54 protein-coding genes, 1 tRNA gene and 1 pseudogene (1 of these 56 cut by a window edge) are annotated in these 56,578 nt (G+C 71.2%); 25 read left to right on the forward strand and 31 right to left on the reverse strand.

What is annotated here, in order from left to right:
- The 9 genes and pseudogenes from VGX25_RS32145 to VGX25_RS32185 all read right to left on the reverse strand — a co-directional run.
- Positions 1-285: DUF222 domain-containing protein (locus VGX25_RS32145; RefSeq protein WP_326921725.1), on the reverse strand; the 285-nt coding region annotated here is incomplete at its 3' end.
- Positions 286-444: 159 nt separating this feature from the next.
- Positions 445-1,678: pseudogene (locus tag VGX25_RS32150) on the reverse strand (IS3 family transposase); the annotation flags it as partial.
- A 51-nt stretch (positions 1,679-1,729) separates the two neighbouring features.
- A complete protein-coding gene (locus VGX25_RS32155; RefSeq protein ID WP_326921726.1) occupies positions 1,730-3,499 on the reverse strand; it encodes an ABC transporter ATP-binding protein in 1,770 nt (589 codons plus the stop codon).
- Positions 3,496-4,287: a class I SAM-dependent methyltransferase gene (locus VGX25_RS32160; RefSeq protein WP_326921727.1), complete on the reverse strand. Its 792-nt coding sequence runs from the start codon at positions 4,285-4,287 to the stop codon at positions 3,496-3,498. The genes VGX25_RS32155 and VGX25_RS32160 overlap by 4 nt, the downstream gene beginning before the upstream one ends.
- Before the next feature lie 9 nt (positions 4,288-4,296).
- Positions 4,297-4,713, reverse strand: a complete 417-nt coding sequence (locus VGX25_RS32165) for a lasso peptide biosynthesis B2 protein (RefSeq protein ID WP_326921728.1) — start codon at positions 4,711-4,713, stop codon at positions 4,297-4,299.
- Positions 4,714-4,722: 9 nt separating this feature from the next.
- On the reverse strand, positions 4,723-4,980 hold the full coding sequence (locus VGX25_RS32170) for a lasso peptide biosynthesis PqqD family chaperone (RefSeq protein WP_326921729.1): 258 nt from the start codon (positions 4,978-4,980) through the stop codon (positions 4,723-4,725).
- Between the two features lie 10 nt (positions 4,981-4,990).
- Positions 4,991-6,817: an asparagine synthase-related protein gene (locus VGX25_RS32175; protein WP_326921730.1), complete on the reverse strand. Its 1,827-nt coding sequence runs from the start codon at positions 6,815-6,817 to the stop codon at positions 4,991-4,993.
- A 146-nt stretch (positions 6,818-6,963) separates the two neighbouring features.
- Positions 6,964-7,074, reverse strand: coding sequence for a keywimysin-related RiPP (locus VGX25_RS32180; RefSeq protein WP_326921731.1), 111 nt, complete (start codon positions 7,072-7,074; stop codon positions 6,964-6,966).
- A gap of 462 nt (positions 7,075-7,536) precedes the next feature.
- Complete coding sequence (locus VGX25_RS32185) at positions 7,537-8,616, reverse strand: dihydrofolate reductase family protein (protein WP_326921732.1); 1,080 nt, start codon at positions 8,614-8,616, stop codon at positions 7,537-7,539.
- Positions 8,617-8,644: 28 nt separating this feature from the next.
- Between VGX25_RS32185 and VGX25_RS32190 the strand changes: the two genes are divergently transcribed.
- On the forward strand, positions 8,645-10,612 hold the full coding sequence (locus VGX25_RS32190; RefSeq protein ID WP_326921733.1) for an ABC transporter ATP-binding protein: 1,968 nt from the start codon (positions 8,645-8,647) through the stop codon (positions 10,610-10,612).
- Here VGX25_RS32190 and VGX25_RS32195 read toward each other — a convergent pair.
- Positions 10,550-12,952 carry a penicillin acylase family protein gene (locus tag VGX25_RS32195; RefSeq protein WP_326921734.1) on the reverse strand — a complete coding sequence of 801 codons (2,403 nt, stop codon included), beginning with the start codon at positions 12,950-12,952 and terminating at the stop codon, positions 10,550-10,552. The two genes, VGX25_RS32190 and VGX25_RS32195, sit on opposite strands and share 63 nt — an antisense overlap.
- Positions 12,953-12,987: 35 nt before the next feature.
- Here VGX25_RS32195 and VGX25_RS32200 point away from each other — a divergent pair, with 35 nt between their 5' ends.
- Positions 12,988-13,464, forward strand: coding sequence for a cupin domain-containing protein (locus tag VGX25_RS32200; protein WP_326921735.1), 477 nt, complete (start codon positions 12,988-12,990; stop codon positions 13,462-13,464).
- A 24-nt stretch (positions 13,465-13,488) separates the two neighbouring features.
- Here VGX25_RS32200 and VGX25_RS32205 read toward each other — a convergent pair whose 3' ends face one another.
- Positions 13,489-14,055 carry an MBL fold metallo-hydrolase gene (locus VGX25_RS32205; RefSeq protein ID WP_326921736.1) on the reverse strand — a complete coding sequence of 189 codons (567 nt, stop codon included), beginning with the start codon at positions 14,053-14,055 and terminating at the stop codon, positions 13,489-13,491.
- A 27-nt stretch (positions 14,056-14,082) separates the two neighbouring features.
- The gene (locus tag VGX25_RS32210; RefSeq protein WP_326921737.1) at positions 14,083-14,838 is read right to left on the reverse strand and encodes an SIS domain-containing protein; all 756 of its coding nucleotides are present in this window, start codon (positions 14,836-14,838) and stop codon (positions 14,083-14,085) included.
- A 90-nt stretch (positions 14,839-14,928) separates the two neighbouring features.
- Here VGX25_RS32210 and VGX25_RS32215 point away from each other — a divergent pair, with 90 nt between their 5' ends.
- Entirely contained in the window at positions 14,929-15,879 is a 951-nt protein-coding gene (locus VGX25_RS32215; RefSeq protein ID WP_326921738.1) for a GNAT family N-acetyltransferase, read from the forward strand.
- Positions 15,880-16,052: 173 nt separating this feature from the next.
- Here the strand turns inward: VGX25_RS32215 and VGX25_RS32220 are convergent, their stop codons facing one another.
- Positions 16,053-16,907: an SDR family oxidoreductase gene (locus VGX25_RS32220; protein WP_326921739.1), complete on the reverse strand. Its 855-nt coding sequence runs from the start codon at positions 16,905-16,907 to the stop codon at positions 16,053-16,055.
- 175 nt (positions 16,908-17,082) lie between these two features.
- Here VGX25_RS32220 and VGX25_RS32225 point away from each other — a divergent pair, with 175 nt between their 5' ends.
- Positions 17,083-17,466 carry a helix-turn-helix domain-containing protein gene (locus tag VGX25_RS32225; RefSeq protein ID WP_326921740.1) on the forward strand — a complete coding sequence of 128 codons (384 nt, stop codon included), beginning with the start codon at positions 17,083-17,085 and terminating at the stop codon, positions 17,464-17,466.
- On the opposite strand, the gene VGX25_RS32230 is transcribed toward VGX25_RS32225, so the two are convergent.
- Complete coding sequence (locus VGX25_RS32230; RefSeq protein WP_326921741.1) at positions 17,467-18,273, reverse strand: META domain-containing protein; 807 nt, start codon at positions 18,271-18,273, stop codon at positions 17,467-17,469.
- Between the two features lie 39 nt (positions 18,274-18,312).
- Entirely contained in the window at positions 18,313-19,023 is a 711-nt protein-coding gene (locus VGX25_RS32235; protein ID WP_326921742.1) for a histidine phosphatase family protein, read from the reverse strand.
- Positions 19,024-19,138: 115 nt separating this feature from the next.
- Between VGX25_RS32235 and VGX25_RS32240 the strand changes: the two genes are divergently transcribed.
- Complete coding sequence (locus tag VGX25_RS32240; protein ID WP_326921743.1) at positions 19,139-20,182, forward strand: helix-turn-helix transcriptional regulator; 1,044 nt, start codon at positions 19,139-19,141, stop codon at positions 20,180-20,182.
- Here VGX25_RS32240 and VGX25_RS32245 read toward each other — a convergent pair.
- Positions 20,144-20,347 (reverse strand): hypothetical protein, encoded by a 204-nt coding sequence (locus VGX25_RS32245; protein ID WP_326921744.1) that lies wholly within the window; start codon positions 20,345-20,347, stop codon positions 20,144-20,146. The two genes, VGX25_RS32240 and VGX25_RS32245, sit on opposite strands and share 39 nt — an antisense overlap.
- A gap of 264 nt (positions 20,348-20,611) precedes the next feature.
- Here VGX25_RS32245 and VGX25_RS32250 point away from each other — a divergent pair, with 264 nt between their 5' ends.
- Positions 20,612-21,154 (forward strand): DinB family protein, encoded by a 543-nt coding sequence (locus VGX25_RS32250; protein WP_326921745.1) that lies wholly within the window; start codon positions 20,612-20,614, stop codon positions 21,152-21,154.
- A gap of 26 nt (positions 21,155-21,180) precedes the next feature.
- On the opposite strand, the gene VGX25_RS32255 is transcribed toward VGX25_RS32250, so the two are convergent.
- A complete protein-coding gene (locus tag VGX25_RS32255; RefSeq protein WP_326921746.1) occupies positions 21,181-21,612 on the reverse strand; it encodes an HIT family protein in 432 nt (143 codons plus the stop codon).
- Positions 21,613-21,707: 95 nt separating this feature from the next.
- Here VGX25_RS32255 and VGX25_RS32260 point away from each other — a divergent pair, with 95 nt between their 5' ends.
- Positions 21,708-22,202, forward strand: coding sequence for a hypothetical protein (locus tag VGX25_RS32260; RefSeq protein WP_326921747.1), 495 nt, complete (start codon positions 21,708-21,710; stop codon positions 22,200-22,202).
- Here VGX25_RS32260 and VGX25_RS32265 read toward each other — a convergent pair.
- The 4 genes from VGX25_RS32265 to VGX25_RS32280 all read right to left on the reverse strand — a co-directional run bounded on the left by VGX25_RS32265 (position 22,171) and on the right by VGX25_RS32280 (position 26,334).
- Positions 22,171-23,283 (reverse strand): winged helix DNA-binding domain-containing protein, encoded by a 1,113-nt coding sequence (locus tag VGX25_RS32265; RefSeq protein ID WP_326921748.1) that lies wholly within the window; start codon positions 23,281-23,283, stop codon positions 22,171-22,173. The two genes, VGX25_RS32260 and VGX25_RS32265, sit on opposite strands and share 32 nt — an antisense overlap.
- A gap of 67 nt (positions 23,284-23,350) precedes the next feature.
- Positions 23,351-24,835, reverse strand: coding sequence for a DHA2 family efflux MFS transporter permease subunit (locus VGX25_RS32270; protein ID WP_326921749.1), 1,485 nt, complete (start codon positions 24,833-24,835; stop codon positions 23,351-23,353).
- 76 nt (positions 24,836-24,911) lie between these two features.
- Positions 24,912-25,397 (reverse strand): MarR family winged helix-turn-helix transcriptional regulator, encoded by a 486-nt coding sequence (locus tag VGX25_RS32275; protein WP_326921750.1) that lies wholly within the window; start codon positions 25,395-25,397, stop codon positions 24,912-24,914.
- 79 nt (positions 25,398-25,476) lie between these two features.
- The gene (locus VGX25_RS32280) at positions 25,477-26,334 is read right to left on the reverse strand and encodes a helix-turn-helix transcriptional regulator (protein WP_326921751.1); all 858 of its coding nucleotides are present in this window, start codon (positions 26,332-26,334) and stop codon (positions 25,477-25,479) included.
- 139 nt (positions 26,335-26,473) lie between these two features.
- Here VGX25_RS32280 and VGX25_RS32285 point away from each other — a divergent pair, with 139 nt between their 5' ends.
- Positions 26,474-27,907, forward strand: a complete 1,434-nt coding sequence (locus VGX25_RS32285; RefSeq protein ID WP_326921752.1) for an MFS transporter — start codon at positions 26,474-26,476, stop codon at positions 27,905-27,907.
- On the opposite strand, the gene VGX25_RS32290 is transcribed toward VGX25_RS32285, so the two are convergent.
- Genes VGX25_RS32290 through VGX25_RS32300 form a run of 3 tightly spaced genes read right to left on the reverse strand, consistent with a single transcriptional unit; the run spans position 27,894 to position 31,517 of the window.
- A complete protein-coding gene (locus tag VGX25_RS32290; RefSeq protein ID WP_326921753.1) occupies positions 27,894-28,889 on the reverse strand; it encodes an NADPH:quinone reductase in 996 nt (331 codons plus the stop codon). The two genes, VGX25_RS32285 and VGX25_RS32290, sit on opposite strands and share 14 nt — an antisense overlap.
- Before the next feature lie 11 nt (positions 28,890-28,900).
- Positions 28,901-30,298, reverse strand: coding sequence for a DHA2 family efflux MFS transporter permease subunit (locus VGX25_RS32295; protein WP_326921754.1), 1,398 nt, complete (start codon positions 30,296-30,298; stop codon positions 28,901-28,903).
- Positions 30,270-31,517 (reverse strand): FAD-binding oxidoreductase, encoded by a 1,248-nt coding sequence (locus VGX25_RS32300; RefSeq protein WP_326921755.1) that lies wholly within the window; start codon positions 31,515-31,517, stop codon positions 30,270-30,272. Before VGX25_RS32300 ends, VGX25_RS32295 begins: the two co-directional genes overlap by 29 nt.
- A gap of 129 nt (positions 31,518-31,646) precedes the next feature.
- Here VGX25_RS32300 and VGX25_RS32305 point away from each other — a divergent pair, with 129 nt between their 5' ends.
- The gene (locus VGX25_RS32305) at positions 31,647-32,300 is read left to right on the forward strand and encodes a TetR/AcrR family transcriptional regulator (protein WP_326921756.1); all 654 of its coding nucleotides are present in this window, start codon (positions 31,647-31,649) and stop codon (positions 32,298-32,300) included.
- Between the two features lie 28 nt (positions 32,301-32,328).
- On the opposite strand, the gene VGX25_RS32310 is transcribed toward VGX25_RS32305, so the two are convergent.
- Positions 32,329-32,559, reverse strand: a complete 231-nt coding sequence (locus tag VGX25_RS32310) for a hypothetical protein (protein WP_326921757.1) — start codon at positions 32,557-32,559, stop codon at positions 32,329-32,331.
- A 277-nt stretch (positions 32,560-32,836) separates the two neighbouring features.
- Here VGX25_RS32310 and VGX25_RS32315 point away from each other — a divergent pair, with 277 nt between their 5' ends.
- The 4 genes from VGX25_RS32315 (at position 32,837) to VGX25_RS32330 (ending at position 38,553) form a co-directional block, all read left to right on the forward strand.
- The gene (locus tag VGX25_RS32315) at positions 32,837-35,935 is read left to right on the forward strand and encodes an AfsR/SARP family transcriptional regulator (protein WP_326921758.1); all 3,099 of its coding nucleotides are present in this window, start codon (positions 32,837-32,839) and stop codon (positions 35,933-35,935) included.
- 305 nt (positions 35,936-36,240) lie between these two features.
- Positions 36,241-37,179 (forward strand): hypothetical protein, encoded by a 939-nt coding sequence (locus tag VGX25_RS32320; RefSeq protein ID WP_326921759.1) that lies wholly within the window; start codon positions 36,241-36,243, stop codon positions 37,177-37,179.
- 9 nt (positions 37,180-37,188) lie between these two features.
- Positions 37,189-38,157 (forward strand): phosphotransferase family protein, encoded by a 969-nt coding sequence (locus VGX25_RS32325; protein ID WP_326921760.1) that lies wholly within the window; start codon positions 37,189-37,191, stop codon positions 38,155-38,157.
- Between the two features lie 12 nt (positions 38,158-38,169).
- Positions 38,170-38,553, forward strand: a complete 384-nt coding sequence (locus VGX25_RS32330) for a DUF6285 domain-containing protein (protein WP_326921761.1) — start codon at positions 38,170-38,172, stop codon at positions 38,551-38,553.
- Here the strand turns inward: VGX25_RS32330 and VGX25_RS32335 are convergent.
- Together VGX25_RS32335 and VGX25_RS32340 are read right to left on the reverse strand one after the other, a co-directional pair.
- Positions 38,547-39,662, reverse strand: a complete 1,116-nt coding sequence (locus tag VGX25_RS32335) for an aromatic ring-hydroxylating dioxygenase subunit alpha (RefSeq protein ID WP_326921762.1) — start codon at positions 39,660-39,662, stop codon at positions 38,547-38,549. The genes VGX25_RS32330 and VGX25_RS32335 overlap by 7 nt on opposite strands.
- A gap of 9 nt (positions 39,663-39,671) precedes the next feature.
- On the reverse strand, positions 39,672-40,448 hold the full coding sequence (locus tag VGX25_RS32340; protein WP_326921782.1) for an IclR family transcriptional regulator: 777 nt from the start codon (positions 40,446-40,448) through the stop codon (positions 39,672-39,674).
- 238 nt (positions 40,449-40,686) lie between these two features.
- Between VGX25_RS32340 and VGX25_RS32345 the strand changes: the two genes are divergently transcribed.
- Positions 40,687-41,103 carry a CBS domain-containing protein gene (locus tag VGX25_RS32345; protein ID WP_326921763.1) on the forward strand — a complete coding sequence of 139 codons (417 nt, stop codon included), beginning with the start codon at positions 40,687-40,689 and terminating at the stop codon, positions 41,101-41,103.
- Between the two features lie 85 nt (positions 41,104-41,188).
- Complete coding sequence (locus tag VGX25_RS32350) at positions 41,189-42,103, forward strand: sensor histidine kinase (RefSeq protein WP_326921764.1); 915 nt, start codon at positions 41,189-41,191, stop codon at positions 42,101-42,103.
- On the opposite strand, the gene VGX25_RS32355 is transcribed toward VGX25_RS32350, so the two are convergent.
- Positions 42,075-45,764: a HAMP domain-containing protein gene (locus VGX25_RS32355; protein WP_414636054.1), complete on the reverse strand. Its 3,690-nt coding sequence runs from the start codon at positions 45,762-45,764 to the stop codon at positions 42,075-42,077. The genes VGX25_RS32350 and VGX25_RS32355 overlap by 29 nt on opposite strands.
- 119 nt (positions 45,765-45,883) lie before the next feature.
- On the opposite strand from VGX25_RS32355, the gene VGX25_RS32360 reads away from it, so the two are divergent.
- Positions 45,884-47,185, forward strand: a complete 1,302-nt coding sequence (locus VGX25_RS32360; RefSeq protein WP_326921765.1) for a PP2C family protein-serine/threonine phosphatase — start codon at positions 45,884-45,886, stop codon at positions 47,183-47,185.
- A 3-nt stretch (positions 47,186-47,188) separates the two neighbouring features.
- Here VGX25_RS32360 and VGX25_RS32365 read toward each other — a convergent pair whose 3' ends face one another.
- A complete protein-coding gene (locus VGX25_RS32365) occupies positions 47,189-47,611 on the reverse strand; it encodes a hypothetical protein (RefSeq protein WP_326921766.1) in 423 nt (140 codons plus the stop codon).
- A 14-nt stretch (positions 47,612-47,625) separates the two neighbouring features.
- A complete protein-coding gene (locus tag VGX25_RS32370; RefSeq protein WP_326921767.1) occupies positions 47,626-48,147 on the reverse strand; it encodes a DUF2231 domain-containing protein in 522 nt (173 codons plus the stop codon).
- Between the two features lie 142 nt (positions 48,148-48,289).
- Between VGX25_RS32370 and VGX25_RS32375 the strand changes: the two genes are divergently transcribed.
- From VGX25_RS32375 to VGX25_RS32410, 8 genes are all read left to right on the forward strand, one after another.
- Entirely contained in the window at positions 48,290-48,922 is a 633-nt protein-coding gene (locus VGX25_RS32375) for a transcriptional regulator (protein WP_326921784.1), read from the forward strand.
- A 103-nt stretch (positions 48,923-49,025) separates the two neighbouring features.
- On the forward strand, positions 49,026-51,251 hold the full coding sequence (locus VGX25_RS32380) for a glycosyl hydrolase (RefSeq protein WP_326921768.1): 2,226 nt from the start codon (positions 49,026-49,028) through the stop codon (positions 51,249-51,251).
- 25 nt (positions 51,252-51,276) lie between these two features.
- Positions 51,277-51,348: transfer RNA gene (locus tag VGX25_RS32385), tRNA-Arg, on the forward strand.
- 156 nt (positions 51,349-51,504) lie between these two features.
- Complete coding sequence (locus tag VGX25_RS32390) at positions 51,505-51,783, forward strand: hypothetical protein (RefSeq protein WP_326921769.1); 279 nt, start codon at positions 51,505-51,507, stop codon at positions 51,781-51,783.
- A 158-nt stretch (positions 51,784-51,941) separates the two neighbouring features.
- The gene (locus VGX25_RS32395) at positions 51,942-52,325 is read left to right on the forward strand and encodes a hypothetical protein (RefSeq protein WP_326921770.1); all 384 of its coding nucleotides are present in this window, start codon (positions 51,942-51,944) and stop codon (positions 52,323-52,325) included.
- A 315-nt stretch (positions 52,326-52,640) separates the two neighbouring features.
- Positions 52,641-52,793 (forward strand): hypothetical protein, encoded by a 153-nt coding sequence (locus VGX25_RS32400; protein ID WP_326921771.1) that lies wholly within the window; start codon positions 52,641-52,643, stop codon positions 52,791-52,793.
- Positions 52,794-52,819: 26 nt separating this feature from the next.
- Positions 52,820-53,239, forward strand: coding sequence for a response regulator transcription factor (locus VGX25_RS32405; RefSeq protein ID WP_326921772.1), 420 nt, complete (start codon positions 52,820-52,822; stop codon positions 53,237-53,239).
- Between the two features lie 409 nt (positions 53,240-53,648).
- Complete coding sequence (locus VGX25_RS32410; RefSeq protein WP_326921773.1) at positions 53,649-54,047, forward strand: STAS domain-containing protein; 399 nt, start codon at positions 53,649-53,651, stop codon at positions 54,045-54,047.
- Between the two features lie 22 nt (positions 54,048-54,069).
- On the opposite strand, the gene VGX25_RS32415 is transcribed toward VGX25_RS32410, so the two are convergent.
- Positions 54,070-56,082, reverse strand: coding sequence for a SpoIIE family protein phosphatase (locus VGX25_RS32415; RefSeq protein ID WP_326921774.1), 2,013 nt, complete (start codon positions 56,080-56,082; stop codon positions 54,070-54,072).
- A 95-nt stretch (positions 56,083-56,177) separates the two neighbouring features.
- Between VGX25_RS32415 and VGX25_RS32420 the strand changes: the two genes are divergently transcribed.
- Positions 56,178-56,578, forward strand: partial view of a HAMP domain-containing protein gene (locus tag VGX25_RS32420; protein WP_326921775.1) — the 5' portion only. The gene runs 3,190 nt beyond the window's last position; only the first 401 of its 3,591 coding nucleotides appear in the window; its start codon is at positions 56,178-56,180; the stop codon falls past the right edge of the window.

Genomic DNA, 56,578 nt, shown 5'->3' on the forward strand with positions numbered 1-56,578 from the left:
GTACTCCTCGATCCACCCCTGATCCAACGCCACCAACGTCTGCGGCAGCCGGTCAACCAACGTACGGGCGAACTTCAGCCGGCATCGGGCGGCCCGGTCGGAGATGTGCAGCTGGGTGGCCACCTCCAGGTAGGCAAACTCATCACCCTCGGTATCCCGGGCGTAGGCGGCCAACTGGCGCAACTGGACAGCCTGGTAGTGGCCGATCAGGACACCGGCCAACGCCGCATCCCCGAGGAGATCCCGAGGCCCGGTCGCGGGCTGGTGGTCCTGAATGACGAGCACACCGACACGCTAGCCGACCCCACCGACAATTCCGGGCCACCAACGGCTTGATCAACAAAATTGGAGGGAAGATCTTGGGGGGTGGACCCGCATCGTGAAGCATCCCGGGTTTGGTGCACACCTCGGTTGTTGTGTGGGGCCGGGGGTGGCTGTGTCGGTAGCATAGTAGATCTCTTTGGCTTCGGTGGGTGGGATTTCGGCCGAGGCGGTGGATGAGCCGGGTGGTGTTGTATCAGTGCACCCAGGCCGAGGTAGCGTGTTCGATGTCGGCCAACGTCTGGAATTGTCCACTGTGGAATGCTGAGTCGTTGCGGACGCATTTGGTCTTGTAGAGGCCGATGGTGGTCTCGGCGAGGGCGTTGTCGAGCGCGTCGCCGGCGGTGCCGATCGACGGGATCAGGCCTTTCAGGAGCAATGTCTGTCCGAGTGGACAGCGGTGTACTGGCGACCGGCGTCGGAGCGGTGGATGGCCCCGCCGGGCAGCGGTCGGCCCTGGCGGCGGCGGAAGGCCGCGGCCTGCCGGATCGCTGCGGGGACCAGCCGCTGGTGCTTGGTGGTTGAACACTCCCAGCCGGGGATGAGCCCGGCGAAGGCGTCGATGACGAAGGTGGTGTAACCGAACCGGCCACCGCCGATCGGCACGTAGGTGAGGTCCGCGACCCACAACGCGTCCGGCCGGTCCGCGGTGAACCGGCGGTTGACCAGGTCAGGGCGCGCGGGTGGGTCGGGTCGGTGACTGTGGTCCGTGGCGTGCGGCCGCGGGTGGTGCCGCGCCAGCCGTGGTCGCGCATCGGCCGCTCAACCGTGCAGCGGGCTACCGGCACACCCTGGCGCTGCACGTGAGCCCACATCTTCAGGCTCCCGTACAGCGACTCGGGCGGCCGGCGGCCCGCCTCGGTCGGCTCGTCCGAGCCGGCCAGCAACTCGGTGATCGTCATGTCCCACCACGCCCGCTTGCTCGGCGGCCGGGCCACATGCGCGTGGTAGGTGCGCGGGGCGATCGGTACACCCAGCTCGGTCAGCGCGTGGCAGATCGGTGCGACCCCCGAACTCCTGGCGATGCTGGTCGATCAACGCGCAGATCAGCGGTGTAGCGGGTCGCACTCCCGCGCGAAGAAACTTGTCGCCGCCTTGAGGATCTCGATCGTGCGCTCCAACTCGGCGTTCTTGCGCCGTAGCTCCCGTAGCTCGCGCGCGGTCTCGCTGGTCACACCCTCGGCCTGGCCGGCGTCCACCCGGCCTGACGGACCCACTGGCGCAGCGTCTCAGCGGTCATCCCCAACCGCGCCGAGATCGCCTTGATCGCCACACACTCCGACGGGTAGTCACCCCTGTACTCCTGTACCAACCGGACCGCCTTGACCCCGGTCTGCTGGCCGAACCTGCCGCGCATCGCGCCATCCTTCCCAATCCGGCAGAAGTGCACGAAACCCGGGACGGTTCATCAGGTGCGGGCCTCTGCTGACCACGATGTTGGTGGGGTGGAATGGAGTTGGGTGGCGGCAAGCTGTCGGTAGAGGGGGTCTGAGGAGATCAGTTGGGCGTGTGTGCCGTCTGCGCGTAGGCGGCCGGCCTCCAGGACCAGGATCCGGTCGGCGCTGGTCACTGTGGACAGTCGGTGGGCGGCGACCAGGACGGTGGTGGTGCGGGCGAGCTCGGAGACTAAGCGGCGTAGGCGGTGCTCGTTGACGGCGTCGAGTTGGGAGGTGGCCTCGTCGAGCAGCAGCAGGCGGGGGCGGCGCAGCAGGGCTCGGGCGATGGCGATGCGTTGGCGTTGCCCGCCGGACAGGGTGACCCCGCGGTGGCCGAGCATCGTGTCCGGGCCGTCCGGCAACCGGGCAAGCAGGTCGCCGAGGCCGGCGCGGGCAATGACGTCCTGGATGTCACTGTCCGAGGCGAGGGGTGCGGCGAAGCGTAGGTTGTCGCGCAGGGTTCCGGCCAGTACTGGGGCATCTTGCTCGACGTAGCCGATGGTGGCGCGCAGCTCGGCGAGCGGCCAGTCGCGCACATCGCGGTCGCCGACCACCACGCTGCCGGCCAGTGGCTCGTAGAACCGTTCTAGCAGCGCGAAAATCGTGGATTTGCCGGCGCCGGAAGGGCCCACGAGCGCGGTCGTGCCGCCGGGTGGCAGGCGGAAGCTGATCTCGTCGAGCACCGGCTCGGGGCGGTCGGGGTAGCGGAACGATACGCCGTGGAACTCTACCGCGAGCCCGGTGCCGGTTGTCGGAGCCGTTGGGGCGGGTGGGATCGGGGCGACGGGTTCGGTGGGCAGAACGTGCACCTGCCGGGTGCGGCGGACCGCCGCCAGGCCGGCCTGCAGGTCGCCGGCGGCGTTCACGAGGTACGCGATCGGGGACAGCAGGTAGAACACGTAGAGCAGGAACGCGATGAGCGAGGACAGCGGCAGGGCGCCGCTGGCCACCCGGGCACCGCCGACGCCGAGCACCGCGAGGAACGAGACGTGAACCGCAAGTCTGGACAGGACATTGACCAGCGACGACCAGGCCGCTGCGGACACTCCCTGCTGCCAGGCCCGATCGGCGGCCCGGTCGAGCACCGCGGTCTCTCGATCCTCGGCGCCGCTTGCCTTCACCGTCCGGAAGGCGCCCAAGGCGCGCTCGAGTACCGCGCCCATCTCGCCGACGGCCTGCTGGGCGTGCTCGGTGGCGCGCCCGATCCGCGGCACGACCGATCCGATCAGCCCGATGGTTGCCAGGATGACGCCGAGCGTGACGCCGAGCAGCACCGGATCCAGCAGCGCCATCAGCACGATCGTGCCCACGATCAGCAGCATCCCGTTGGCCGCGTCGACGATCGTGCTCGTCGCCGCGGTGCGCAGCAGCGTCGTGTCGGAGGTCACCCGGGACAGCAGGTCGCCCGGCTTGAGGCGATCGACCTCGGCGACGGGCAACCGCAGCAACCGGCGGATCAGCCCGCGCCGCGCCACCAGCACGACGCTCTCGGCGGCCCGCTCGAGCAGGTAGGTTCCGACGGTGGCGATCACGGCGGCGCCGATGACCAGCCCGGTCAGCACCGCGATCGGCACGAGCACGGGCTCGCGTGTGGACAGTGCGTCGATGACCCACTTGGCGGCCAGCGGCTGGGCCAGCCCGGCAAGCCCACCGGCGCAGGTGATCACGCCCGCAATGACCAGCGTTCGGCGGTGCGGGCGGACGTGGTCGAGCAGCAACCGCCACGCCGACTCGGACGTCATGGCGCCAGCGCGCGGTGCAGCACGACGTACCGGTCGAGCGCGATGCCACCGCCGGCGTGCATCCGCTCGGCTCCGGCGAGGAATCGGCGGCGAAACTCGGCTTCCCGCTCGGGTGGCAGCCGGTCGACCCACCCGGCGGACACCGCGGTCGGCAGGCGTGCGGCGAACAAGTCCCACAGGGCGGCGGGATCGGGGATGGGCACCGGAAGCTCGAAGTCCCGCCTGGTCCAGCCGACGAATCCGGCCGTGGTCAGCAGCGCGGCCACGTTCACGTCCACCTGCTCGTCCAGATCCTCGGGCACGGCGCCCGGGTAGAACTCCCGGGCCAGATCCACCAGCCACTGCCAGCGTCTGCGGTGTGGCCGCGGACCGGGCAGGGACAGGGCGAACACCCCGCCCGGCCGCAGCACCCGGCGCACCTCGGCCACGGCCGCCTCCCGGTCGGGCAGCAGGTCGAGCACGAAGCCCGCGGTGACCACATCGAAGCAGGCATCGGGAAAGTCGAAGCGCTGAGCGTCCATATAGGACACGGTGACGGTGGGAAAGTCGGCCCGCAGGCGGGCGACCATGGCGGGGGCGGCGTCCACGGCGGTCACCACGCAGCCGCGGTCCACCGCGGCGCGCACGACGGCGCCGCGTCCGGCGCCCACATCGAGCAACCGGGCCCCCGGCGGCGGATCGGCATAGGCGAGCAGCTGCCGGCCGAACTCGAGGGTGGCCGGGTCCATCTCCTCGTAGATGTGGGCGTTGTCGTCGTACCACTGCCAGGACTGCTCGGTCTGGGTCACGGGAACTCCTTATGCCACGGTGAAGAACGTGCGGAAGTAGTCGGCGGGGTAGTCCTCGCCGACCATCACCCCGTCGACCTCGACCCAGGCGTGGGCGTAGAACGGAGCGAGCCGGCGGGCGCCCACGCACCAGGTCGGCCAGTGCCCGTATGACCGGCACAGCAGTGCCGTGGCCAGGGACCGGACCAGGCATGCTTCGCGTCCCGCGCATGCCAGGCTCACAGACACCACGGCCTGCCGGGCGCTCGACGCCTCCGCGTAGGTGGCCGGCCGGGCTCCGCGGCGCAGCCGGGTCAGCACCGCGCGGATGCGCTGCGGCGGTCGTGTGGCCAGCAACCGGGCGGCGGCCACCGCCGCCCGCACCCGGATCCGCCGGCCGAACGGCACCGAGCGCGGATCGTAGGAAATGGCTTCAGGACTGGACATTCGGTGTCCTTACTCGTCGACCAGCCGCGCGGAGCGCAGGTCCGCCAGCAGCTCCTGCACGTCCCGGGTCGCGTCATCGATGCCGACCGAGAACTCCTTGGTGAGCGCCTGCGCCGCCTGGCCGGCCGTCCCGCCGGCCAGCATGGTGCGCAGCACGAGGGCGCCGGTCGGGTTGAGGTCGAAGTATTCGCCGCTTTCGCCGTCGAGCAGCACGATCCCGTACTCGGTCTCGGCGTCGAACACGCCGGGGCGCAGTTTCAGCGCCATGAGAATCTCCTTACGTGGGCACGGTGTTGCGTTCCAGCGCGCGCAACCAGATCTCGCACGCGAGGGTCGGGTAGAGCGCGTGGAACTCCAGCCGCGTCGGCAGCGGACGGCCGCAGACCTCCCGGAGCGCGGCCGCGTCGATCACGCCGAGCCGGCCGAGGCGGGAGTCCTCGCACAGGGCCAGAATCTCGGCACGGTTCGCCCGGAACCCCACCTCGACCTCGTGTGAGCCGATGGCTTTGGTCTGGCGAGCAAGGGTTTCGTCCGGCACGATGCCACGCATCGCCTCGACTGCCAACGCTTTGAACCGCCAGGGCGTCACCCGTTCCCGTGGGCGCACCGCGAGGCCCGCCTCGATCACGCGGTCGTCGAAATACGGCGCGGCCAGCGCGATCCCCCGCTGGCGCGCGAGCTGGCCGAGGTTGCGGGTCATCCGGGCAAGGCCGCCGAGATCCGCGATCTCCTGGTGCTGACCGTGGCCGTGACCGAGCGGTTCGGTGGTGGGCGCGGCGCGCCGGATCAGATCGCGGACCGCGGCCGCGGCGTCCGGCGTCGCCCATGGGGGAAGCCGAACCGGTTTGGCCCAGTAGAAGCTCGGCCCGAGCGAGGACACCGGGTCGGCCGTGAGGTCGGCGCCGAACTGGAGCAGCCACTCCCGGTAGGACCGGTTGTCGAGCAGCTGCCGCAGCGAGGTCCAGTACGGCCACCGGTTCAGCGCGGTGTAGCCGCGCAGGTTCCGCAGCGCGGTCCGCGGATGCTTGCGCAGCAGGGTGTGCAGGTGGGCCGGGGAGCCGCCGAGCACCTGGTCGCCGCCGAAACCGGTGAGGTGCAGCCGAGATCCGCGCGCCGCCGCCCGGTCCGCGATGACCAGCCACCGGCGGTCGAGGGTGATCGCGCACGGTTCGTCGAGTGCGACGTCGTCCCGCTCGCCGATGCCGGAGAAGGCGAACGGGGTGCGTTCGGAGGGCACGACGTGGTGCTCGACGGCGCCAAGCGCGGCGACCGTCTTGCGCGCCCAGTACGCGTCATCGGCCGCGGGATCCAGCGGCGCCCAGGTGTAGGCGGCCACGTGGGCCGGGCCGCCGGCGGCGAGGCAGCACAGCGACGTGGTGTCGAAGCCGCCCAGATCGGTGCTGACCAGTTCGCGGCCCCGCGTCCGCACCTCGACGGCGGCCGACAGCGCGGCACGAAACGCCGGCGCGCCTTCACTCATCGGGACCTCGGGCCGCGGCGGGGTCCACCAGCGCACCGGCCGGTGCCGCCCCGTGCGATCGATCGCCAGGTAGCACCCGGTGGGCACGGCGGCAAGACCGCGCCACATGGGCTCCCCGCCGATCGGATGCGGGGCGCCCGGCTCGAGCAGCATGACCGCCAGCCGCGCCTCGTCGAGGGCGGCTCCGGTGAGGCCGGCCAGCACGTCGGCGCGATCGGCGGCCACAGTGACGCCGTCCACCCCGGCGTGGAACACCCGGCGAAAACCGCTGACCGGGCCCTGGACGCGGACCCGTCCGGCCACCGAGGCGATCAGATGGAAGTTTCCCGCCCAGCACCTTGCCGGTTGGTCGAGATCGGCGAGGTCGGCGACCCTGGCCGCGCGGTGCGCGAGGTCCGCGGCCGAGAGCAGGTGCTCGCCGATGACCGCGATCGCGGTGTCGCCGCACGTGGCGACGGCGGCCTGCTCGTCGGCCCACCGGCCGAGCAGCCAGGTTCGGCCGGAGGGATGCCGGATGACGCACGTTGCCCGGCTCCGCAGCGCGGCAGCGGCCGGTTCGGCCGCCGGGCAGTCGGGAAGCACGACGAACCACGAGGGCACGCGATCGAGGTGAGGGTGGTTCACGGGCCGATTCCTTCCCGATTCCGCACGGCCTGTTGGAGAATGTGGGCGAGCACCCGGGTGGTGGTCACGCAGCGATCACCACCCGGGGCTCGCGCCCGGTCAGCTCTCATCGAGTCGAGCCGACCGCGGCGAGTGGTCGACCGTCATCACTGCTTTCCGAACAGAACAATGAGGTCATCCGGACCGTGCTGGCCAATACCGGTCTTCTTCACGAAGGAACCGGACTTCCGCAGCGTCGGACGCTCGTACGTACGCATCTGTTTCACCTCCCTTCGTCAGATCACCACGCGCGGCGCGAGCCCGCGAAACGGGGCTATCCATTGCTGTGAACGGATCGCAACTCGCAGGCCGCGCGAATCCCGCAATCGTGGCGGGTCAGAATGTCGAATCCGGTGAACCGCCTGCCTAACTTCCGCCTGCTCTACGTGCGTCCCTACCTGCGAAGATCCCTGCCCAGCCGGAGATCACCAGGGATCGTTGCTCCCCGAATCCCACGATCTTCGCGCCGGGCCGTGGACAATTTTTGTCCGTGATATCGCTCGTCAATAGTGCGTAACGTCATTGTTTGGACACGCATGTGTCATCGCCCGGATCGTGCGGATCTCACGGAGATAATGCCAGGGCTCGGCCGGCGTCCAGGGCATGAGCTGGGGTAACTACATTCCGTGAGAACGCCCGAAGATAACGATTGGATAAATTGCTCGACTATTTCGTCATGGTCATTTCGCTCGAACCAGGTGGCGGTTTACCTCGAGCACCCCGGAGGCCAGTTCGGCGATCTCGACCACCTCGACCCCGCTGGCCGACAATCGCTCGGCTCCCTGACCGTCCACAAAGGTCTGTGGTTCGCGCAGGGCGAAGACCACGCGCGGAATCCCCGCGTCCAGGATCAGCTGCGCGCAGCTGAACGGCCGGGACGACCGCTTGCTGCACGGCTCGAGCGAGCAGTACATCGTCGCTCCCCGCAGCCGCGGATCCCCGTGCTCCACCTTGGCCAGCGCGGCCTCCTCGGCGTGCACCCGATCGTCGGTCTCTCTCGAATAGCCCCGGGCGATCTCCCGGCCGCCATCGTCCACAATGATCGCTCCGACGCTGAACGCGGTGCCGGACGGCGGGCACCGGTGCGACAACTCGATTGCCGCACGCAGCCATCGCCGGTCGTCGGCCGCGCGGCCGAGGACGTAGCGGAGCAGGACGACCTCGCCGATCGGGCGCACCTCGGCCAGCGCCATGGCGGACCGGAACTGTCCATCGTAGACGAACCGGGGCGCCCGGCGGTCGCCGACGAACACGGGGGCCACGACGAGCTGCAGCTCGTCGGCCAACCCCGCGGTGAGGAACTCGGTGAGCACGGTCCCACCGCCCTCCACCATGAGCCGAGCCACCCCGCGATCGTGCAGATCACCGAGAATCCACGGCAGGCTCACCGAGGATCCGCAGTCGACGACCGTGGCGAGCGCGCCGAGCCGGTCGTCGAGCTTGGCCGCGACGGCCGACGGGCAGTACACCAGCTTGGCCGCGGATCCGGTGGTGAAGAACCGGCTGGCCGGGTCGAGATCGCCGCTGGTGGTGAGGGTGACCTTGGCCGGGTTGCCAGCCGGCCCGCGCACCACGAGGCGCGGGTTGTCCCGGCGAATGGTGTTGGCGCCCACCAGAATCGCGTCCACCCCGGCGCGAACGGCGTCCACCCGGGCGAGGTCCGCCTCGTTGGACAGCACCAGCCGCGTGTCGGTGGCGTCGTCGAGGTAGCCGTCCACCGACATGGCACAGCTCAGCAGCACATATGGCCGGTTATTCACCAGATTTCTCCCTCTCTGCTCTGCCAGTATGCGGTACGTGGACAGCGGCGACAGACCACTCATCGGCGTCGACGGCATCGCATCCCCCAAGTGGGCGGAGTCCGACCGGGCGGTCGCGGCGGCAAGCTGGTGGCAGACGGTCCGCTCGGCGCCGGCGGCGGTGGCCACGGTGGTGCGGCTGTCCTGGCGGGCGTCGCCCCGGTGGACGCTGCTGGCCGGCGTGCTGAACCTCGCGTTGGGTTGCCTGACCGCGTTCGGCCTGCTGGCCACGGCGAACGTGCTGACCGAGTTGCTCGAGCAGGGGCCGACACCGCAGCGCGTGCTCGCCTCGCTGCCCGCGATCATGCTCGTGGTGGCGGCCTACTCGACCGGCGCCGCACTCGAGTCGGCGGTGGCGCTGGTGCAGGGTGTGCTCAGGCCGCGGGTCGAGCTGGCCGCCAAGGACGAGATGTACGAGGCGGTGCTCGGCGTCGAGGCCGCGGCGTTCGACGACGCCGACTTCCAGGAGCTGGTGCGCCAGGGCGGCCAGAGCGGCACACATGCGATCAGGAACTCGGCCCAGGGTGTCAACGACCTGCTGAACACGGTGGTTCGGCTGGTGGCGGCCATGGCGACGGTCGGGGTGTTCAGCATCTGGCTGCTACCGGCTCTGCTGGTCGCCGCCGCCGCGGACGCCTGGGCGGCGATGCGCGCGGCGAAGCTGAACTACGAGTCGTTTCTGCACATGGTCACCCGCAACCGCCAGTCCTGGGTGATCAGCGAGCTGATCACCGAACGCACGGCGGCCGTCGAGGTCCGGGCGTTCACCGCGCAGCCGGTGCTGCTGGCCGAGCATCGCAGGGTCGCGAAGATCCTTGCCGCGGAGGAGATCCGGGTCGAACGCCGCCAGACCGCCATCCAGCTCGCCGGCCGGACGGTGGCCGGAGTCGGCACGGCGCTGGCCTACGGGGTGCTCGGCTGGCTGCTGTACCTCGAAGCGATGCCGCTCGCGCTGGCCGGCGCCGCGGTCGTGGCGATGCGCACCGGGTCCACGGCCCTGAAGAACACCATCTACCAGATCAACCGGCTGTACGAGGAGAGCTTCCACATCGACCTGTTCGAGAAGCTGCTCGCCGAGGCGCGGGAAAGGCGGGGGCCCGAGCCGGTGGCCGACGCACCGGTGAACCCGGCGACCATCGAGCTGCGGAACGTCTCCTACACCTATCCGGGGGAGAGTTCGCCCGCCGTACAAGGGATTTCGCTGAAACTGCGGCGTGGCGAGGTGGTCGCGCTTGTCGGCGAGAACGGCTCGGGCAAGTCGACGCTGGGCAAGCTGATCACCGGCCTGTACCGGCCCACCGAAGGCCAGGTGCTCTGGGACGGCATCGACATCGCCACCGTGCACCGGCACACCCTGCACTCGCAGATCTCCGTCATCACCCAGGAGCCGCTGCGGTGGCCGGTGACCGCGGCGGACAACATCCGGGTCGGGCGGCTGGACCGGGATGCCCGCGACGGTACATTGTGGACGGTCGAGGCCAGCACGTCAGGCGCCGACGAGGTGATCAACGAGCTGCCGCGCAAGGAGAACACCATCCTGTCCCGGTACTACGAGGAGGGCAAGGACCTGTCCGGCGGGCAGTGGCAGCGGTTGTCCGTGGCCAGGGGTTCCTACCGCGATGCCCCGGTGCTGATCGCCGACGAGCCGACCGCCGCGCTGGACGCAAGGGCGGAGGCCAAGGTCTTCGGCGCGCTGCAGGCGGCCAGCCGGGACGGATCGGGCGCCCGCACCACCGTGCTGGTCACCCACCGGCTGGCCAACGTGCGGCACGCGGACCGGATCATCGTGCTCGAGCGGGGCCGGATCACCGCGGACGGCACGCACGACGAGCTCATGGCCCGCGGTGGTCTGTACGCGGAGCTGTACTCCCTTCAGGCATCGGCCTATCTGGACTCAGCGCAGCCGCACGACCCGCAGCTCGGGCGAGGCCAGGATGTCCCGCTCGCAGAAGCGTGACCGCACCCACCGGCCCGCGGAGAACTCCCGGGTCTGGTCGGCGTGGTGTGCCGAGGTGGGGTCGCTGGACTGCGAGTAGCTCAGCAGCGTCACCGCGTCCGGGCAGTGCCCGCCGGTGAACGAAACCACCTGCATGTGGCTGGATCCGTGCTGCACCTCGGTGTTGCCGCGGGCCGGATCCCACCGGCCGATGATCATGTTGAGCACGCCCTGCGCCGTGTGCCCGCCGTGGATGCCGATCTGCCTGCCGTTGCGCACGACGTACTGGTGCGCGCCCAGCGGTGCGTCCGGCGCGATCCCGGCCCGCTGCAGGTCGGCGATCGCGTCGCCGAGTGCCTGCTGCACCGCCGGAAGGCTCGTGTTCAGGGTGTTCGGCGTGCCGATCGGATCGGCCGGGTCGAACGGAACCCGCCACACCGCAGGGCCAAGGCGTTGCGCGAATCGGTCGAACAGCAGCCCGCCACGGCTGCGCAAGGTCATCGTGCGGTCCCAATTGGACAGTGCAGTGCAGGCCCGACCGACATCCACGGTGCCGCCGCCGGACGTCGGCGCCTTGCCGCCGGGGAAGGCCGCGCACATCGCCGCCGCGTCGGCCGCGGCGATCTCGCCAACGAAGCTGCGGTCGGCGAACAGCAGGTCCTGCATGGTCTGCCGGGAGAGCCGGCCCCGTGCGAGCTGCTGTTCGATCGCCGTGATTCCCATGCGGGTCCGCGGACCGCGCGCGGTCGCGATGTCGCCCATGATCCGCGGGTAGCCGGTGATCGGCTGGTGCGGGTTGGTCAACCACGCGCTGTCGTTGGAGTTCTCCACGTAGTCCGCGCGGGTCAGCACCGGCATCCGGCTCGGGCCGAAGATCCCGGGCAGCACCGCGTCCTGGTCGCTGCCCCAGGCGCAGGAGACCCGCGAGCCGTCGAGCACGGTCAGCCCGGTGCCCGGGAAGATCGCCGCGCCCAGCGGGGTGCTGCACGCCCTGGCCAACTCGTCGGTGACGTGCGGCACCATCTGGACGTCGGCGTAGAGCGCGCGGCCGGACTGGTCGGTGGCGATCGTGTTGACCCACGGCACACCCTGGGTCCGGGACAGCACGTCCACGATCTCCTTGGTGCTGCGCGCCCGGCCGAGCTCGAACCAGGTGTTCAGGCCGCGCAGGTTGCCCTCGTTGGCATCGCGCAGGGTGTACGCACTGGCTGCCGTCCAGGCCAACGGCAGCCCGAACAGCGGCGAGAGCACCGGTCCGTACCGGGTCGAGTAGAGCGTCCGCTCGACCGTGGAGATCGATCCGTTCGCGTTGCGCACCTGCACGGCCACTCGCCGGCCGACCATCCGCTCCGGCCGGCCGTCCACCAGATAGGTGGTCGGCGCCCCGGGGACCAGCCGAACCTCGTAGAAGCCGAACGTCGTCATCGTCGACACGGTGTGGCTCCACGCGATGTCGCGGTTGAAGCCGATCTGCACCATCGGCATGCCGAGCAGGCTGCCGCCGCTGACGTCGAGCCGCCCGGGCACGGTCAGCTGGGACTGCCAGAAGCGGCGGGCGCCGTGCCACGGGAAGTGCGGGTTGCCGAGCATGAGCCCGCGCCGGTTCACGGTTCCGGCCGCGCCGATGGCGATCGCATTGCTGCCCATGTCCCGGTTGTCCAGCGCCGCACGCACCCGCTCGGCGGCATCGGCGGGAACCGCCGGCGAGGCCGTCGCCGAGGACGCGGCCGGAGGCTGGGCGGAGACGATCGCGTCGATCATCCCGGCCTGGCTGGCCAGCAAGCTCGTGGCATAGAAGTGCCGGTAGACGTCGATCTCGGCGATCGGGCGCACCCAGTCGGCGCCGCGGCAGGCCGGGTCGGAGATGTTGCGCACGCCGGTGTCGCGCAGGTACCGGTTGTAGCCGGCGACGTATCCGCGGACGAGCTCGCGCGCCTCGGCCCGCGGCCCGATCGGCGGTCGCGCGGCCAGGTTCCGCTCGATCACGCCGGAGTCGTTGATCTGCTGGAAGTGCAGGTCGCTGGCAAGGCTGGAGGACGCCGGGCCGAAGGCGTCGTTGGCGGGTGCGTCCGGACCGAGGTAGCGCGACCGCTGCGCGTTGACCGTCAGGTAGGTGTCGGCCAGCACGCAGATGTTGTCCGTGGCAGCGGCGAACCCGTAGCCGTAGCCGAGGCCGGCGAAGTTCGCCGCCTTGATGTGCGGGATTCCGTGCTCGGTGTACCGGATGTTCGCCGCGAGCCCGTGCCGGGCCGCGTCCTGGAGCTCGAGCGTGTCGTCCTCCGCCGCCGCGACCGGGGTGATCGCCGCCAGTACCGTGGCCAGTGCGGCGACGAGCGCCGCGGTGAGCATGCCCCTTTGCATGCTCCATTCCTACCCGACATGGCAAGGGAGGGACGATGTCGTACGTAGGGAGCACCGGGGAGATCAGCGCCAGCTACCGGCCGCTTGAGGACGTGCCGACGCTGCACCGGCCGAAGCAGACCGTTCGGTTCACCGCGCCCGGATCCGTCACCAACGGCCAGTTCGGCCTGTTCCGCTACGAGATGAAGCCGCGGGCCGGCGGCCCGGGGCCGCACATCCACAAGACCTTCTCCGAGTCGTTCTACGTCCTCGGCGGCACCGTCCGGCTGTACAACGGCGAGAAGTGGGTGGACGCCACCTCCGGCGACTTCCTCTACGTGCCGGAGGGCGGAATCCACGCGTTCCGCAACGACAGCGACGCCGACGCGGCCATGCTCATCCTGTTCGCCCCCGGCACGCCGCGGGAGCGGTTCTTCACCGAGCTGGCCGAGATCGTCGATTCCGGCCGCACACTGTCCGAAGAGGAATGGGCGGAGTTCTACGCCCGGCACGACCAGTACAATCTTCGCTAGCTCGTCGACCGGCGCTCGAGCCGTTCACGAGAGCGTGAACAGCCGGCCGGGCTCGGCGGTCTCGACCGGGCCGGGTACTCGGATCCGGCCCAGCTCGGTGACCGCGTCGCACGGCGCGGAATCCGCCGTGTACGGCAGGATCCGGCCGCCGCAGCGGGCCCGCAGCCCGTAAGTCTCCATGCTGTGCCGCATCGCGACCGCCTGCAGGGTCAGCTCGCCGAACGCGTGCGTCGCGCCGTGTGCGAGGTGCACGATGTCGAACACCGCCGCCGGTTCGGCCCGCTCGTCGAGCATGCCGGTGATCGCGGTGGCCACAGTGGACGGTCCGAGCAGCGGTAGCGGCGCGGACCGCGGCGTGCCGTAGGCCAGGGTGTGCCACGCCATGGGCAGATCCGCGCAGTGATCCGGATGCAGGGGGCTGATCCAGATCGCGTCCAGGTCGGGCAGCGTGGTGTGCCGCAACAACTCCACCAGCGTGCCCGAGCCGGCGTCCACCCAGGTCCGCCGGCCGGCCGCCTCGAGCAGGTAGCCCGAGCAGGGCCGGCCCGCCGCCGGCCACCCGCCGGTCGAACCCGGCACCCGAAGCCGCACGGCCGCGAGCATAGCCACAGGGCCTGGTTAGTAGGCCATCCGTCTGATCCGGCCGGCGTACAGCGCCTCGAGCTTGAGGTTGCGCTCGTGCCCGCCGGGAACGTTGGACGAGACGTACACCGGCGGCGCGATGCCGGCGGCCAGCAGCCGCCGCACCGCCTCCGCGACCACCATCTGCACCAGCACCGCCGCGGTGACCGAGGAGATCGCGCAGGCCGTCGATCCGTCCGGCAGGGTGAGGATCGCGTCGCCGTACGGGGCGCCGGTGTCCAGCGTGACGTCGGCGAAGTCGAGCAGCCGCTTGCCGGACGCGTGCTTGGGTTGCGCCTGCCGGCTGTGCTCGAGCGAGGTGATGCCGACCAGCTTGTGCCCGGCGGAGGTGGCCAGGTGGGCCATCTCCACCACCGAGCCGTTCACCCCGGAGTTCGACGCGATCACGAACAGGTCCTGCGGCCGGCGGGTGGTGAGGTCGAACAGCCGGCCGGCCACGTCCGCGTCGCGCTCGAGCATCGGGTCGTCGAGCACGCTCGGGTCCTCGCCGCCGGCGATCACCAGATCTGCCAGGCTGATCCGGTTCGTCGGGATGAGGCCGCCGGCCCGCCCGGCGATCTCGAGGGCGACGGCCTGGGAGTGCCCGGTGCCGAAGGCGTGGATCACACCGTCGGCCCGCACGCACTCGGCGAACAGGTCGCCGGCGGCCTCGACGCCCGCGCGGGCGGACTCGGTGACGGTTCCGAGCCGACGGATGATCTCCGTGGCATAGGTCTGTGCGGTGACGTTCACGCGGCACAGTGTCCCGAAGTTGTCCAGACCAGTCAGCCTCGGGGGGTAAATACTTGGACAACCGGCCGGGCGGACCCGCACCCTTGGCGGATGCCGGTCGATCTCCCCGCGGGCTACGCCTGGCGCCGCGCGACACCCGCCGACGCCGAGGCGATCTACGCCCTGGTCAGCCGCTGCAACACCGAGGTGCTCGGCTACGCCGACGTCACCCTCAACGACATCCGGGACGACCTGATCGAGCCGGGGTTCGATTTGGAGACCGACAGCTGGCTCGGCTTCACGCCCGACGGCTCGCTGGCCGGCTTCGCCTGGGCGATCGGCAAGGGCAGCGGCGAGCAGGTCGACGTGGACGTCATCACCCGGGACGACCAGCTCGCCTCCTGGCTGTACGACCGGGTCCTGGCCAGGGCCGCCGAGATCGCGCACGCCGGCGGGCACGCCCGATACGTCGTCGACAAGGGCATCTACCGGGCCGACACCAGGGCGAGCGCGGCCGCCGAGAAGCACGGGTTCAGCCCGGTGACCGTGTTCTACCGGATGCGCATCGACCACGGCGCCGTCGCCGTGGACCCGGTGCCCCCGCAGGGTCTCACCGTCCACAATGGTCCCGGCGACGAGGGCTTCCGCCGTACCGCGCACGCCGTGCTGAACGAGGCGTTCAAGGACCACTTCGGGTGGGCCGCGCGGACGTTCGAGGACTGGCACCAGCTCCTCGAGCAGGAGCTCACCTTCGACTGGTCGCAGCTTGCCGTGGCAGAGCTGGATTCCCGGCCGGTCGCGGTGCTGCTGACCACCGACCGCTACGTCGAGGACGAGAACTGCGGCTACGTCGCCGACATCGGCGTGCTGGCCGAGGCCCGTGGCCGCGGCATCGCCAAGTACCTGCTGCGGACCGCGTTCGCCGCCGACATCCGGGCCGGGCGCGCCGGCACGATCCTGCACGTGGACAGCAACAACACCACACCGGCCCTCGGCCTCTACGAAAGCGTCGGCATGCGCCCGGTACTGGTCATCGACGTGTGGCGGCGCGCCGTCGGCTGAGGCCCGCGCGGCCCCGACGCCGAGCAGGTTGAGCACGGCCGCCTTGATCGGGATGAGCACCGAGCGGAACAGCGCCAGCAGCAACAGCCCCACCACGACCGAGACGTACGCGTCGATCGTTCCCACCTGGCGCACGTGGCCCGAATGCCGAGAGCTGACCGCGCTGGCTCGGCTCAGGTTCGCAGGACCGCCGCAAGGGTCTCGGCCAGCGGCGTGGTCGGCCGGCCGATCAGCGAGCTCAGCTGACCCGGCGTGTCGCCGAGCGCGCCGGCTGCGATGTCGCGGTCGAAGCTGACGTAAACGTCGGCGGCCGCCTCGGGCAGGCCGGCGTCGATCAGCGCGGCGCGGTGCTCGTCCGGGGTCAGGTTCCGGTAGCCGACCTCGCGGGCGGCGATCCGTCCGATCTCGGCGGCCAGCTCGGTGTAGCTCCACGCCTTGTCGCCGCTGAGCTCGTAGATCCGGCCGGCGTGGCCGTCGGTGGTGAGCACGGCGACGGCCGCGGCCGCGTAGTCCGCGCGGGTGGCGCTGGCCACCCGGCCGTCCCCGGCGCTGCCGATCACCACGCCGGTCTCGGCGGCGGTGCGGGCGGCCTGCTCGTAGTTCTCGGTGTACCAGCCGTTGCGCAGGAACGTGTACGGCAGGCCGGCGGCGACGATGCTGTCCTCGGTCGCCTTGTGGTCCGGGGCAACGATCAGCGGCGAGGTGTCGGCGTGCAGCACGCTGGTGTACACGATGGCGCCGACCCCGGCGGTCACCGCGGCGTCGATCACCGCGCGGTGCTGGGCCAGCCGCTGGCCCGGCGTGTCACCGGAGATCAGCAGCAGCCGCTCGGCGCCGGCCAGCGCGGCCGGGAGCGTGTCCGGCTCGTCGTAGTCGGCCCGCCGGACCTGGACGCCCCGGTCGGCCAGCTCGGCCACCTTCTCCGGGCTGCGCACGGCGGCCACGATTCGCTCGGCCGGCACCCGCTCCAGCAATCCCTCGATCACCAGCCGCCCCAGCTGCCCGCTCGCCCCGGTCACCACGATCATCTGCTGTACTCTCCTTCTGACTTGTACTAACTCTCAGTTAGTACTATCACAGGGTAAGTACTGTGGCCAAGGTAGTGCTGTGTGACGGAGAGAACTGCGGCTGGTGCAGTGCTGTGCCGCGGTGAGTACCAAAAGCAGAGGTAGTGCCGTGTCGACCGTGGGTACCGTTGGGGCCATGGATGAGCACGGGCGGATCTTGTTCGATGTGTTCGCCAGGGACTGCCCATCCCGGCACGCGATGGAGCACGTGACCGGGCGCTGGGGACTGCTGGCCCTGGTCGCGCTGCACGACGGTCCCGCCCGGTTCAACGCGCTGCGCCGCCGCGTGCAGGGGATCAGCGAGAAGATGCTGTCCCAGACGCTGCAGGCGCTCGAGCGCGACGGCTTCGTGCACCGCGACGCGCAGCCGACCATCCCGCCAAGGGTCGAGTACAGCCTCACCCGCCTCGGGAAAGAGACCGCGCGCAAACTCGCCGACCTCATCGAGACGCTCGAGGGCCGGATGCCCATGATCGTCGCCGCCCAGCGGGCCTATGACGAGGCCAAAGCCCGAGTCTGATCAGCCATGGAGCTGGAGGGCCTTGCCGGACGGATGGGTCAGCGTGAGGCGATCGGAGTCGATCTCAACCGTGACCTCCCCGTCGAGCACCGCGAGCACGGCGTGCTCCAGCGCCATCCGGTCCGGGTCGCAGGCCTTTCGCGTGGTGGCGACGGCGTCGAAGCGGATCGTGTTGCCGGACAGCTGGTAGGGACCCGAGCCGCTGTTGCACCCGGCCGACACCAGCACCTTGTCCGCCTCGAACACCAGCGACGCCTCCGCGCCGGCCGGGACCGAGGACGCGGTCTGACCGTCCACCACCGTGTCGACCGTCCACCGAGTGCCCCGCAGGGCCAGGTCGGGCGCGGCCACCTCCTTGTCCTGCAGGACGAGTTCGGTAGTCGGGTTGTTGACGATCAGCTTGGCGCCGTCCAGCCGCCAGGACGGCTTGCTCCCCAGGAACGCCGCCAGCCAGCTGTCCTGCTCGTGTAGCGGCGCCTCGCAGCCCGCGCCGGTCGACTCCAGCTCGGCCACCTCGATCCGCCCACCGTCCAGGCGCACCGGCCCGGCCATCGTGTTGCACCCCGCGGTGGCCAGCAACCGGCCGTCGTCGGTGAACCGGAAGCTCACCCGGGACTGCCCGGCCAGCGCCCGCGGCCGCCCGTTCTCGGTGAGCGTGGTGGACAGGAACGTGCGCCCGCGCAATCCGGGATCGGCGGCGCTCTGCCCGTCCGAACCCGCTGGCGCGCCGCCCTCGCCGCGGTCGCCGCAGCCACCCACCGCGAGCAGCAGCGCGAACGCGACTGCGCCGAACCGTCCGGCCTTCATGTCCCCAGGACGGTACCGGGGCCCGGTCGGGTTGCGCCGTCAGGTGAGCGGGGTCGGCACCAGGCTGAAGGCCGGGTCGAGGTGGGCGGTGTCGTTGAACCGGCGCAGGATCCAGACCTCGGGCGTGATCACCAGGTGGGAGATCGAGGCGTTGTCCGCGCCGACGAAGGCGAACGGTCGGGACCGGGCGGCGTGGGCGAGCGCCTGGCCGATCACGCCGCCGTGGGTGAACACCGCGACCGTCTCGTCGGGGTGGGCCGCGGCCAGCCGCTCGATCGCCTCGCGCACCCTGGCGGCGAACTCCTCGGCGGGCTCGGCGCCGGGGATGACGTCCCAGCGCTGCTCGGTCCACAGGCGCTTGGCGGTCTCGCCGTTCTCCGCCACCTTCTGCCGGAACAGGCCGCCCTCCCACTCGCCGAGGTACACCTCACGCAGCCCTGGCTCCACCTTCGGGGTCATCCCGAGCCGCTCGACCAGGGGAGCGGCGGTCTGCGACGTGCGGCGCAGCGGGGTGACGTAGACGTGGTCGATCTTCGCCACGCAGAGCCGGTCGGCGACCCGCTCGGCCTGCTCCCGGCCCTCCGGCGCCAGGTCCGGATCCGAGAGCCCGTCGACGAGGGGGAACGTGTGGCCCCGCCGGGCCGGCGCCGATTCGCCGTGCCGGACGAGCAGCAGCTCGGTCGAGCCGGGCGGTGGCGTGAACCGCGCCTGGCGGAACTCCTCGGCGTCATTCTCAGGCTGGTTGGTCACGCCCGTGAGGCTAGCCTGCGCGGCCGCTTCACCAACCGGGCCGCCGCGTCGCGTGTTCTTAACTTGCTTAACCTCGGATACGGGTTATCCTCACCTCGGCCAAGGAGGTGGACGAATGGCGCGGACGGCTCGCCGGCTGCTCGCCAGCCGGTTGCGCGCGCTGCGGGAGACCGGGTTCGACGTGAAGGTCACCCAGGACCAGCTCGCCGCGGCACTCGGCGCGGGCAAGCCGTTGAGCAGCGCGGCCATCTCGACGTGGGAGAACTCCGAGATCGACAAGTGGCCGTCGCCGACCAGGCTGGTGCAGTATGCGTTGATCTTCAGCGGCCCGAAGAGCCTCGTCCCCGCGCTGCACGTGCCCGACGAGTCCACATTGGACAAACCAGCGCGGATCCGGTTCCACCAGCTGCGTTCCGGGCTGCTCGAGCTGCGCGAGAGCGCCGAGCGGGAGGCCAAGCGGGAGCGGACCCACCCGGCGCCGGCCGGCGGGCACGAGCTGTGGCACCACGACCGCGCGGAGAAGCTCTTCGTGGTGGCGCCCGAGCTGCCGCCCGGCGAGCGGATGCCGTACGCGGACGAGCGCAACGTCAACTACATCCGGCTGGCCCGCTACGGCGACCTGGACGCGTTCTTCGAGATGTTCGTGTCGCTCACCCGCATGGGGTACACCAACCTCAGCCATCGCTCGGCCCGGGAGCACGGCATCGGCACGGCACGCAACCTCGTGCTCATCGGCGGCCCCACCTGGAACCCGCTGACCAGGTCGTTCATGCACCTGCTGAACCTGCCCGTCGAGCAGCACCCGGCGGCCGGCGGCGAGGCCGGCTACTTCACCGCCTCCGACGGCACCGCGGTGGTCCCCTCGGTGCTCGGTGAGTCCCAGGTGGTGGAGGACATCGGGCTGTTCGTGCGGGCGACCAACCCGACCAACCCCGACACGGACGTGACCATCTGCACCGGCGTCTACACCTACGGCGTGCTCGGCGCGGTGCACCTGTTCACCAACCCGCGGCTGGCCGGCGAGAACGTCCGGGCCGTCCAGGAGCGCCTCGGTCAGGCACGCGCCTTCGCCGTGCTGTTCCGGGTCAAGGTGATCGACGGCCGGGTCCCGACCCCGCGGCTACCCGCTGCGATCATCGACTGCGTTCCCCTGGACTGACTCGACCACCTGGTCCGCGGGCTGCGCGGTGATCTCCTCGAGCACGTGCGCGATCTGGATCACGGCGAACACCACCACCGCGAGCAGTGCGGCGAGCAGCACCCGCAGGAGGGGCTTCCACAGCGCGATGGCGATGAGACTGAGTAAGAAGAGGGCGGTCAGCATGGCTGCTCCCATCGGCAGAGCCGGGTTGCGGGCCGCACCATGTGTAGCGCTAGCTCACGGGCGCGACCCGGGTCCAACCTGGAGTGCGAGGCCCATATGGTTACCTCTTGGGTTGAGAAGGGTTACATCCGGACAAGTTAACTATCTCATTCAGTTAACCCTGCGTCTACGGTCCAAGGGCCCTAACTTCTTTCAGCTCCGCTACAGGGAACGCTGAAGAAACCGTCGCTGGTGCACCGTCGCCCGCCGGACGATCCTCAAGGCGTGATCACGCCCGATACCAAGGACTGGACCTGGGTCCTGACCCGACCCTGCCCGGAATGCGGCCTCGACACCAGAGGCATACGGCCCGAGCAGGTCCCCGATCTCCTGCGCGCCAACGCCACCGCCTGGCACGAGCTGCTGTCCACCCATCCCGAGCCGGCCCGCCGCCCCCGACCCGACACGTGGTCCCCCCTCGAGTACGCCTGCCACGTCCGCGACGTCTGCCGCATCTACGACCACCGCCTGCACCTCATGCTCACCGAGGACAACCCCACCTACCCCGACTGGAACCAGGACCAGACCGCCCTCGACGACGACTACGCCCACCAGAACCCGCACCGGGTCGCCGCCGAGTTGCGCACCGCCGCCGACACCCTGGCCACCCACCTCGCCGAGGTCTCCGGCCCCGCCTGGCACCGCCCAGGCACCCGCGACGACGGCGCCCACTTCACCATCGCCACCTTCGCCCGCTACTTCATCCACGACCCCCTCCACCATCTCTACGATGTCACGGGCACCCGCATGCCGGCGCCGGAGGCCTGACCGTCCACAGTTGACTCAGCCGCCGGCTAGCTCTCGGCGAGGGCGGCGCGGATCTTTTCGGCGTAGGTGTCGGCGGGGTGGTCGGAGGTGTAGGGGTGGCGGGGGCCGAGCCAGAAGCGCAGGCCGTCCTTGCGGTTGCGGGGGATGACGTGCAGGTGGAGATGCGGGACGGACTGGCTGACCACGTTGTTGATCAGGATCATGGAGCCGTCGCAGCCGAGACCGTTCTCCACCGCGCGCTCGAGTCGTTGGGACATCAGGAAGAACGGGGTGACCCGGTCGGCGGGGAGGTCGCTGAGGAGTGGGATGTGGAGCCTGGGCACCAGGAGGGTGTGACCGCGGAACAGGGGTTTGTGATCGAGGAACGCGATCATGTGATCGTCTTCGTAGATCATGGTCGCGGGGAGGTCACCGGCGATGATCGCGCAGAACGTGCAGCGCCCGTCGCGGCTTGGCATGCGGGCCAGTGTAGTGCTTGTGATTCGACTCACGTTCGAGCGCTTTACTAGGTGCGGGGCACAGCATGGGTCCACTCCGTTGAATGGGGTGCACGATGAAGCTTTCCGTGACGCCGAAGCCGGCTCCGGGCTGGCTTCGGGAACTGGCCGATGCGCGCGCGACCTATCAGGAGCTGCTCGGCTGGCCGGTATCGGTTCAGGTGGGACGGCGCAGCCTGGTCGTGGCGGTGGGTTCGGCGCTGGCCGCGGTGGCCATGCCGGCGGCGCTGGGCGCGCGGGTCCGAGCGCAGCTGGGAATATCGATTCTCTCGGCGCCGATCGTGGCCAATCCGGACGGTACGCGGTGGACGTTCCTTGCCCGGCCGGACGAGCCGGTCCGGCCGGCGGTGGTCGAGGATCTGGCGGCGGCGGGGGTGCGGGTCGCGCCGGAAGGTAGCTACGTGGTGCTGCCGACCACCCTCGACCGGTCGAGCGGCCCGGCCGAGCGGTGGATCGACGAGCCGCGGCCCAACCGGATCCTGCCGCCGCTGCACGCGATCATCGCGCTCGCCCGCCGCCTCACGTATCGCGAGCTGCCGCGGACGGCGTGACGAACCGGATGTCGGGCGTGTCGCCGGGAGCGGCGAACTCGAGCAGCCGCGCGCCTTCCCGGGTCACCGCTGCGATGTCCGCTGTGGACAGACGGTTGAACGGCCGGACGGTCAGGGTGGCCGTACCGCGGTGTCTGGTGATCTTCCAGTCGCCGTTGGTGAAGCCGTCGACGAGCAGCATGCAGGGCTGGACGTTCGGCGGGTACTCCTGCCGCAGGGCGCGTTCGGTGATCACCCGGGAGCGGTCGGCGTGGGACAGCAGCAGGTTGTCGAAGTCGTAGAGAAAGCGCGGGGGAGCGGGGACGTCCGGGTCGGGCCGGGGCGCGTCCGGCAGGTCGAACAGCTCGCGGCCGTGCTCGTCGGCGAAGGTGACCAGGCCCGGCCGCAGCCGGTCGAACACCTCGCCCAGCCTGGTCAGGCCCGACCAGGTTTGCGCGTCCCGCACGCCGGCCGGTCCGAACGCGGCCAGGTAGCGCAGCACCATATCGTCCACTGAGGACTCAGGAGCCAGCCCGCGGCCGAGCCACGACTCGACCGTGGTGTGCGCCGGGCGCCCGCTCGCGCCCCAGACCCCCCTCGGCGGCACCTGGACCAGCGGCACCCAGGCCCGAACGGCCTGCGCCAGCGAGGCGGGATCCCGGTCCGGCCATTGGCGCGCCAGCGACCTGCCCAGCTCGCTGAAGATCAGCGGCCGCTCCTCGAGCAGCTCCCGGCCGGCCGCGATGAGCTTCTCGGCGTCCACACCGGAGAGGTTCTTGCCGAAGTTGCCGTTCATGCTGCGCTCGATGACCGGCTGCACCAGTGGGCGCAGCAGCAGGCAGTCCCGGGCGGTGACCAGGTGGATGGTCGAGCGCATCAGCGCCATGCGCACCACCTTGCGCTCGATGAGCAGGTCGGCGAGGCGCCGCGGATCGAACTCCGCCAGCCGGCACCACAGCCCGTGGTACCAGGTGTGCGGCGTCTGGGCCTGCAGCCCCACGAGGTGCTCGACCGCCTCGAGCATCGGCATGCTCGCCCGGCGCAGCAACAGCTGACGGTCCAACGTGGCGCGGTTGAGCGCGCGGCGGCGCAGAAGGGCCATGCCAAGAGTGTGGCCCGGTCCACCGACAACCGGCGGTGGACCGGGCCATTGCCCCCCGGCGAAACCCTTACGCGGCGTCCAGAACCGGCTCCTCGGCCGCGGGCTCCTCCTCGGCGTGCATGGCCGGCTTGGACTGCAGCAGGAACACGCCAAGCGTGATGCCCACCGCGAGCAGCCCGGCGCCGATCCAGAACGCGAGGTGGAAGCCGCCGGTCAGGGCGGCGGGGACCGGGTTCCCCTCGGCGAGCAGCGCGGTCGTGCGCCCGGTGGCCAGCGTGGCCAGGACCGCGAGCCCCAGCGCGCCGCCGACCTGAGCGGTCGTGTTGACCAGGCCGGACGCCAGCCCGGCGTCGCTCTGCGTGGCACCGGACATGGCCAGCGTCATCAGGCTCGGGAACGCCAGCCCCATGCCGAGGCCCACCAGCAGGACCGGGGCCAGCACGTCGGCGAGGAACTCCCCGTCGACCGGCGTGCGGGTGAACAGCAGCAGCCCGACCAGGGCCAGCGAGAGGCCGGTGACCAGCACCGGTCGTGCGCCGAACCGGGTGATGAGCCGGGCCGACAGACCGACCGACAGGCCGCCGATGGCGACCGCGGTCGGCAGGAACGCCAGGCCGATCTCCAGCGCGTCGTAGCCGAGCACCTTCTGCATGTACAGCGTGCCGAGGAAGAACATGCCGAACATGCCGGCCACCATCATGATCTGGATCAGGTTCCCGCCGGCCACGTTGCGCGACTTGAAGATCCGCATCGGCAGCAGCGGGTTGGCCGCCCGGAACTGGCGGACGATGAACCCGATCAGCAGCACGATGGCCAGCGCGCCGAGGCCGAGCGTGTGCGCCGAGCCCCAGCCGTGCTCCTCGGTCTTGACGATCGTGTAGACCAGCAGCATCAGCGACGCGGTGACCAGGAACGCGCCCAGCACGTCGGCGCCCCTGCCGAAGCCGATCCCACGGTCGCTCGGGACCAGCCGCGCGGTCAGCAGCGCGGCGGCGATGCCGATCGGGATGTTGACGAAGAAGATCCAGTGCCAGTTGAGCGACTGGGTCAGCACGCCGCCGAGCAGCAGGCCGACCGAAGCGCCGGCGGCGGCCACGAAGCTGAACACCCCGATCGCCTTGGTCTGCTCGCGCTGCTCGGGGAACATCGTCACGATCATGCCGAGCGTCACGGCGGTGGCCATGGCCCCGCCGACCCCCTGGACGAACCGCGAGATGATCAGCATCGCCGCGCTGGTCGACGCCCCGCACAGCACGGACGCCACCGTGAACACGCCGAGCCCGATCAGGAAGACGCGTTTGCGGCCGACGAGGTCCCCGAGCCGCCCGGCCAGCAGCAGCAGACCGCCGAAGGCGATCAGGTAGGCGTTGACCACCCAGGCCAGGCCGGTCTGGGTGAAACCGAGGTCGGACTGGATCGCCGGCAGCGCCACGTTCACGATCGTCATGTCCAGGACGATCATGAGCATGCCGGTGCACAGCACGTAGAGCGCCAGCCAGCGTGTATCTCGTGTCGACGAGGTCGACGAGGTCGTTGGAACGGTGTGTGCCACGGATCCCCTCCTGGTTGTGGTTCCAGGTGCGACCGTAGCAGATAGTTTCGTTCGGGACGATCTATTTTCAGACGAGTTACGCCTTGGGTGAACGCCGTCTCACGACGCGGTCACAGTGGACCGGTGTGGACAGTCGGCCCCTGACCAGAAGCTCCAACCCGTTGACGAAGCCCTCCCGGTCGCCGTCGGGCAGAGCGGCCAGCACGTCGGCGTAGATGCCGGCCACGACGTCGTGCGCCTTGGCCACCATCTCCTCGCCGGCCTCGGTGACGGCGACGATGCGGGCCCTGCGGTCGGTGGCCGACGGCCGGCGCTCGGCCAGCCCGGCCTTCTCCAGCTCGTCCATGGTGACGACCATGGTCGTCTTGTCCAGGCCGCACAGCTCGGCCAGCCGGATCTGGGACAGATCGCCGGCCATCGCATGGGACAGCACGCAGTAGTGCCGCGGGGAGACCCCGAGCCCGGTCAGCGCGGCGGTCAGCTCCGTCTGCAGCACGTGGCTGGCCTGCGACAGGAGGAACATGAGGTCGTGCTCGACCTCCGTCGGAGCTACTGTGCCCATTCCTCCAGGGTAGCAAGAAACTATCTGTTACGGGATTATCTGCCTACCGAATGACTTGTGCGTTACCAGCGGGTTGCCGTCAGCCGACCCTGGCGAGCCGCTGCTCGCGCGAGCGGGTGAGCGACAACCGGTGTCGGGTCTCGGCGTCCCTCGGCGTGTACACCGCCATGCGCAGGCCCTCGGCGGGCACGGCAAGCTCGGTGTAGACCAAGGTGAGCAGCCCGACCTGCGGATGCCGGAACCGCCGGACCCGCTCGGCGGGGGCGGCGACCTCGTGCCGCGCCCACAGCTCGGCGAAGTCCGGGCTGCGCTCGGCCAGCCGGCGAATGTCCTCCTCCCACTCGGGATCACCGATGTGTGCGGCGTACTCGGCTCGTAGGCGCGCGACGAGATGGCGAACCTCCGCTTCGTAGTCGACCAGCTTCTCGCGACCACCGGGCTCGGCGAAGCAGCACCACAGGACGTTGCCGTGCACGCACGGCAACGGGTGCCAGGCCCGGAACAGGTCCTCCTGCGCCCGGTTCCTGGCCAGCACGTCGTACCGGCCGTTGATCAGCGACGCCGGCAGCGGATCGAGCGAGCGCAGCATCTCGTGCAGCGACTCGGGCACGGTCCCGGCCACCGGCGGGTACCTGGGCGCCGCGTCGGCGAGCTGGTAGAGGTGCGCGCGCTCGGCGGGGTTGAGCCGCAGCGTGCGCGCCACCGCGTCGAGCACCTGGTCGCTGGCGTTGATCGGCCGGCCCTGCTCGAGCCAGGTGTACCAGGTGACACCGACGCCCGCGAGCAGCGCCACCTCCTCCCGGCGCAGGCCGGAGGTGCGCCGGCGGGCACCGGCCGGCAGCCCGACGTCTTGCGGGCTCAGCCGGGCTCGGTGCGCCTTGAGGAAGTGGCCCAACGCCGCTCGGCGCGGCGGTGCTGGCATCGCTGTGGCGGTCACGTCGATGATCCTCCCCGAGGGGTCTGACATTTTTGACCCATCCGCCATCCCCGGGCATCTCCGCGCTCAGCCGGGTGCTGCGGATACCAGCATCAAGCGGCTCTCGGGTGCCCGGTGTTCCCGCCGCCAAGGTCGAACCATGACCACACAGGCGGATCTCCTCCAACGGCCGGCGGAGCCGGGCGGCGCGCGGTGGCCCATGCTCGCCGTGCTGCTCGCCGGCCAGTTCATGGCGCTGCTCGACGTCACGATCGTCAACGTCGCGATGCCCGCGATGCGGCTCGACCTGGCCGCGTCGGGCGCCGAGCTGCAGCTGATCGTCGCGGGATACACGGTCAGCTACGCGATGCTGCTGATCACCGGGGCCCGGCTGGGCGACCTGTACGGCCGGCGCCGGGTGTTCCTGACCGGGCTGCTGGTGTTCACCGCGAGCTCGCTGCTGTGCGGCCTCGCGCCGGACGCCACCACGCTGATCGTCGCGCGGTTCCTGCAGGGCGCCGGGGCGAGCCTGATGGTGCCGCAGATCATGAGCATGATCCAGATCCGGTTCCACGGCCCGGCGCGGGCCACGGCGCTGAGCGCGTTCTCGGCGGTGATCGCGGTGGGCGCGATCGCCGGGTCGATGCTCGGCGGGCTGCTGGTGTCCGCCGACCTGCTCGGCACGGGTTGGCGGCCGGTGTTCCTGGTCAACGTGCCGTTGGGACTGCTCGTGGCCGTGCTGGTGCCGCGGCTGGTGCCGCCGGACGGCCCGCGGGGCACCCGCCGGCTCGACCTCGCCGGGCTGGCGGTGGCGGTTCCCGCGGTGTTCCTCGTGGTGCTGCCGCTGGTGCTCGGGCACGAGCGGGGCTGGCCGGCGTGGATCTTCGTCAGCATCGCCGCCGGGCTGGCGCTGGCCGCGGTGTTCGTGGTGGTGGAGCGCCGGGTGGCCGCCCGCGGCGGGGATCCGTTGCTGCGCCTGGACGTGCTGCGGGTGCCCGGGGTGCGGTCCGGGCTGCTCGCGCTGGGCGCGGGCATGACAGCCTACGGCGGGTTCCTGTTCGTCTTCACCCTGCACCTGCAGGCCGGGCTCGGCGACAGCGCGCTGCGGGCCAGCCTGACCTTCGCCCCGGCCGCCGCGGTGTTCGGGCTGTTCGGGTTCTACTGGCGCCGGCTGCCCGGTCGGATCCACCACCTGCTGACGCCCGCCGGTTTCGTGCTGACCGTCGGCGCGTACCTGATCGTCGCGGCGGCGCTGCGGGGCGGCACGCACGGCGGGGTGTGGCTGCAGGTGGGTCTGCTGGGGTTCGCCGCGGCCATGGGCGCGGCGTTCAGCCCGCTGCTGACCAACGCCCTGGTGCGGGTGCCGCTGTCGGAGGCGGCGGACGCCAGCGGGCTGCTCACCACCACCGTGCAGCTGGGCCAGGTGGTCGGCGTCACGACGTTCGGCAGCCTGTTCCTGACGCTGGCCGGCCGGCCCGGTCCGCTCGCCTCCGCGGGGGCGATCGCCACCGCCCTGGTGTGGGTCGCGGTCCTGCTCGGGTTCGGCGCGCTGGCCGCGGTGGCGCTGACCAGAACCGTCGTCAGGTCAACGTGATCAGCACCTTGCCCACGGCGCCGCCCTGGACGGCGTCGTGGGCCTCCTTGGTCCGCTCGAGGGGGTAGTGGTGCAGCGGCAACCCGGCGTCCTTGCCGACCCGGAACGCGCCCGCCTCGACGGCCGCCGACACGTCGGCCACCGCATTGTCCTTCGCTGCCTCGGGAATCGTGTAGAGCAGCAGGAACTCGTAGCGGATGTTGCGCCACATCAGGGAACGCACCGGTAGGGTGACCCGGTCGCCGCCATCGGTGGCGTAGACGGCGACGACGCCGTTGGGGGCCAGGACGGCCGCGTCGAGCTCGGCGTTGCCGGCGGGCGACACCTCGACGACGATGTCCACTCCGTCCGGCGCGTGCGAGCCGATCACGGCGGCCGCGTCCTCGGTGCGGTAGTTGACCACGTGGTCGGCCCCGGCCGCCCTGGCCAGCTCGGCCTTCTCCGGGCTGCTGACCGTGGTGATCACCGTGGCGCCGGCCCACTTGGCGAGCTGGATCGCCGCGTTGCCCACCGCGCCGGCGCCCCCGGCGACCAGCACGGTCTGCCCGGCGAGCGCGCCGGGCCCGAGCCGGTCGTTGTCGTGCAGGGTCAGGGCGCGGTGCGCGGTCCGGGCGGGGATGCCGAGGTCCGCGCCCAGCTCGAACGACGCCCCGTCGGGCAGCGGCACCGCCTGCCGGGCCGGCAGCACGACGTACTCCTGCGCCGTGCCGTCCGGGCGCTGCCAGTTCGCGTCCCACAGCCAGACCCGTTGGCCCACCGAACGGTCCGGCGTGTCCGGGCCGACCGCGTCGATCACGCCGGCGCCGTCCTGGTTGGGCACGATCTCGCCCTCGGGCTCGTCGACCCGGCTGCGTTGCTTCCAGTCGGTCGGGTTCACCGCGGACACGGCGACCTTGACGCGGACCTGGCCGGGCCCCGGTTCGGGCACCGGCCGGTCCACGAGCTCGAATCCGCCCTTGCGGGCGTAGATGATGGCCTTCATACCTCCTTCAATCAGGCCGCGGCGGCCGGTTGTTCCCGGCGCAGGCGGGGCAGCATCAGCGCGGGCACCAGGGCGACGGCGATCAGCGCCAGGGCGACCCAGAACGTCGAGCCGAAACCCGCCGCCCCGGACCCGATCGAGCGCTGCAGCACCACCGCCAGCACCGCGGTGCCGATCGACGATCCCAGCCGCTGCACGGTGGTCAGCGCGCTGGTCGCGGCCGGCACGTCGGCACGCGTCATGCCGTGGTACGCCGCGGCCATGGACGGCATGATCGACGCGCCGAGACCGAGCCCGATCGTGAACAGCGCCGCGGCCAGCAGCACGTAGGACGTGTCCGCGGTGACCTGGGTGTAGGCCAGCGTGCCGGCCAGCGCGAGCCCCAACCCGATCGGGACGACCACGCCTGCGCCCGCCCGGTCGGTGATCCGGCCGGCCAGCGGCATCGCGACGCCCGCGCCGATCGCCTGCGGTGTCAGCAGCAGACCGGTGGCCAGCGCGTCCTGGCCACGGATCAGCTGCCAGTACAAGGGAATCAGCACCAGCATGCCGAACAGCGCGACCGCGATCAGCAGGTTGGTCACCGCCGACGTGGCGAACGCGCGCTGCCGGAACAGCGACAGGTCGATCAGCGCGCGACCCTTCCGGTTCGCGGCGTGCGCCACGTATCCGGCGATCAGCGCCGCGCCGGCGGCCAGCCAGGCCAGCGTGCTCGCGCCGCCGAACCCGCCGTCGACCCCCGCCTCGGACAGCCCGTAGGTGAGCGCGGTGACGCCGGCGCAGAGCAACACCAGCCCGCGGACGTCGAGCCGGGCCCCGGGCCGCGCCTCGCCGGCCGGCAGCAGCCGCGCGGCGAAGACCACGGCCACGGCGCCGATCGGCAGGTTGACCAGGAAGATCCACCGCCAGCTGATCGTGGTCACGATCAGCCCGCCGATCACCGGCCCGGCCACCGAGCCCATCAGCAGCGGAATGCCGATCATGCTCAGCACCCTGGCCATCCGCTGCGGCCCGGCCGCCTGGGCCAGGATCGCCTGGCCGACCGGAAGGATCAGGCCGGCGCCGACCCCCTGCAGCACCCGGAAGGCGATCAGCGAGCCCACCGACCAGGCGACGCCGGCAAGCGCGGAGCCGGCCAGGAACACCGAAACCGAGCCGATCCAGACCCGCTTGGCGCCGAACCGGTTGGTGGCCCAGCCGGCCACCGGGATCACGCTGGCGAAGCCGAGCAGGTAGGCGGTCAGCACCCACTGGATGGTGGCGATCGGCGCGCCGAACTCCGTCGCCAACGTGTTGATCGCCACGTTGACGATCGTCGCGTCCAAAATGGACAGAATGGTCCCCAGCACGACCACGCTGCCAAGGGCGAGCAGCCGGCGGTCAAGCCGGTCGGTAGTCGCGGTCGTCATCGCGCTCTCCCTCCGGGCGGATGTTGAGGTTGACGTGGAACACGTTGTCCGGGTCGTAGGCCCGCTTGACCGCGCGCAGCCGCCGGAAGCTCTCCGGGGTGAACGCGGTCCGGACCGCCGCCGGGTCGTGCAGGAAGTTCAGGAACGAGCCGCCGTTGCCACGCCGCCCGATCGCCTCGGCAGCTCCCGGCCCGGACACGGAGAACTGCGCGGTAGGGTGTCCGGCCGGGCCGGCGTCGGCGACCGGCCTCGCCAATGCTCCGCCCCACTGCTTGATCTCGACTTGAGTCTCGGCAACGACGATGCCGTCGATCACCGGGTCGGGCAGCGTGTCGAACAGCCCGAAGCCGAACGGCGGCAGCGCGGGGAGCTTGACGTCGGCGTAGGCCACCGCGCGCAGCTCCTCGTGGACCGGTTCGCTCCACAGTGGACGAAGAGCACGCCGGGCCGCGGCGCCGTCGCCGATGTGCAGGACCTTGACGGTGAACGTCCGGCCTTGGCCGAGCAGGACGCCCGTGCTCAGCTCGTCGGGCGCGGTCGGCGCCCAGTCGCGGTACCGGGCAAGGAACTCCGCCGCCCGCTCGACCGGGAAGCGCGCCACGCCGGCGTAGACCTCGGCGACCGGGTGCAGCCGGAACTCCAGCGAGGTCACCACGCCGAAGTTGCCGCCGCCGCCGCGCAGCGCCCAGAACAGCTCGGGGTGGCGCTCCCGGCTCACGGTGACCAGGCTCCCGTCGGCGGTGACCACGTCGGCGCGCACCAGGCTCTCGGCGGCGAGGCCGAATGCCCTGGACAGCTGGCCGAAGCCGCCGCCGAGCGTGTAGCCGGCGACGCCGACGCCCGGCGCCGTCCCGGACAGCGGCGCCAGGCCGAACGGCGCCGCGGCCGTGATCACCTCGGCCCACCGGGTGCCGGGTCCGGCCCTTGCCGCCCGCCGGTCGGGGTCGACGAGGACCCCGGCCATCCGGGAGGTCTTGAGCAGTAAGGCCCCGTCGGACGGGACGTGGGTGCCGTGCCCGGTGGCCTGCACGGCCAGCGGGACGCCGGTGGTGCGGGCCCAGGTCACGGCCGCCTGGACGTCGCGAGGGCCGGCGGCCTCGGCGACCAGCACCGGCCGCGCGTCCAAGCCGGGGTTGACCGCGGCCCGCTGGGTGTCGTAGTCGCCGTCGCCGGGCCGGAGCACCCGGCCGCGGAAGGTGGCCTCGAGTCGCTTGCTCATCGTCGTCTCCCATCATGTGGAGGTACTTCCTCCGTTTGATGGCTACGTTAGCACCATGCGGAGGATTTGTCTCCACTTTTGCGCACGAAAGTGGAGATTTTCCCTCCGATTGGCTGCTATGCTGGGCCCATGCAGGAAGCGCGCCCGCTGCGGGCCGACGCCAGGCAGAACCGCGACCGGATCCTGGCCGCGGCCCGGGACGTGTTCGTCGAGCTGGGCCCCGGCGCCCCGCTCGAGGAGATCGCCCGGCGCGCCGGGACCGGCATCGCCACGCTCTACCGGCGCTTTCCCTACCGGCACGCGCTGATGCGGGCGGTGGTGCTGGATGCGCTGGAGCGCACCGCGGAGGAGGCCCGGCTGGCCACCGAGGAGGAGCCCGACGCGTTCCGCGGGCTGGCCCGCTACATGCACCGCGCGCTGGATATCCGCGTGGCCGCGGTGATTCCCGCGCTGCTCGACGAGATCTCCATGGACGACGAGGAGATCCGGGCGGTCAGCGACCCCGGGGTCAAGCTGATCCAGGGCCTGATCGACGCCGCCAAGCGGGACGGCGCGCTGCGCCCGGACGTGACCTTCGGCGACATCGGCACGCTGGTGGTCCGGCTGTCCCGGCCGCTGCCCGGCAGCTTCCCGCGCGAGGTCAACGACCGGCTCGGCCACCGCCACCTCGACCTGCTGATCAACGGCCTGCGTGCCACGCAGGGCGCCGAGGCCGACATCGGTGGCCCGGCGATGACGTTCGACGATCTCCAGGAGATGCGAAGGTCCCCTTCGCCGGACTGACCGGAGCGAAGGGGACCTTCACGCTTCGTTACACCGCCACGGGCTCCCTGACCTCGTCCTCCGGGGCGGCCGCCGGATCGGCCGGCTTGCCCCTCGGCAGGAACAGCGCCGGCACGAAGGCCACCGCGAGCAGGACGAGGGACCAGACGAACGTCGACGCGACGCTCCGTCCCCCGGCGGGCTCGGCGCCCCGAAGATCGCGTGTACCTCGAAGCCAGCTCGAACCGATTCCGTGGACGACGTCCCCGTTCAAGATCATTTGTGGGCCCGCGCGGGGAGAATGGAACGGGGCCCGTCCTCCGGGAGGAGTGCGGGCTGACTAGGTAGAGGTGCGGCGAAAGTCGTGCGGCGGCGGTGTGGGATTGCCGCCGTATTGGTGATCGGGGGCACGGGTTTACCCGGCAGTGCAAGTTGCCGCCGGCAGCGTGCCGCTTCTGCAGTTATGCGGAGCGTTTTACGATGGGCAACACGGGTCCGGGTCGGTCTGAGAGGGGAACGTCTTGGGGCTCAGACTTCTCGGACCCATCGAGCTTGTTGTGGATCGCCGCTCGTTGGATATCGGCGGGCCACGGCAGCGGGTCGTGTTGGCGATGCTGGGGCTCAACGCCAATCGGGTGACACCGGTCGAGCAGTTGATCGACGCCGTGTGGGACACCTCCCCGCCCTCGACGGCCCGCGGACAGATCCAGATCTGCATCTCGGCGCTGCGCAAGCTGTTCGCCGACGCCGGGCAGCCGGACGCGATCAAGACGCGGCCGCCCGGCTACCTGCTCGAGATCCCCGCCAGCGAGCTGGACAGCGAGCAGTTCGCCAGCATGGTGCTGCTGGCACGGACCCATGGCGACGCCGGGCGGCTGGACGAGGCCGCGGCCACGCTGCGCGGCGCGCTGGCCCTGTGGCGGGGCCCGGCGCTGGCCGGCGTGCACAGCGACCTGGTCCAACGCGGCGCCGCGCTGCTCGAGGATCGCCGGCTGTCGGCGGTCGAGGAGCGGCTGCGGCTCGACCTCGCCCTCGGGCGGCACGAGGAGATCACCGGCGAGCTGCGGGCCCTCGTCAACGAGCATCCGCTGCACGAGAAGCTGTACGGGCTGCTGATGCTCGCGTTGTACCGCTCCGGCCGGCAGGCCGAGGCGCTCGAGGTGTGCCGGCTGGCGCGCACCACGCTGGTCGAGGAGCTGGGCATCGACCCCGGCCAGGAGCTGCAGGCCCTCGAGCGGGCGATCCTCAACCGCGACCCGGCGCTGGACCTGCCGGTCACCGCCGCGCCGTCGGCGTCGGCCAGGTCCGCCGACGAGCATCCGGCGGCCACCGCACCCGCGTCGTCGACCGAGCAGATCGTCATCCCGCGGCAGCTGCCGGCGAGCATCGCCGACTTCACCGGGCGGCAAGGCCATCTCGGGGAGATCAAGCAGCTGCTGGCCGAGCGGCCGGACGCGGCCGCCATGCGGATCGTGGCCATCTCCGGCAAGGGCGGGGTGGGCAAGTCCAGCCTGGCCATCCGGGTTGCGCACGAGCTGGCCGACGCCTTCCCCGACGGCCACCTCTACGCCGACATGCAGGCGCCGGGCGGCGAGGATCCCACGGCCACGCTGCTGGCCCGGTTCCTGCGGGCGCTGGGGGTCAGCGGCCCGGCGGTCCCGGAGGACCTGCAGGAACGGGTGGAGATGTACCGCAGCCGGCTGGCCGACAAGCGGTTGCTGGTCGTGCTGGACGACGTGACCAGTGAGGAGCAGGTCGTCCCGCTGCTGCCCGGCAGCCCGACTTGTGCCGTGATCACGACCAGCCGGGCGCGGCTGTCCGGCCTGTCCGGCGCGCACTGGGCGGACGTGGACGTGTTCGACGCCGACATGTCGCTGGAGCTGCTCGCCAAGATCATCGGCTCGGACCGGGTGGAGGCCGAGCGCGCCGCGTCCAACGAGCTGGTGGACTTCTGCGGCGGGCTGCCGCTTGCGCTGCGGATCGCCGGCGCCCGGCTGGCGTCGCGGCCGCACTGGCGTATCGACGGGCTGGTCGCGCGGCTGGAGGACGAGGCCCGCCGGCTCGACGAGCTGGCTCATCACGGGTTGGAGCTGCGCTCCAACATCGGCCTGACCTACCGGGGGCTCAGCAAGCAGGCCAAGCGGCTGTTCGGGCTGGTCGCGCTGATCGAGGCGCCGCACTTCCCGGCGTGGACGGCCGCCGCGCTGCTGGACACCGGTCTGTACCAGGCGGAGGACGTGCTGGAGACCCTGGTCGACGCCCAGGTCCTGGACACCGTCGACCTGCCGGGCGCGCGTCAGCTGCGCTACCGGTTCCACGACCTGATCCGGGTCTACGCCCGCGAGCAGCTGATGGCCACCGAGTCCGAGGCCGAGCGGGAGGCCGCGCTGACCAGGGTGCTTGGCGCCTGGCTCGGGCTGGCCGAGGAGGCCCACCGCAAGGATCACGGCGGCGACTACACGATCCTGCACGGCAGCGCGAAGCGGTGGCAACCGAGCCAGCGGCACGGCATGGACTCGGTCGGCAACCCGATGGAGTGGTGGGCCAGCGAGCGGCGGGCCATGGTGGCCGCGGTCCGGCAGGCCGCCGAGGCGGGCATGGACGAGCTGTGCTGGGATCTCGCGCTGACGTCGGTCACGCTGTTCGAGGCCAAGGGCTACTTCGACGACTGGCGGGAGACCGCCCAGCTCGCCCTGGACGTCGCGCGCAAGGCCGGCAACCGCACCGGCGAGGCGGCGATGCTCTACTCGCTGGGCACGCTGCACCTGTTCCAGAAGCGGCTCGACGAGTCGGAGCGCTGCCTTGCCGAGGCGCTGGAGATGTTCCGGGCCGAGGACAACGCGCACGGCTGCGGGCTGGTGCTGCGCAACGCGGCGTTCGTGGACGGGCTGCACGGCAAGACCGCCGACATGCTGGCCAAGTACACCGAGGCGCTGCGCATCCTGCGCGACGTCGGCGACCGCGTCGGCGAGGCGCACGTCCTGCGCAGCCTGGCGAAGTTCGAGGTGGACAACGGCGACGTCGGGCGCGCGCAGCGGATGCTCGAGGAGTCGCTGGCCATCTGCCAGGAGGTCCACTGCCTGCGCGGCGAGGCCCAGGCGCTGTACCGGTTCGCCGAGCTGTACCTGCACACCGACCGGATCGAGCTGGCCAGGCAGGCGTTGCACCGGGCGCTGCGCATCGTGCGTGACCTCGGCGATCCGATCGGCGAGGCGTACGCCCTGTACGGGCTGGGCATCGTGCGGCACCGGGAGGGCCGGCTGGACAACGCGGTGACCACGCTGGTGCACGCGCTGGACGTGGCCCGGCGGGTCGGCGAGCAGCTGGTCGAGGGGCAGGCGCTGTACGCGCTCGGCGAGATTGCGCTGGCCAGGGGCAGTCATTCGGCGGCCGCGGCACATCTGAGCGAGGCCCGGCAGCTGTTCGACCAGGTGGGTTCGGGGTTGTGGCACGCCAAGACGCTGATCCTGCTGGCCGAGGTCCATTCCGCCGAAGGGGACGAGGAATTGGCCGGCAATGAGACGGCCGAGGCCGCGGCGCTGCTGGCCGGGGTCGATTCCCGGGAGTCGGCCGAGCTGCGCGCCGGGCTGTCGCGGGCCCGGTCGGCAACCGCGACCAGGGGTCCGACCTCGGCGGACCGGGCGGATCGGGCCTAGCGCGCCAGGACTGGTTATCCGTAGGAAGAACGGCCGGTGTCCCCGGCTGGACAACGGCCGCCTTCCACCAACTTTCAGATATCACAATCACAAAGGCGCGCCGTTGATATTCTGGCGCTTACTTCGTGATTCTTTCTTGCTGCCCGAAGCCAGTTCACCGCTCGGCGCCTTCGATCGGCTTTGTGCCGGCTGTCAGGATTCTTTCTCCCGACCGGTGGTCGGCCGATAGAAATTGAGAAGATTCCGTGCACACATTGTGCGCGCCAGCCGGTAGAATCGGGAGCGGACCAGGAAAGGCAGTCCACATGGCCAGATCAATACTCGAGCTCGACGGCGACGCTCTGTGGACCGCGTTCGAGCAGATCAACCCGGTTGACCTGCTCGTCGACGAGCTGACCGGCCGCACGGACGACCGCGTCGACTGGAACCCGCACCACCTCGGCCGCTTCGTCGCATGGCAGCGCACCACCAAGGACGACGACGGAACCGAGCGCGCCCTGCTCGAGGACCCCGGCACCGGCGAGCGGTGCCTGCTGCCGGCCGACGGCCTGCGCGCGTCCCGGACCGCCACCCTGGGCGCGCTCGCCGCCCGGCAGATGCTCACCCCGACCGTGGTCACCGCCACCGTGCTGGGCACCAGCCCGGCGGCCCAGCTGCAGCTCGCGGTGATCGCCCGCCACGTGCCGGACGTCAGCCACATCGCGGTGTGCCCGACCCCGGGCGGGGGTTTCCCGCTCGAGCCGCGGGTGGTGGACCAGGTCGACCTGGCCGGCATCGGGCTGTCCGTCACGTCCGGCATGGCCGAGGCGGTGTTCGGCGCCAACCTGGTGATCATCGCCGACGGCGGGCCGTGGCCGCTGATCCCCGGGCAGCTGCCGAGGGGCGCGGTCGTGGTCAACGCCACCGGGCAGGACCTGCCGGTCGAGCTGGTCAACGGCGTTGACGAGATCTACGTCGACGACGCCAAGGCGCTCGAGGCCAACCGGCACCGCTACTTCATCCGGTCCCACCTGTCCAGCCGGATCGGCGTCGGGGCGCCGACCCGGACCACCGGTGGGCGCCGCCGCCCGCACATCGAGGCCCCGCTGGGCGAGGTGCTGACCGGCGGCCACCCCGGCCGCACGCATCTCGACGACACCCTGCTCGTCGAGCTGCTCAGCACCGACACGCTGGACGCCCAGCTGGCCTGCGAGCTGCACCGCGCCGCGCTCGAGCGCGGTCTCGGCGTACGCCGCTCCGAGTAACGGCGCCGCATGGGACGCGGGCTGGACTCCGATGCCGTGGCGAAGCTGCTGGCCGAGGTCCTGCCCGGACCCGTGACGGTCGAGCGGATGCACCCGGTGACGGGCGGGGCCTCGGCCGACACCTGGTCGCTCGACGTGACCGACGGTTCGGGCGCCGGGCACGCGCTGATCCTGCGGCGGGACGCCGGGCGCGGCGGCGTGAGCTTGGGGCTGGACGCCCGGACCGAACCCCTTGTGCAGCGGGTCGCCGCCGAGGCGGGGGTGCCGGCGGCAAGGGTGCTGGCGATCTTCGCCGAGGATGCCGCGCTCGGCACCGGGTACGTGATGGAGCGGCTGGCCGGGGAGACCATTCCGCGGCGGTTGCTCCGCGACGAGGCCTACTCCGCCGCCCGGGAGCGGCTGGTCGCCGACTGCGCGGCGGCGCTGGCCGCGATCCACGCCGTGCCGGTGGTCCGGCTGCCCGCGCTGCCCCGGCTGCCGGCCCGCGAACAGGTGGCGCTGCTGGAGTCGCTGCACCGCTCGGTGGGCCAGCCGGTGCCGGCGTTCGAGCTCGGCCTGCGCTGGTTGCGGGACAACCTGCCGCCGCCGGGGCCGATCACCTTGGTGCACGGGGATTTCCGCACCGGCAACCTGCTCGTCGACGAGCGCGGTCTGGTCGCCGTGCTGGACTGGGAGCTGGCGCATCTCGGCGATCCGATGGAAGACATCGGATGGCTGTGCACCCGGGCGTGGCGGTTCGGCGGGGCCGGTGAGGTCGGCGGGTTCGGTGCGCGCCGGGACCTCGACGCGGCGTACGGCTCGGCGATCGCTGCGGAGCGGGTGCGGTTCTGGGAGGTTCTCGGCGCCCTGAAGTGGGGCGTGATCTGTCAGCTGCAGTCGTTCGCGCACCTGCGCGGGGAGGCGCGCTCGGTGGAGCGCGCCGCGATCGGCCGCCGCGTCACCGAGGCCGAGCTGGATCTGCTGCTGCTCATCTGCTGAAGGGAGCGCCGAATGCTCGACGAACGGCCGACGGCCGCCGAGCTGGTCGCCGCGGTGGCCGAGTTCCTCGAGCGGGAGGTCCTGGCCGCCCTCGACGGCCGCATCGCCTTTCACACCAAGGTGGCCGCCAACGCACTGCGGATCGTGGAGCGGGAGCTGACCTCCGGGCCCGCCGTGGCCGCGGCCGAGCTGGCCCGGCTCCGCACGCTCACCGGCGCCGACGGCGACCTGCCCACGCTCAACGCCGTGCTGGCCGGCAAGATCCGCGATGGATCCATCGTGGACGATGCGCTACGGGACCACCTCGTGCGCAGCGCGCTGTCCCGGCTGGCCATCGACAACCCGCGGTACCCGTCGCTGGCCGACGCCGCGGAGCGCTGGCCCGACGCTCACTGACCCTCCCAGGGCGGCGTGCCCAGGTATGCGCGGCGGATCAGGGTGACCCAGCGCTGGACCGCGTCCTCGTTGGGGGCGAACGGACCCGGGCGGAAGTGCGGGGAGGCGAGGCCGCGCTGGACCGACTCGCAGGCGGCCCAGTCCTGCCGGTTGGTGCGGTCCCAGAACCGCTCGGCGTAGGACGCGTCGAGCACGCCCTCGGCGACGTACCAGGAGCACTCGACGCGCGTGGTGTCCGGGGCGAGCGGGCGCAGGCGGTGGGTCATCACGTAGTCCGGGTGCAGGGACAGCAGCAGATCCGGGAAAAGGGCGAGGTAGAGCACCCGGCGACGGTCCACACCGGGCAGGAAGGCGCCCCGGGAGCGGCCGTCGAGCGACATGGTCTCCGCGCCCTCGCGCAGGTCCATGGCGCCGCCGACCCAGGCGCCAGGCAGGTCGTAGTTGTGGCCGCTGTTCGGCGGGGACACCGCGCACAGCTCGGGGTGGATCCGCGGGCAGTGGTAGCACTCCTGGTAGTTCTCGACGATCACCTTCCAGTTGGCCCGCACCCGGTAGTCGTGCCGCGCGGCCAGCTTCAGCTTCTCCGGCGCGTACGGGGCGACCAGGCCGGCCAACTCTCCCAAGTGGACGGTGAACGGAGCGGCGTCGCCGGTCGCGTTGACGAACACCCAGCCGTGCCAGACCTCGACCGGGAGCGGGACGAGGCCGTGGTCGGCGGCGGAGAATCCCGGCACGTCACGGAACCGCGGCGCCGCCCGCAATGCTCCGTCCAATGTGTACACCCAGGCGTGGTACGGGCACACCACCACCCGGCCGTCCGCGGACCCGCCGTCAGGCAGCAGCTCGTGCCCCCGGTGCCGGCAGGTGTTGGCGAACGCCGCCGTCCGGTCGCCGTCCCTGGTCAGCAGCACGGGCACGTCGCCGACCGTCACGCCGTGCTGGGCCGGCAGCTCGTCCACCCGGCCGACGCAGCTCCACGTGCCGGCGAACAGGTGGCGGCGTTCCCAGGCGAGCACCTCGGCGCGGACGTAAGCCCGTGCCGGCAGCAGCGTCGGCGCGCCGACCGGCTCGTCGACCGAAAGCGGTGCGGGCGGCCAGGAAGCGGTCACGGCGCGACGCTACCCGGCCGGTGCGATGTGACCGAGCCTGCGGGACAGCGTGCCGGCGGCGTCGGCGACCAGCGGGCCCAGCTCTGCGGCGCGCGCCAGGACCCTGGCGGCCGGGCCCGCGATGCTCATCGCGGCGACGGGGCGGCCGGTCCGGTCCCGGACGGCGGCCGCCACGCAGCCGACGTCCGGCTCGTTCTCGATGTTGTCGACGGCCCAGCCGCGCCGGCCGGTCCGGTCCAGCTCGTCGAGCAGCACGCCCCGGTCCACGATCGTGTTGGGGGTCAAGCGATCCAGCCGCATCCGCGCCACCCGTTCCACGCGTTCGCCTTGGGGCAGCGCGGAAAGCCAGGCCTTGCCGAGCGACGTCGCATGCTGCGGCCGCCGGGTGCCGAGCTGGCAGTGCAGGGTCACCGCGTTGACGCCGCGGTCCTTTCCCACGTAGACCATGGCGTCGCCGTCCGGCACGGCCAGGAAGATCGTCTCACCGCTGCGCGCGGCCAGTCCGGAGAGGAACTGCGGCGCCGCCTTGTGCAGGTCGGTCGCGGCCATGGCCTGCACGCCGAGCTCGACCATCCGCGCGCCGAGCCGGACCCGGCCGGTCACGTGGTCGGCCTCCAGGTAGTCGAGCTCCTTGAGCGTGTTGACGATCCGGTACACCGCGCTGCGGGACAGCCCGAGCTGCGTGGCGATCGCGTTGGTGGAGATCTCCTGGCGCGCGCCGACGTGCTCGAGCACGGCCAGGCCCCGCTCAAGGGTTCCGATGTGCTGCCGCTGCGCGGCGGTCACGCCGTTCACGGGAAAGCCAGGCACCGTCCACCCCCGATCCGCGCACCCGTGTACCACTCAGCGGTACATGTCACCACTGGATGGGAAGACGGTAACACCTCCGATGAATTTGGGAAAGCCCTTTCCTGGTGTGGGCTCGGGGCACCGGCAGGTCCCGCCGGTTTGCCCTCGTGGCTCGCTGGGTACGCCCCGTTATCCGAGCAGCCGAAGTGGATCATAACGACAGAAGGTTGTGGCGATGACTACCGCGCGAGACATCATGACCCCGAACCCGACCTGCGTGCGGACGAGCGACACGGTGCTCGACGCGGCCCGCAGGATGGCCGAGGAGTCCGTCGGCGCGTTGCCCGTCTGCGGCGAGGACAACCGGCTCAAGGGCATGCTGACCGACCGCGACATCGTGGTGAAGGTGCTGGCCGCCGGCAAGGACCCGCGGGCCATGCACGCCGGCGAGGTGCCGCACGGCACCGTGGTGACCGTGGCCGCCGACGATGACGTGGAGCAGGTCATGCGGACGATGAAGGAGCACCAGATCCGCCGGGTTCCGGTGCTCGAGGGGCACGATCTGGTCGGGATCGTGGCTCAGGCGGACGTCGCTCGCTCGATGTCCGAGTCCCAGGTCGGCGACATGGTTGAAGCGATCTCTCAGAGTTGAGCGAGGAGGCGCCCTGCGCGATAGTGTGACGCGGGGTGATGACGGCATGGGCGCTGACGCCGCACCGGGTGATAGTTCGAGCTTCGTGCATCCAGCGCTCTTCTACCGCGGCATCGACGACTACCTGGCCGGCGTGGGCGGGTTCGTCCGGAACGGGCTGGCGGCCGGGGAGCCGGTGTTCGTCTCGGTTCCGCCCGAACGCCTCGCCCCACTGCGCGCCTTCCTGGGCGTCGACGCCGATCGGGTCGTCCTGCACGACATGTCGGAGGTGGGTCGCAACCCCGGGCGGATCCTGACCGCCCTCACCGACTTCGCCGCCCGGCGCGGCGCCGGCCGGGCGTGGCTGGTCGGCGAGCCCATCTGGCCGTCCCGCTCGCCGCTGGAGATCCGCGAGGCCACCCGGCACGAGGCACTGATCAACCTGGCGTTCGCCGACGTGCCGGTGACGATTCTGTGCCCCTACGACGTTTCCGGGCTCGATCCGCACACCGTGGCCGACGCGTGGCGCACGCACCCGGTGGTGTGGGCGGACGGCGCGGAGATGCCGAGCACCGAGTACGCCGACCCGTACGCGGTGAGCACCGACTGCGACGCGCTGCCCGCCGAGGAACCGGCCAAGGCGGTGCGGATGTCGCTGGGGCCGGGAGAGTTGGCCTTGGTGCGGATGCGTGCCGTGGAGTTCGGCCGGGCATCGGGCCTGCCCCCGGAGCGCCTGGCGGATCTCAAGCTGGCGGTGGGCGAGGCCGCGGCCAACACGCTGCGCCACGGCGGCGGCGCCGGCAAGGTGACGATGTGGCGGACACCCACCGAGGTGATCGTCGAGGTGCGCGATGGCGGCCGGCTGGCCGATCCGCTGTCCGGCCGGCTGCGGCCACCCCTCGGCGCGGTCGGGGGCCGTGGGTTGTGGCTGATCCACCAGGTGTGCGACCTCGTGGAGCTGGGCTCCGGGCTGCTCCGGCTGCACATGCGGATCACGGCACGTGCTGAGCCGGCGCCGTGAGGTCCTCGTCCAGGTGCGTCGCGATCAGCTGCACCAGCCGGTCGGCGTCCACCGGCTTGGTCACGTAGTCGTTGGCGCCCGCGGCGAGCGTGCGCTGCCGGTCCTCGGCCATGGCCTTGGCGGTCACCGCGATGATCGGCAGGTCGGCGTGCTGCGACATGTTCCGGATGGCGGCGATTGTGGCGTTGCCGTCCAACTCGGGCATCATCACGTCCATCAGCACCAGCGCGATGTCGTGGTGCTGCTCGAGGACCCGGATGCCGGACACACCGGTGTCGGCCGAGACCACGTCGAAGCCGTGCCGTTCCAGGACCGCGGTCAGGGCGAAGACGTTGCGCGGGTCGTCGTCGACGATCAGCACCTTCACACCGCGGAACCGCCCGGTCGGCGCGGTCGAGGCCGGTTCGGGGATCACCGCGGGGATCTCGTGCCGCGGCGTGTCCTCGATCAGCTCGTCGGGCGCGTTGACCGGCGCCGGTAACGGGGTGGCCGGCAGGTAGAGGGTGAACGTGCTACCCACGCCGGGCTCGCTGCGCACCGAGAGCTCGCCGCCGAGCATGTGGGTCAGCTCCCGGCTGATCGACAGGCCGAGCCCGGTGCCGCCGTATGCCCGGCTGGTGGTGCCGTCGGCCTGCCGGAACGCCTCGAAGATGATCTCGAGCTTGTCCTCCGGGATGCCCACCCCGGTGTCGGTCACGGCGAAGGCGAACACCGCCGGCTCGGACCGCAGCCGCGGGTTCTGCACCTCGTCCCTGGCGGCCATCCGGATGTGCAGCCGCACCGTGCCCTTGTGCGTGAACTTCACCGCGTTGGACAGCAGGTTGCGCAGGATCTGCTGCAGCCGCTGCTCGTCGGTGTGCAGGTTCTGCGGGGTGGCCGGGTCCACGACGACCTCGAACTCCAGACCCTTGTCCGAGGTCAGCGGCCGGCACATGTTCTGGACGTACTCGACCAGCTGGGGCAGGGACACGTCGGTCGGATGCGACTCGAGGTGGCCGGCCTCCACCTTCGCGAGGTCGAGGATGTCGTTGATCAGCTGCAGCAGGTCGCTGCCGGCCGAGTAGATGGTCTTGGCGTACTCGACCTGCTTGCCGGTCAGGTTCCCGTCGTGGTTGTCGGACAGGATCTTCGCCAGGACCAGCGCGCTGTTCAGCGGCGTGCGCAGCTCGTGCGACATGTTCGCCATGAACTCCGACTTGTACTTCGACGCGATCGCCAGCTCGATGTTGGAGCGCTGCAGCTCCTCCTGCTGGGCCTGCAGCTCCCGGGCCAGCCGCTGGGACTCGGCGAGCAGCGCCTCGGTCCGCTCGTTGGCCAGGATCGTGTTGACCCCGGTCCCGATCAGCTCCTTGAGCTGCTCGAGCAGATCCTGGTGGACCTCGGTGAAGGTGTTCACGGTGGACAGTTCGATCACACCGAGCGCGTGACCCTCGAACAGCACGGGCAGCACGATCACGTCGACGTTGCGGGTGAAGCCCAGCCCGGAGGCCACCTTGATGTAGTCCGGCGGGGCGCCGGTGATCAGGATCGTCTTCTTGTCCAGCGCCGCCTGGCCGATCAACGACTCGCCGAGCGCGAACCGCGGCGGGGTCTCGGTGACCTTGCCGTAGGCCGCGGTCTGCACGAGCATCGTGCCGCCGTCCGGCATGGTCTGGCTGAGGAAGAACGCGCCGTGCTGGGCGTTCACCAGCGGAGCCAGCTCGGACAGGATCAGCGCGGACACCGTGCCGATGTCCCGCTGGCCCTGCATCAGGCCGGAGATCCGGGCCAGGTTGGTCTTCAGCCAGTTCTGCTCGCGGTTGGTCTTGGTGGTCTCCTTCAGGTTGCCGATCATCTGATTGATGTTGTCCTTGAGCTCGGCGACCTCACCGGAGGCGTCCACGGTGATCTGCCGGGTGAGGTCGCCGGCGGTGACCGCGGTGGCCACCGCGGCGATCGCGCGCACCTGGGTGGTCAGGTTGCCGGCGAGCTGGTTGACGCTCTCGGTGAGCCGCTGCCAGGTGCCGGACACGCCCTCCACCTCGGCCTGACCGCCCAGCTTGCCCTCGGTGCCGACCTCCCGCGCCACCCGGGTGACCTCCGAGGCGAACGCGGAGAGCCGGTCGACCATCGTGTTGATCGTCGTCTTGAGCTCGAGGATCTCGCCGCGGGCGTCGACGTCGATCTTCTTGGACAGGTCGCCGCCCGCGACGGCGGTGGTCACCTGGGCGATGTTGCGGACCTGACTGGTCAGGTTGTTGGCCATGAAGTTGACGTTGTCGGTCAGGTCCTTCCAGGTGCCGGCGACGCCGCGGACCTGGGCCTGGCCGCCGAGGATGCCCTCGGTGCCGACCTCGCGCGCCACCCTGGTCACCTCGTCGGCGAACGTGCGCAGCGTGTCCACCATGCCGTTGAACGTCTCGGCCAGCGCCGCGACCTCGCCCTTGGCCTCGACGGTGATCTTCTTGGACAGGTCGCCGCCGGCCACCGCGCCGGCCACCGCGGCGATGCTGCGCACCTGGCCGGTGAGGTTCTCGGCCATGACGTTGACGTTGTCGGTCAGGTCCTTCCAGGTGCCGCCGACGCCGCGCACCCTGGCCTGCCCGCCGAGCTTGCCCTCGGTGCCGACCTCGCGGGCCACCCTGGTCACCTCGTCGGCGAACGCGGAGAGCTGGTCGACCATCGTGTTGAGCGTGTTCTTCAGCTCGAGGACCTCGCCCTTGACGTCCACGGTGATCTTCTGCGACAGGTCGCCGCGGGCCACCGCCGTGGCCACCGCCGCGATGTTGCGGACCTGGGTGGTCAGGTTGTTGGCCATGAAGTTGACCGAGTCGGTCAGGTCGCGCCAGGTGCCGGCCACCCCGGGCACCTTGGCCTGCCCGCCGAGCCGGCCGTCGCTGCCGACCTCGCGGGCCACCCTGGTCACCTCGTCGGCGAACGCGGAAAGCTGGTCGACCATCGTGTTGATGGTGTTCTTCAGCGCCAGCATCTCGCCGGACACCTCGACGGTGATCTTGCGGGTGAGGTCGCCGGACGCCACCGCGGTGGTCACCTCGGCGATGTTGCGGACCTGGCCGGTGAGGTTGCGCGCCATGAAGTTGACCGAGTCGGTCAGGTCGCGCCAGGTGCCGGCCACCCCGGGCACGTTGGCCTGGCCGCCGAGCCGGCCGTCGGTGCCGATCTCCCGCGCCACCCGGGTGACCTCGGTGGCGAACAGGGACAGTTGGTCGAGCAGGCCGTTGACCGTGCGGCCGAACTCGGCGAACCGGCCGCGCAGCGAGTGGCCGTCCAGGTGCAGCTCCATCCGCTGCGACAGGTCGCCCCTGGCCACCGCCGCCAGCACGCGGTTGAGCTCGAGCGTGGGACGGGTCAGGTCGGCGATGAGCCCGTCGACCGCGTCGGCCGCGGCGGCGAACCCGCCGTTGCCCCGGTCGGCGGCCAGCCGGTCCTCGAGGCGGCCCTCCCTGCCGACCGTGGAGCGCACCCGGACCAGCTCGGTCACCAGCTTCTCGTTGCGCTCGGCGATGTCGTTGAACGCGGCGGCGAGCTCGCCGGACAACGCGTCTCCGTCCGGGTTGATCCGGTGGCCGAAGTTTCCGTCGCGTAGGTTCTGCAGGGCCACGAGCAGTCGATCTTGCATGCTGTTGCCGGTGGACTGATCCGGTCGAAGGTGGGCGGTCACGACACTCTCCCGTTGACCGAGGGCGGGGGGTTCCAGCCTCCCATGCTTTATGGGTGTTCGCCGCGATACGCTACGCGCGGACCGTTGTCGGCGGTCAGGAGGTTCACAAGTGGGCTCGAGTGCGTAGGGCGACGCCACCGGCCAGTGCCCCACCCGCCGAGGTCGAGGTCGACGTCCCCACCTCGGATGCCTTCCTTCCCTTCCTCACCGAGGTGGGCAGCCGCCTGATCGGCGCCATCGATCTCGACACGGCGGCCGTCCGCGCCGTCGAGCTGGCCGTGCCGACCCTCGCCGACTGCGCGGTGCTGGTGCTCCCGGACATCCGCGGGCGGCTGCAATGGTGGCGGTGGAGCGGGCGCGGCCGGTGCGTGCGCGGCCGGATCCGCCGCCCCTCCGCGGAGAACGCGCCCACGCTGGCCGCGGCCATCGCCGACGGGGAGGTCGTCGTCGATCGGCTGCCCGACACCGAGCTGGCCGCGCTCCCGCGATCGTTCGCCGACCCGCTGTCCCGCTACCCGGAGATGTCGGTCGTCTCGCTGGCCGGCTCGGACACGACCCTCGGCGCGCTGGTGCTGGCCCGGCGGGATTCCCGGCCGGTGCCGGTCGACCAGCTGCGGGCCACCGAGCGGTTCGTCGAGTGCTGCGCTCGGGCCATCGCGGCCGCGCGCCGGTTCGAACGGCACAAGGCCGCCGCGAACGACCTGCTGAGCACGCTGCGGCCACCGGCGCTGCCGTCGGTGCCGAGCATCCGGTTGGCCGCGATCTACCGGCCCGCCGACGGGCCGGTCGACGTCGGCGGCGACTTCTACGACGTCCACCCGCAGGCCGACGGGAGCACGCTGATCGCACTGGGCGACGTGTGCGGCAACGGCGCCGAGGCGGCCGCGCTCAGCGGGCGGTTCCGGCACGCGCTGGCCGCGCTGCGGCTGGTGGAGAACGACCCGCACCGGCTGCTGCGCCTGCTCAACCAGGCCATGCTGGGCGCCGGCAGCAACAAGTTCGCCACCCTGGTGGTGGCCTCGGCGATCCGCCGCGGCGGCGGCGCGCTGCTGCTGCGGATGAGCTCGGGCGGCCACCCGGCCCCGCTGGTGGTGCGCAGGGACGGCACCGTGGACGTGGTGACCCTGCCGGGGATGCTGGTCGGGATCATGGCGCAGGCCCGGTTCGGCGAGAACACGGTGGAGCTGCGCCCGTACGACACGATGGTGCTCTACACCGACGGCATCACCGAGGCCCGCGGCGGCGCCGGTGGCGAGGAGCTGTTCGGCCAGGAGCGGCTGCGCGCGGTGCTCGCCGGATGCGCCGGCCTGCCGGTAGAGAAGGTCGTCGAGCGCGTCGACGAGGCGGTCCGGCGCTGGTCCGGCGGCGACAGCCGGGACGACATCGCGCTCCTGGCCGTCCAGAGCGCTCCCGGGCAGTAGGGGTCAGTCGAGCGTCGCGATGAGCACCAGCACGAGGGTGGTGACGGCGAACAGGCCGTGGCCGACCACCACCGGGACCGGGAAGTGCTTCTCGGCCGGCTCCGGGCTCGCCGTGGTGCCCGGCCCGGCCGTGACGGTCCGCGACCGGTAGGTCGGGATCCACCGCGCCAGCATGACGAAGCCCAGCAGCGCGGTCGGGATCAGCAGGATGAAGGCCGTCCAGGCGAGGCCGGACGTCTCGGCGACCAGGTAGATGATCCACACGACCAGGCCGGCGGCGGCCAGCGCGAAGTGGCCGAAGATCAGCGCTGGTGGGAAGTTGCTGGTCCGCGGTGCTCGGGCACCACCCTTGGAGATCCAGGTGCCGAGCAGGACGAAGCCGCCCACCGCGGTGACCAGCCAGGCGATCAGTGCGGCGACATCCATGTCAATCTCCTTGTCTACGTGGTGGGATTGCGGAAACCCTCGGTCTGCGTGGCCTCGTCGGCGACCCGGACCCCGTAGTGGTAGGCCAGCTTGCCGCCGAGGAAGCCGGACACCCCGAGCGCGGCGAGGCTCACCGCGGACAGCACCAGCGGTCCTAACGCGACACCGACCGGCTCGCCGTAGTCGCCCTGCCGCCAGAAGAAGTTCGCGACGTAGGCGGCGGTGACGGTCAGGTTCAGGCTCATGTGGACCAGCCCGGTGCGGAACGCGGCCGTGCCGCCGGGGATGGCGAACAGGTCGAGGAACCCGACCAGGGCGGCGGCAAGCGCGCCGACGACGCCGATCGCGATGAGCCAGACCGAGCCCTGATTGAGGAAACCGGGGTTGTCGACCACTCGCGAGGCGATGTCGAACACCAGGCTCGACACCCACGCGCCGATCGGCACGGTCACCAGGATCGGGTGGAACGGATGGCCGTACGGTCCCGCCAGCACGGCGCTGACCGGCCGCTTGGCCTGGTGGAGCTGACTCGTCATGGCAGCCTCCGAGTTATTTCACTAATAAAGTTTGGTCTTAATCGGTGTGCCGGTCAAGCCCGTTGGCTACCGTGGTGGGGTGCCGTCCGATGAATCCGCGATCAGCGCCGTCGCCGCACTGGAGGACCAGCTGCGCCGCGGCATGTACGCATTCATCCGGCGCGCCCGCCGCCCGGTGAGCCGGGACGAGGCCGCCGCGGCCGTCGGCATCTCCCGCAAGCTGGCCGCGTTCCATTTGGACAAGCTGGTCGCGGCCGGCCTGCTGCGCGCGCACTACGAGCCGGCGGACGGGATCCGCCGGGTCGGCCGGGCCCCGAAGCGCTACGAGCCGACCGATGTGGACATCCGGGTCAGCATTCCCGAGCGCCGGCACGAGGTCCTCGCCGACATCCTCCTGGACGCCGTGCTCGCCGCGGATCCCGGCGGGTCCCCCCGCGCCGCCGCCGTGCGCGCGGCCGGCGTTCGCGGCGAGGACCTGGGAGCCGCCGAGCGCCGGCGAGCCAGGCCGGGCCGGCTGGGCGCCGAGCGCGCTCTGACCCTGTGCGAGGGCGTGCTGTCCCGGCACGGCTTCGAACCGTCTCGGGAGGCGCCCACCTGCCTGCGGCTGCGCAACTGCCCGTTCCACCCGCTTGCCGCCCGCGCCCCCGACCTCGTCTGCGGAATCAACCACGCGTTCCTCACCGGCTTTCTCAGCGGTCTTGGGGCTACCCCGCTGCGCGCCGTTCTCACCCCCCGCGCCGGCGAGTGTTGCGTGGAGTTGCGCGCCACCCCCTGACCCGGCGCAAGTGCGGCCATTTGGTGGCTTATCAGGGTGCGCGCCGGCTCCTAGCGTGACGGGCGATCTCCGTTGGCCACAAGCTGACCCGAGGTGCCCTGCCATGCGCCGTCTGCTGATCACCGCTGCCTCCGTGCTGACCGCCGCGCTGCTGGTTCCCACTGGATCCGCCGCGGCCGCCCCGGCCGACGACGAGTTCTACCGCCCGGTGCGCGGGCCGTCCGCGCCGGCCGACCACCGGTTCCTGCAGAAGACGCTGCGCGGCGAGGAGCTGCCCCGGCACGCCTTCGACATCGCCGCGGCCGAGGCGAGCCGCCTCCCGGCCGTCGGCGGGCGCTGGTCGCTGGTCGGGCCGACCAACATCGGCGGGCGCATCGTCGACCTGGCCCTCGATCCGCAGCGGCCGGACACCGTCTACGTGGCGGCCGCGTCCGGTGGGCTGTGGCGGTCCACCGACGCCGGCGGCACCTTCGCACCGGCCTGGCCGGACGACCTCACCCAGGCCATGGGCTCGGTCGCGATCGACCCGAACGGCACGATCTACGCCGGCACCGGGGAGGCCAACCCGGGCGGCGGCAGCATCACCTACACCGGCACCGGCGTGTACAAGTCCACCGACCGCGGCCGCAGCTGGACCAGCATCGGGCTGCGCGACTCCGGCGCGGTCGGCGACATCGTCATCCACCCGCGGGACCCCCGGCAGATCTTCGTCGCGGCCACCGGATCGCTGTTCAACCCGGGCGGCGAGCGCGGCGTGTACCGCTCGCTGGACGGCGGGCGCAGCTGGACCCGGGTGCTGGCCGGCGTCACCGACACCACCGGCGCCACCGAGGTGATGTTCGACCCGGCCAACCCGCAGCGGATGTACGCCGTCATGTGGGACCACCGCCGGCAGCCGAACCTGCGCACGTACAGCGGTGTCGGCTCGGGCGTGTACCGGTCGGTGGACGGCGGCACCACGTGGCAGCGGCTGGACGCGCTGGCGCCCGCCGCCGCGGACCTCGGCCGGATCGGGATCGGCATCGCGCCGTCGGATCCGAACCGGCTGTACGCGATCCTCGGCCGGGGCGCCACCTCGGCCCAGACCTTCGCCGGCTTCCTCACCTCGGCCGACGGCGGGGACACCTGGACCCGGCTGCCGGACGACACGCAGTTCGGCGCCCAGCAGTCCACGTTCGCCTGGTGGTTCGGCAAGATCTGGGTCGACCCGGACGACGCCCGGCACCTGCACGTGGCCGGCGTCGGCCTGTCCACCAGCCACGACGGCGGGCTGACCTGGACGATCGACAGCGAGACGATCCACGCCGACCAGCACGCGATGGCCTGGGATCCGCGCTACCCCTCCCGGGTGTACCTGGGCAACGACGGCGGCACCTACCGGTCGGACACCGACGGCGACGGCGGCTGGGTGAAGGCCACCTACGAGCCGTACACCCAGTTCTACAGCGCCGCGATCACCCCGCAGGACGTCAGCCGGGTGTCCGGCGGCACCCAGGACAACGGCTCCGTGCGATCCTGGGGCCCGGACGGGTTCGACCAGTACGTCGGCGGTGACGGCGAGGAGAACCTGATCAACCCGACCGACGTGAACAACGTGTTCGCCTGCTTCCAGTTCGGCAACTGCTTCCGCTCGGTCGACGGGGGCGACACCACGACGCTGTTCTCCAACGGCACCACCTCCGACCGCCGCAACTGGTTCACCCCCGTCCAGTTCGACCCCGCCGACCCGCGGATCATGTACTACGGCGGCAACAGGTTGAACCGCTCCACCGACAACGGCGTCACCTGGACCCCCATCAGCCCCGACCTCACCGGCGGCCCCGGCCAGGACACCTACCCGTTCGGCACGATCAGCACCGTCGCCGCCGCCGGCCCGGTCATCTACGTCGGCACCGACGACGGCCGCGTCTGGGTCACCCGCGACCTCGGCGCCACCTGGACCCTGGTGCTGTCCGGCCAACCCTGGGTCACCCGCGTCGTCGTCGACCCCAGGTCTGCTGGCACCGTCTACATCACGCTTTCGGGCTACCGCTCCGGCTCCCCCCGCCCGCACATCATGGTGTCGCGCAACTTCGGCGCCTCCTGGACCGACCTGTCCGGCAACCTCCCCCAAGCCCCCGTCAACGACCTCATCCTCGCCCGCGGCGGCCTCCTCTACGCCGCCACCGACCAAGGCGTCTTCGTCAGCTTCGGCTCCACCGCCCGCTGGCTCCGCCTTGGCCGCGCCCTCCCCTTGGTCCCAGTCGACGACCTAGAATACGACCCCACCCACAACCGCCTGGTAGCCGCCACCTTCGGCCGCGGCATCTACCAACTCCGCACCCTCTAACCCCATACGCTAAGCTGCCCGCGTCGCCCCCGTAGCTCAGGGGATAGAGCACCGCCCTCCGGAGGCGGGAGCGCAGGTTCGAATCCTGCCGGGGGCACCCTGCTTGACCTGGTGTGATGGGACCACTGTGTCTAGAGTGGACTGTCATGTGCCAAGAGTCGTGTCAAGTCCAACGCGACGTAAGTCGCGGTAGTACTCCAATTTGCCCGCGGTCCCTGCGGCTCCATCAGTCGCCTGTCCAGCGGGTCGCTCCGTGTCCGGGGTCTACGCCGGCACCGACCCGGTCACCGGCCGCACGCACTACCTGCGCGAGACCGTCCCAGCCGGACCGACGGCCCTGGTAGAGGCCGGGGCCGTTTGTCGTCGGCTGCTCGCCCGGGTCTGGGAGCGGCGTCAGCCGCGAACCGATGTGACCGTCACCGAGCTGGTGGACCGCCACCTGGCGCTGCTCCACGCCACGGAGACCACCCGCCGCTCGCATCGCAGGATGGCCGCCAAGCACATCCCCCCCTGCTCGGACGGCTGTCGCTGACGGCAGTCACCCCGGAGATCCTGGACAGCTTCTACGCCAAGCTGCTGCGCTGCCGCGACCACTGCCGCCACCCGGCATCAGGGCACCGGTGCCGACCGCTGGCCCCGGCGACGGTCCGCAAGCTCCACTACCTGCTCAGCGGCGCCTACCACCGCGCCGTGCGATGGGGCTGGATCGACCGCAGCCCCACCCCCGACGCCGAGCCGCCTCCCAAGCCGCACCCGAACCCGCAACCGCCCACCCCGGCCGAAGCCGCCCGCATCCTCAATGCCGCCTGGGCCGACCCCGACCTGGGCCTGTTGGTGTGGCTGGCCATGATCACCGGCGCCCGCCGCGGCGAGCTGTGCGCGCTGCGCTGGCGCCATTTGGAGCCAACCCGCCAGGTCTTGGTCATCGAGGCCGCCATCGCTCAAGACGGAGCTGAGACCTGGGAGAAGGACACCAAGCTGCACCAACGCCGCCACATCACCCTCGACCCGGAGGGCCTGGACGCCGACGTGCACGAACTCGTCACCCTGTCCAAAGCCCTACGCCAACCCTGACGGATTCTCATCGCCGAGAAAGGCATCCTGTGCCGGCCCCGACCGGTAGCCGGCACCGGTGCTGGCGGCACGGCCGTCAGCCGGTGAGCGCTAACGCCACGCGTCCTGCTCCCGGCGGGTGCGACAGCGTCGCACGACCCGCGGTCGATTGTGGCCTGCCCGGTGTTTCCCGCAACGAATCCGGGGTGTTCGGACGCGACCAGTCAGCGACTACCCCCGACGAGTTGTGATGACTGAATCCACGGTGGATGCCCCCCGTCATTTATCCGGGTCCGGCGTGCCGGGCAGACCACGCCGGCCCCCACGAGAAGTAGGGTGCTGCTCGCCGAAGATGCGGAGCTGCTGCGCGATGCCCTGACCAGCCTGTTGAGCCGGGTGCCGGACCTGGAGGTCGTCGCGGCCGTGAAGTGCCAGCAGGACAGGTGCTGTCGATGGCCCGGCGGTTACGGCCGGATGTCGCCGTCGTAGACGTCGACAAATCTCCCATCCGAGGCATGGCCGTCGTGCGGCAACTACGCGGCCAACTACCCGGTTGCCAGGTGGTGACGTTGGTTTCGGCGCAGCCGCCGGGGGTGGTGCGGCGGCTGCTTGCCGGTGACGTTCGCGGCATCATCGATGCGACCGCACCGGTCCCGCGGTTGCTGGAGGCGATCCGCGCAGCCGCCCGGGCCGAGGCGGCGGTTGATCCGCATCTGGCCATCGTGGCATTGAGGGCTCGGCCCAACCCGTTGACCGCGCGGGAACTTCACGTGCTGCGGCTTGCCGCGGACGGCAAGACCGGCCCCGCCATCGCCCGGCAGCTGCACCTGTCGGCAGGGACCGTACGCAACTACCTGTCCAGCGCGATCGGCAAGACCAACGGGCGAAACAGGTTCGACGCGATCCGGATCGCGAGCGACGCGGGGTGGCTCTGACCCCACCTCGGCGCCGGGCGGTGCGGGTCGAGAGCGCGGAATGAACAGCGCGGGCCCGTCGCGGTGACCGGCTGATTGTCCACTCCCGACCTGGAGTTGGCGCGGCCGGGCGTACTCGTGGGCACACATGGGCTCTGCTGCCGCTCATCGTGCCGGACTGGCAGATCCATCCCGGGCGCTACGTCGTCAGGTGCCGGCAGCATCGTCGCCCGCTACGAGCAGCCCTCCCTGATGCGGCCCGGATCGAGTGCCACTGCGCTCGGCCTATCAGGTGAAGGAGAAGGGCGCGTGGGACACACACCATGACGATCTTGTCCGGAGGCTCGGTCGGCCGGTACTCTCCCGGAGGGTTTCGGCAGGTTAAGCAGGCAGCCGCCGCGAAAGAGATCGTTGTTTCCCGGAGACGGACGTGAGCAGGCCCCTGCTGACGGCGACCACTGAACGTGTCGGTCGCCACATGGTTGTCCGCGTGGTCGGCGAGGTCGACATCAGTACGGCGCCGATCATGGATACGGCTCTCGCCGAGGGTACCGCCGCCCCGGCCTCACCGGATGCGCTCATCGTGGACCTGACTGAGGTTCGGTTCTTTGGCTCGTCTGGGCTGTCGGTGCTGATCGCGGCGCACAGCCGTGGTTGTGATGTCGGCGTGCCGCTGATCGTCGTCGTTCCCCGGACCGGGGTGGTCCGTCGAGCGGTCGAGCTGACCGGTGTCGATCATCTGGTCACGGTCGTCGAAACGGTCGAGGACGCGCTGAGCCCGGACGGCCTGCGGGGTCCGCACCGGAGCGCTCCGGACGGCAGGTGCTGAACTCACCAGGTTCGGGTGAGACTCATGGTTGATCGGGTTCGTGGATGCGCATCACCAGGATGGCGATGTCGTCCTGCTGGGGTTCCGGGGAGAAGTCGCGGACGGCTCGCTGCACGGCGGCGAGCACCTCGTCGGCTGTTCCTCCGGCCGCGGCGAGGGCCCGGGCGAGCCGGTGGGGGCCGAACTGTTCGGTGCCGTGACGGCGTTCGGTGATGCCGTCGGTGTAGAACACGAGCGTGTCGCCGGGGTTGAGGATGTGCCGGGTGGGGTGGACGGCGAAGCTGTCTAGGAGTCCCAGGGCGGTGCCGTGCCGGCCGAGGTGCGTGACGGTACCGTCGGCACGGAGCAGCGCGGGTTGTTCGTGGCCGGCCAGTACAAGTTCGACGGCGAGTGCCGGCGGGTCGGCCGGATGCCGGCTGATCAGGGCCACCGCCACGGTGGCGTACTGCCTGGGGGAGTCGGCCTCGAGCCGAATCGTTTCGTTGAGCAGTTCGACGGCACGTACCACCGTGTGACCCGTCCGGACGAGCACCCGCAGCACGTCACGCACCATGCCGGTCATCGCGGCCGCCCGGGGACCCCTGCCGCAGACGTCACCGACGGTGGCGAGCCAGCGGTTCTCGTCGATCATCACGACGTCGTAGAAGTCACCGCCGACATCCGCGCCGGCGCCTGCCGGCTGGTAGGCGGCGGCGAAGCACATGCCGGCGGCACTGGGCAGCGCCCGCGGTAGCAGGGCCTGTTGCAGCGCTTGGGAGGTGGCAAAGGTGGCGGCGTTGCGTTGGGCGTTGTCGATCGCATGCGCGGCCCGCCGGGCCAGCTCGGTGATCATGAGGACCTCATCCGCGCTGTGCGGGCGATCGGCCGGGCGACCGACGCTGAGGGTTCCCAGCGACATACGTCGAACCCGCAGCGGCACCGCGATGCCGGGCGTGGGCGGGCCGAGTTGTGCGGTGTCAGCCTCGCTGGCGAGCACCTCGCGCCAGGTGGCGCGCGGCTCGGTCAGGTGGGCGCGGTCGAGGTGGGCCTTGAGTCCAGGTAGGGCCGTCTCGTCGACGTGGGTCACGGCGTGCAGGCGGGGCTCGCCGTGTTCGTCGAGCAAGTGCACGGCACACCAGCGTCCGAGCCGCGGCACGATGATCTGCGGCACGATCGCCGTGGTGAGTTGGAGGTCGAGTGACTGGATGAGGAGATCGCTGGCTTCGGCGAGGTAGGTCATCCAGGTCCACCGCTCGTGGTCGGCGCGGCGAATGCGGTCGGTTTCCACGGCCAGCGCGATTCGTTGGGCGACCAGATCGATGGTCTCGGGCGAGTGAGCCGCAACGGTCGGTGTGTTCAGGTGTAGCTGGCCCATGCGGGGTGCGGCGACGGGCAGCGGCACGCTGACCGCAGTGGGTCCGGGCGGCCGCCCATAGTTGATCACTTCCCGCTCGCCGTCCCCGTGGTCGAGCCAGACGCTGCCACCGTCCGCGCCGAGCACGTCGCACAGCCGGCGGATCAGCTCGGTGATCAGCGCGGGCAGCGGCAGCGCGGCGGTGGTCCGGGTCGGGATGTGCAGCATCCAGCGGCAGGTGTCGGCACCGGGCCAGGCGACCGTGGCGGGTGTCGGGCTCGAGGTCGCTGTAGCCGGCGCCGGGGCGGGGCTGCCGTGCGGGCGGAGGGTGAACCAGACTTGATGGCCCTGGTGGTCGTGCCGGCTGCCCCAGGCGGTGGACAGCGCGTCGACGAGCTGCAGGCCCCGGTTGTGGGTGTCCCGCCGGTCGCTCGGGGCGGCGCGGCGTAGTTCCATCGCGATCGAGCCCTGGTCGGTGACGGCCACGGTGAGCCCGCCGTCGGCGACGGTGACCTGGAGTTCGAAGCCGGTGCCGGCGTGCAGGACAGCGTTCTCGCACAGCTCGCTGGTCAGCAGCAGCGCGTCGTCGGCAAGGTCGTCGAGTCCGGCTTCGGTCAGGACCGACCGGACCAGCCGACGGGCGGCGGCGGGCGAACCGGCGTCCGCGGGTAACCGCGCGCGCCGCTCTCGTGGTTGATCCACTGCCGTAGTTTGCCGCGCCACAGCCCGCTGTGCCTACGGCATCACTCGTAGACTCGCCGTTGGCGAATGTCCTTCTGAGCATTGGGGAGGCGGGTATGACCGCGCTGGAGTCCGCCGGCGGGACGGCCGGCCTCGGCGGTTCGGTGCGGGAGGACATCGAGGGCCTGCTCGAGGAGTTGGTCGACGCGACGACCCGGGTGCGGCGGGGTTCCTTCGACGTGCGGTTGGCGCGGCGCAGCGGGCTGGCCGGTCAGGTGGTCGACGGGTTCAACGCGATGGTGGATCTGCAGGAGCGGCGCAACCGGGATCTGCTGCGAATCAGCCGGGTGGTCGGCCGTGAGGGCCGGATGCTGGAGCGGTTGGACGAGGAGGAGTTCGACGGTGCGTGGGCTCGGGGAGCCGCGGCGGTCAACTCGTTGATCGACGACCTGGCCCGGCCCACCGCCGAGATCGCGCGGGTGATCGCGGCGGTGGCGGAGGGGGACCTGTCCCAGCA

This window comes from Actinophytocola sp. (assembly GCF_035942955.1).
In the GTDB taxonomy this organism is placed as follows: Bacteria; Actinomycetota; Actinomycetes; order Mycobacteriales; family Pseudonocardiaceae; genus DASYTH01.

Bases quoted from the DNA above. Each gene is read 5' to 3' on its own strand.
- VGX25_RS32220 (WP_326921739.1), bottom strand. From the start codon at position 16,907: ATGATCGTGGTGACCGGGGCGAGCGGGCAGCTGGGGCGGCTGGTGATC.
- VGX25_RS32325 (WP_326921760.1), top strand. From the start codon at position 37,189: ATGGGACGCGGGCTGGACTCCGATGCCGTGGCGAAGCTGCTGGCCGAG.
- VGX25_RS32365 (WP_326921766.1), bottom strand. From the start codon at position 47,611: ATGGATGTCGCCGCACTGATCGCCTGGCTGGTCACCGCGGTGGGCGGC.
- VGX25_RS32375 (WP_326921784.1), top strand. From the start codon at position 48,290: ATGTACGCATTCATCCGGCGCGCCCGCCGCCCGGTGAGCCGGGACGAG.
- VGX25_RS32295 (WP_326921754.1), bottom strand. From the start codon at position 30,298: ATGACGACCGCGACTACCGACCGGCTTGACCGCCGGCTGCTCGCCCTT.
- VGX25_RS32285 (WP_326921752.1), top strand. From the start codon at position 26,474: ATGACCACACAGGCGGATCTCCTCCAACGGCCGGCGGAGCCGGGCGGC.
- VGX25_RS32165 (WP_326921728.1), bottom strand. From the start codon at position 4,713: ATGTCCAGTCCTGAAGCCATTTCCTACGATCCGCGCTCGGTGCCGTTC.
- VGX25_RS32170 (WP_326921729.1), bottom strand. From the start codon at position 4,980: ATGGCGCTGAAACTGCGCCCCGGCGTGTTCGACGCCGAGACCGAGTAC.
- VGX25_RS32240 (WP_326921743.1), top strand. From the start codon at position 19,139: ATGGCGCGGACGGCTCGCCGGCTGCTCGCCAGCCGGTTGCGCGCGCTG.
- VGX25_RS32190 (WP_326921733.1), top strand. From the start codon at position 8,645: ATGCGGTACGTGGACAGCGGCGACAGACCACTCATCGGCGTCGACGGC.
- VGX25_RS32260 (WP_326921747.1), top strand. From the start codon at position 21,708: ATGAAGCTTTCCGTGACGCCGAAGCCGGCTCCGGGCTGGCTTCGGGAA.
- VGX25_RS32405 (WP_326921772.1), top strand. From the start codon at position 52,820: ATGGCCGTCGTGCGGCAACTACGCGGCCAACTACCCGGTTGCCAGGTG.
- VGX25_RS32230 (WP_326921741.1), bottom strand. From the start codon at position 18,273: ATGAAGGCCGGACGGTTCGGCGCAGTCGCGTTCGCGCTGCTGCTCGCG.
- VGX25_RS32225 (WP_326921740.1), top strand. From the start codon at position 17,083: ATGGATGAGCACGGGCGGATCTTGTTCGATGTGTTCGCCAGGGACTGC.
- VGX25_RS32290 (WP_326921753.1), bottom strand. From the start codon at position 28,889: ATGAAGGCCATCATCTACGCCCGCAAGGGCGGATTCGAGCTCGTGGAC.
- VGX25_RS32275 (WP_326921750.1), bottom strand. From the start codon at position 25,397: ATGGGCACAGTAGCTCCGACGGAGGTCGAGCACGACCTCATGTTCCTC.
- VGX25_RS32330 (WP_326921761.1), top strand. From the start codon at position 38,170: ATGCTCGACGAACGGCCGACGGCCGCCGAGCTGGTCGCCGCGGTGGCC.
- VGX25_RS32320 (WP_326921759.1), top strand. From the start codon at position 36,241: ATGGCCAGATCAATACTCGAGCTCGACGGCGACGCTCTGTGGACCGCG.
- VGX25_RS32245 (WP_326921744.1), bottom strand. From the start codon at position 20,347: ATGCTGACCGCCCTCTTCTTACTCAGTCTCATCGCCATCGCGCTGTGG.
- VGX25_RS32215 (WP_326921738.1), top strand. From the start codon at position 14,929: ATGCCGGTCGATCTCCCCGCGGGCTACGCCTGGCGCCGCGCGACACCC.
- VGX25_RS32300 (WP_326921755.1), bottom strand. From the start codon at position 31,517: ATGAGCAAGCGACTCGAGGCCACCTTCCGCGGCCGGGTGCTCCGGCCC.
- VGX25_RS32380 (WP_326921768.1), top strand. From the start codon at position 49,026: ATGCGCCGTCTGCTGATCACCGCTGCCTCCGTGCTGACCGCCGCGCTG.
- VGX25_RS32195 (WP_326921734.1), bottom strand. From the start codon at position 12,952: ATGCAAAGGGGCATGCTCACCGCGGCGCTCGTCGCCGCACTGGCCACG.
- VGX25_RS32310 (WP_326921757.1), bottom strand. From the start codon at position 32,559: ATGATCTTGAACGGGGACGTCGTCCACGGAATCGGTTCGAGCTGGCTT.
- VGX25_RS32200 (WP_326921735.1), top strand. From the start codon at position 12,988: ATGTCGTACGTAGGGAGCACCGGGGAGATCAGCGCCAGCTACCGGCCG.
- VGX25_RS32370 (WP_326921767.1), bottom strand. From the start codon at position 48,147: ATGACGAGTCAGCTCCACCAGGCCAAGCGGCCGGTCAGCGCCGTGCTG.
- VGX25_RS32345 (WP_326921763.1), top strand. From the start codon at position 40,687: ATGACTACCGCGCGAGACATCATGACCCCGAACCCGACCTGCGTGCGG.
- VGX25_RS32155 (WP_326921726.1), bottom strand. From the start codon at position 3,499: ATGACGTCCGAGTCGGCGTGGCGGTTGCTGCTCGACCACGTCCGCCCG.
- VGX25_RS32180 (WP_326921731.1), bottom strand. From the start codon at position 7,074: ATGCGTACGTACGAGCGTCCGACGCTGCGGAAGTCCGGTTCCTTCGTG.
- VGX25_RS32255 (WP_326921746.1), bottom strand. From the start codon at position 21,612: ATGCCAAGCCGCGACGGGCGCTGCACGTTCTGCGCGATCATCGCCGGT.
- VGX25_RS32265 (WP_326921748.1), bottom strand. From the start codon at position 23,283: ATGGCCCTTCTGCGCCGCCGCGCGCTCAACCGCGCCACGTTGGACCGT.
- VGX25_RS32305 (WP_326921756.1), top strand. From the start codon at position 31,647: ATGCAGGAAGCGCGCCCGCTGCGGGCCGACGCCAGGCAGAACCGCGAC.